Source organism: Roseovarius sp. BRH_c41 (genome assembly GCF_000961715.1).
Taxonomy (GTDB): domain Bacteria; phylum Pseudomonadota; class Alphaproteobacteria; order Rhodobacterales; family Rhodobacteraceae; genus Roseovarius.
On the sequence record NZ_LADY01000060.1, the window covers coordinates 1 to 57,671 of the forward strand.

A 57,671-nucleotide genomic window follows, 5' to 3' on the forward strand; every position below is an offset into this window, starting at 1 on the left:
TACTAATGGCTCGATAGGCTTGATTTGATCCAGTAATAGCAAGATTGTTACGGACAAACTCAAAAGCATACACAAAACACAATGTCTTGACTTGGAACAAGGCCCAACCGGAGAAAGACGGTTGGGCAATACCTGTCCTCATGACGCCGAGCGGCGTCAGGACAAACAAACGTCCTCAAGTCGCCGATAGGCGATAGGACACCTAATATGTCTCGAGGTTTTTTCCCGGTTTGGTGGTCATAGCACAAGCGAAACACCCGGTCCCATCCCGAACCCGGCCGTTAAGCGCTGTCGCGCCAATGGTACTGCGTCTTAAGACGTGGGAGAGTAGGTCGCTGCCAAACCTGGTAAAAACCTCAAGACATCAAACTGTATCTCTCGACCACGATAAAACGCCCCACATCAAAACAATGCTGGGGCATACTATAGGCCCAACGCGATCAATATCGCCCAAAGCCAAAACAATCGCCCAATTCCACACACGGAAAACAGGCAAAATACTGTCGCGGGATGGAGCAGCCCGGTAGCTCGTCAGGCTCATAACCTGAAGGTCGTAGGTTCAAATCCTACTCCCGCAACCACCGTTTCCGACCCAGCCCGTGCAAAAAGCGCGGGCTTTGTCGTTTCTGCATCCCCCAAAGACAAAATCCCCGCCAATTCTCCCGCAAGTTCAATGCGATGCCCGTTCAGCGCGTCAGAGGCAGGCACCATCCGGATCTCGGAAATCAACCCGCGCAGAGCTTCCGTCGCCTCCATCTTGAGACCGGGGTCTTGCAATGCCGATGACAGGTTGCGAATCTTGCTCCGGTAGAGGTCCGACAAGCTCGGATGCAGTCGCAGGGCAGGGGGCTCGGGGCTTTGCTCCAGAGAGCGTTGCAACGTGGCTTTCTCCGCCTCCAGCTCGGCCATCCGGTCCTTCATGCGCGGCTGATACATCCCGTCCTCGATGGCTGCCAGAATGCCCCTGATCTTCTTGTCGATCTGGCCGAGGTCGCGGCGGGCCTTTTCCCTGGCGGCATCCGCGCCGGCGGCTTCCGCATTGAAGGCGCGCCGGTAGTCCTCGACGAAGGTTGCAATCAACTCAGGGTGCAACAGGCTGTCGCGCAGGCCTGTCAAAACGCGGTCCTCGACCACTTCGCGCTCGATCGTGGCGCGGTTGGTGCAAATCGCCTCGCCCTTGTTGCGGGCCCCGGCGCAGCCGTAGCGGGTCTTGTTGATCAAAGTATAGCTCGCCCCGCAGCAACCGCAGACCAACAGACCAGAAAACAGATAATTGGGCCGCCGCGCATTCTCGGGCCGGGTATTCCCGCCCTTGACGCCGGCCGGGTTCATATCCTCGCGGATGGCGGCCTGCCGCGCCTTGACCCGCTGCCACAGCGCATCGTCGACGATCTGCAAATGGGGGACCGCCTCATTGACCAGCCCCTCTACGTCGTTCAGCCGTGATTGCCGCCTTTGTGTCTCGGGGTTCTTAGCATAGTTGAGCCGGTCCCAGATCAGCCGCCCGATATAAAGCTCGTTGTTCAATATCCCTGTCCCGCGCTTCCAGTTCCCTGAAATCGTCGATGGTCCCCAGGTGCCAGACCCCTTATTACTTCTGGGGCTGGGAATGCCCTCTTCGTTCAGCCGGACCGCAATGGCACGGGCCGAATGCCCGGCATCATACTCGCGAAAAATCCGTGCGACGATTGCCGCCTCCTCTGGAATGATATCGCGCTCGCCGGTGACCGGCGTGCCATCGGCGTTGAACGCGCGGGTCACGCTATAGCCATAGCTGATCCCGCCCGCAGATTTGCCTTTGCGGGCGCGACCCTCCAGCCCCCGGTGGGTCTTTTGGGCGAGGTCTTTGATGAACAGCGCCGACATCGTGCCCTTCAGGCCGATATGGATCTCGCTGATCTCCCCCTCCGCGACCGTCACAACCGGAATGCCAAGATACTTCATCTGTTTGTAGAAGGCGGCGATGTGCTCCTGATCCCGGCTGATCCGGTCGAGGCCTTCGGAAACCACGACATCAACTTTGCCGTTGCGTGCATCCTCGAGCAGGCGCTGATAGCCGGGCCGCATCAGCGAGGCACCGGAAATGCCTGCATCAGAATAGGCCAGCGCCAGCATCCAACCCCGATCGGTGATCAGCCGCTGGCAAACGCGCTGCTGATCCTCGATCGAGGCATTGGACTGCAGGTCGGTGGAATACCGGGCATAGGTGGCCGCGCGGAGGGTCTTTGGGGGCATCAGTTTAGTCCTCCGCTTTGGCGCGTTGATCTGCGATATCCGCTAGTGCTGCCTGCCGTGCCAACAAGCGCACGAGCTGAACAAGGCAAGCATGCGGGGCACTTTGGGGCGTGGCAATAGGGTCGTTCGGAGGGGGCGTGGCGGACGATGATCTGGCACCCGGTGGCAATGCCATTGCTGGCAGCCCCGCCTTTTGCGCATATCTCTTCCGGTCCCGTGCCATTGGCCGAGTGCTCCTGCCCGTCCTGAATCTGGCTCAGGCGGGCTGTATTGATGTTGATCTGACCGGGTGTTGGGCCGGCGGTATGATGATCAATATAGAGCATGGCGGGCCTCAGGGATTGGCGGAAAGGGCATCAGATTGGGGTCGAATTTCCGAATAGTGTGGATAACCAATGGGTTGGAAAAACTATTGCAAATACTTCGCGATGAAAGCACAGCGATAAAATAACCAAAAAAATGAGAACATTGAAAAACTGAAAAACCAACATCTTCCTTCCGTTGAAAAAATCAAAAAAAGAATCACCTCATCTCCGTCCCTTCGAAAAAACCAAAAAACGCTGCCCTGGGAAAAACAAAAAGGCAAAAACCTCCAAGGAAACGGACCGGAACTGCGCTGAGGTGGGAACGTTTTGCGTCACAAAGACATTCGACATCATGTTCGCCCCTTTCCGCACAGCCTATTCCAAGCTGGCGAAAATCACTCTCCGAAATACCGGCCATCTTTGATTCAGGAAGTTCGTCCTCCCCTCGAAAATCCATGACCGCCGCGAATTGGGTTCGACGCCCAGAACGTGGCCAAAGCTGAGGGGAGGGGATCAAGCAGCACATGGTATCATGCCCCGTCCTTCATGCGCTCCAGATCGAGAATTCCACGCCGCAGCTGTTCCGCCTCATCGCCCGGGTCCACTTGCCCTGGATAGCCAAGCGAGACATTGCGGATCCGGGTTCGCCCTTGGGTTAATCCGGCGGCATGGTGCGTATGTCCGAAGAGCCAGGCATCGGGCTGGTATCGTTTAATCAGGCCGCGCAGGTCCGAGCCGTAGACCCCATCGAGATCACCGTGCGTCTCACCGATCAGATCGGGGTGGGGGCAATGATGGGTCACAACGACCGTCTGCCCCTCGAAAGGAGTGGACAGCTGGGTCTCGATCCAGGCCCGATGATCGGCGTGCAGGAACGCCGTATCGCTCGGGCGAATACGCCCATGTCCGGTCGCCGCCATGCGGATGTAGCGATAGTCGTTCATCGCGTCCCGCGCGCGGATCATCGCGAGGTCCGGATCACCCGCCACCGCGAAATCCGTCCAGAGCGTGCAGCATAGAAAGCGGGTGCGTCCGATCACCACCGCGCATTTTTGCACGAAGCGCGCCCCGGCCTCAGTGCAGATGCGGCTCAGCCGGTCGTCACCGTCGAGCACGTGATCATAATAATCGTGGTTGCCGGGAAAGACATGGATGCGGTCTGGCGCGATGTAGCGCCCGATATGTGCCAGAAGCTTGGGCCAGCGCACTTTTGGTTTGTTCGACAAATCGCCCGCGATGATCAAGGCCTCCAGACCGGCCCAAACCTCGGGGTCCAGCGCGGCTAGAGGATCACGTCCAGTTGCCAGCCACATATCGAGATGCAGATCCGCGATGATGAGGATTTTGGTCATGGCCGACCTCCTTGATCGGTGTCGCTGTGGATGGTGTCGGGGCTGGCATCATCGCGTGCCGCATATCTAGCGATGGCAGCCTTGAGCTTGTCGCCCTCCTTAATCAGCTCCTGTTGGGCCGCGTTGCAGGCTCTGGCAATCTGCGCAAGCGCAGTGGGATCGCCCGTGAATTGGGTCCAGCCCAGATAGGCGGCTGAGAGCCAGCCGGTGGCTGTCACGCCGATCACCGGATAAAGCCGATCCTTTATGATGACCTCTGGGAATGCACCGGGCGGGCGGATGCGGATCACGCTGACCGTGAGGCCGGGGCAGGTGATCGGTGGCGGATCATAAGCCAGGCGCGTTAGCGCGTCGAAATAGCTATCGTCATATTTGGCGGTCATTACGAGCATCCTCATTAGTTGGAAAGAAGATCAAGGTGGGCGGAGGTGATCAGACTCTGTATCTTGGTATTCCTTTGGGTGATGGGCGGGGATCTATTGGAGGAATGGGATCAACGGGACTCTGAGTGCATTATGTCAGCCTGCTCCGGGTCTTGACGGTTGCCCTCGGGCATTGCCGAGGCTGTCACTTCGCAGATATCACGCAGATGTGCCGCGATCTGGTCGCTGTTCAGGCTGCGCTCCTGCCACAAGGCGCGCGCCAAGCCCTCCAGCGTGGCGCGGTGCTGCGCCAGGATCACGCCCGCGCGCTTCTCGGCGCGCTCGATGCGTTGGCGCACCCGGCCGCGCAGATGCGCGTTTTGCAGCATCAATGCCTCTGGCGCGTCATGCCAGATCGGGCCTTCGGAGCCGAGGCCGTAAACCGTCTCGATCCCCAGAGCGCACTCGGTGGCCTTGGCCAGATCAGAGGTTGCGGGACCGCCCGCGCCCGCCGAAACCGATCCCAAAACGAGACGCTCGGCTGCGCGCCCGGCGAGGCTATAGGCAATCTCGGCCTCGAGATCCGTGAGCAAGCTTTCCGACCGGACGGGGCTGCGCAGGATCTCGCCGCCCGTTGGCGTGATCTTCAGGCTGGTGATCCGACCGAGGCCAAGGGCGGCACCCACAATGGCGTGACCCGCCTCATGCACGGCGACGCGCCAGATCCGGGCGGGGGTGTCGTTGGCCATGTCGATGTCGAGCTGCGCGTAGAGCATCGCAACGCTCAGTCCCGTTCCCGCATGTCGCGCATCCGAGCGTGCGCCGCGGATGGCCGCGTCGATCTCCGCCGGGCTGCAGCCGACGGATGCACGGGCGAGAGCGGTGAGATCCTCATCGGCGATCTCGTCACGCAGATGGCGGCGCAGAAGGGCGAGCAGGCCCGCAGCATCCGGAAGCGGCACCTTGATCTTGAGATCGAAACGACCGGCGCGCAGGACCGCCGGATCGATGCGGTCGATAAAATTGCATGCGCCCACCACGATCACGCCCTCGTGAAGCGCTATGGCGTTCATCTCACCCAAGAACGCATTGATCACTTGGGTGCGATAGTTGGAATTGTGGGGGTCGCGGCTGGCTCTTGATCCGACGGCATCGATCTCGTCGATGAAGAGAATGCAGGGCGCGCGGCTCCGCGCCTCGGCAAAGGTCTTGCGCATCTCGCGCAGCATATCGCCCAAGTGGCCCGCCGCCTGCCATTCCGCGAAGCTGCCGGTGACGCAAGCAAGGCCCGCGCCGGCGCTCATTGCGCGCGCCAGCCACGTCTTGCCGGTTCCGGGTGGGCCGTAAAACAGGATCGACCGAGAGAGCTCCGACCATGCGACCTGACCGGCTTTCCAAAGCAGAAGATCGGCAACCAGACGCCGCGCCGTCAAAAGGGCAGGGCTGTCGCCGGTCATCTCTTCGAGACGGGGCACATCCTTCTTGTCGGTCTGCGTCATCGCGGCCAGCCGTGCGCTCACGTCTGGCAAGGTGGGGCCGCGCAGGGCGGTGCAGATATGGGCGGTGCTGAGTTTGGCCAGCCGCGCGTCATCCGGCAGGGCCTGCCTGAAGGCCGCTTCATCCGTCAGCGCGACGCCAAGATCGCCCGCCCGCAGCTGTGCCATCAGTATCTCGCGCGACACGGGCGGCAGTCGCAAGAGCGGCAGACCGGCTTGCCGGATATGCTCGGGCAGCGGCGCGCCCAGTGGGCAGAGGATCAGGACCGGCGAAATGAGATCCATCGCCTCCTCTATAAGAACCGCAAATCGTTGGCCCTGCGACGCGCTGACCGCGCCCTCTGAGACGGGCGGTGCAACCACCGTCCACGCCGGATTGGGCACGCAGAATTTGAGCACATCTGTGACAAGTTCCAGATCGCCGATGGCGAAATCCGTGAGGATGGTTACCGCGCGCGCATCCTGCGCGGCTCGCAGAGCGTCCTCAGACCCGAACGCCACCGCCAGCCGCAAGGCGGTCAGCACCTGCCGCGCCGGGACCGGAGCCCAAGGCGCATTGATCGGCTGCTCCAGCTCAGGTTGGCCGTCATTGAAGCGCTGGAAGATCTCACCGAGCGCATCATCCGTGTCACCTTCCTGGTTGTCCGATTGGGCATCGGAGACAAGGTGGCCCCGGCCTGCGTGATGCAGCCGTAGGCGGTCGATCAGGACATGTGCGAACGGCAGCCAGAGGGGCTCTTTGGATGAAGTGATCATATTTGGCTGGGTCATGGCGCAGCTCCCTATTTTATATGCGGCGGCAAAGCCCTTCTGTCTCCGGGCGCGTAACCCGGAGCCAGATGGCTTGTTGGAAAGAGAGGCCCGCTTCAGGCGGCGGTTGCGCTGGCCTCAAGCACGTCGAGCAGGCCGAGGATCACGGGCGTCAGAGACCCGTCATAGATCTCGGTCTTGACCCGGATCTGCCCCCGCCACGCTGCAGGATCGAGGGCTGCAGCGGGATGTGCCTGTTTCAATTCCTTGTGCATGGCCTTCTCGGCGCAAAGCGCGGCATGGCCGGTGGCCATCGGCACGACCCGCAGGATCTGGCAGGGCATCTCGTTGTCGCGCCGCAGCTGATAGGTCAGGCGGCTATCGGGGTCGCGCGAGAAACCGAGCTTCACGACCTCACGGCCAGACGCGAGCGTGAAAGCCATGGCGTAGACATAGCTGGCCGCACCGGGCCAGTCCTTGCCGCAACCGCCGCAGGAAAACCGCCCGCTTTGCATGTTCGCGCGCGCGATCCGCTGGTCGTGGCCACAGGCTGTGTGCGTGTAAATCCGGTAGTTCGGATTGCCCGAAGGATCCGCCGAGGTCAGGTGCCAGCCACGCAGCTCGGCTTCCTTTTGTTCTATCGTCGCGTGACATGTCTCGCACCGAAATCCGGTCACACCTGCGCCGATTCGCCTGACCAGTTCGAATTGGCGGCGCACCTCATGGCCACAGGGCGACAGATAAAACGCATAGTGGCGATGCGAAGGGTCACGCCGCAAAAATGTGAGGCCAGAGGCGACCGCGTTCTTGCGCCAGTCTGCCAGAAGGCACGACTGGCAGAGCGGCTGCGCCGACATCAACGTGAAGAGCCGCACCTTCTGTGTAGCCCCGCAAAGGCGGCAGCGGAGTGCCAGATGCAGGCGGTCGATGATGCGCCCGACGATGTCGAAGCCTTTGGCCTCTGCTGCTGCCACCCATTTGGGCAGAATGGCACCGGGGAAAACGGGATGCGGGATAGCGTCGATGATCAGCGTGGTTGGAGAAATGATTTGCGTGTTCATGAGAACGTCCTTCATTGGGGAAGACACGCGCCGACACATCCCGATCCAGAGGCCGGGTGCGTCTTTGCTGATGGATGCGGTGGGGCTGCCTAGAAAAAGGCGGGCGACAGATCGTCGGCGGGCGCCGATGCGTCGGGCGCGATGGCGCAGTCTGGGCTGTAATCGAAGAGCGGCAAGCGCATCATGGCGTCGATCAGATGCCGTGCCTGAATCAACATCGCGTTGCGGGAATGTGCCGTGGGGCCGAAGCCCGGCACTTGGAACTGCCGGAAAAACACCAGCTTCATCTGCCGATGCAAATACTGCGGGCGTTCCGGGGCACCGTCCTTCAGCATGGCGTCCGCAAGCAATGCCATCCGGCGCAACGGCTGATCCTCGGGACGCTCGACGCGCAACCCGTGGACGTGCCGAAGCAGCTTGTCCAGCCGCGCCCGCGCGACCTGCGCATCACGGTGCCAGGCCACATAGGCCGGGTCGTAGCTGTGACAGATGTCATCAAGATCCCGCTCCGCCTCGATGAAATCCGCGAGGGTCGGCAAAAGCGCTGCGAAGGCGATGGAATACGCTGTGTCATGCGACGGCTCCAAGAAGTCTGCGTTTGTCGCGGCGGTCAAAGGAGTGAGAATGGTCATGCCAGGCCTCCTTCGCTCAGACGGGTGGCATGAGCCCGTGTTGCGATCCGCCCGAAAGTCGACAGGAAACCGACTTCGATGCCTGACCGATGGCGGCGCATCGTCATCATGTCGAAGACGGCCCATTGCAGCACCTGCGGAGTGTTTGCGGCGACCATGTAATCCAATGCGGCCGCCGCATAGCGGGCACCGGTGGCACAATCAGCGCCGTAGTCGCCGGTCGGGGCAACCTGCCAGAAACAGCGCGGCGCAGCCCCTGACGCGCGTTCCACTGTCGTCACGTCACGCACGAAGGGGAGGGAAAGGATCGGGTGAGCGAGATGTTTGGCACCCGGCATGACAGGGGTGTCATCGGCCAAGGCTGCCGCGAACGCCGGCATCGGGCCGGTGACCGCAGCGGTGGAAAAGCCAAGTCCCGCGAGCATTGTGCGGCGTGTCAGGTCTTTCTGCCTGTTGGGCAGCGTGATAGGAACGGCATTAGCCATGTGCGATCTCCTCAATAGATCGGGCTTCGGTTAGGGCGGGTTGGGTGCGTCAACACCTTGCTCGCCCGACCTATTTATGGCACACATAAAGAATGACGTCAATAAGTGTCCCACAAAAAAAGGTTGGCCGCCCAGCGACTGGAAAAACGCCGCGTATTGGGGTCCGTGTTCCTGATGATATACGCGATGCATTAGAGGCGTATGCGATCGACAATTCATCTGGTGAGCCCAATATCTCTGAAGCAATCAGAGATCTGTTGGCAGATGCGCTTCGCGAAAAGGGTTATCTGTCGAAGTGAGCGTGGACACACCAGACGCGGAATGAATATTCCGGTTTGCAAGAGCGATGTTGCGTCAGAGGCTGAACAGCCCACGGTTCATGAAAATCGCCACCGTATTCACTTTGGTGTGCAGGTTCCGCCTTTTGCATGCGCTGGCTAGGAGCTTTTACGGTATCTTCAGTGAGGCACATTATGCACGGACTCGACACAAGCGGCCTAACCGGCTAGTGCCCAATAAGGATTACCAGGTCAAATTTCGCCTCTCGAGGTGTTTGATGCTTTCAGGGCCCTTTGCTTCTGCGGAACACGAACTCCGGTAGAATGGTCTCCCACTCACTGCGCTTTATGTAGGTCTGAAAAGCTTCCTCGTTATCCGACTTGCGCCAGCGGACGACGGCCCCGACCTTGCCAGAGAAGAGGTGTGTGCCGTTAGGCGGTGCCCAGTTTGCCGCCATGCGGCCGAGGACGCGACAATTCGTGTCGAGGAACATCCATTTGCCCTCGCGCCGCTCTAGGGTCACGACATCATCGATCGTGGCCTCGGAAATGGCGGCAAGCGTTTGGCTCGTCTCGGCGAGGCGTCCCGCATAAGAGAGATCGACTGAACTCATGTCTGGCAATTGATATTGGTCGGGCTCGGGCAGGTCGGAAGGGCGAGGCATCTCGACTTTGCGTAAAAGCTCGCTGTTGCTGTCAGCAAGGACGAACGCATGCGCCCCACGTGTCACCACAGCAAGGCTCCGGCGAGCGCGCGTCATTGCGACGTAGAAAAGGCGTCGGGGTGCCTCGCCGTCCTCGCCTTGCGAGATCGCTTGCCAGCCACCGTTGAGGATCACCACATGATCGAATTCCAGGCCCTTGGAGCGGTGAGCCGTGAGCAGCAGAAGCCCGCGCTGCGTTCCTCTGACATCCTGCGCCCATTCGGCAAGCCATTCCAGCGCGTCGGGAACCGGGATCGTCTTGGTGCCAAGTTCGCGGGCCAGGTCCGCGATGCCTTCGGCAATCAGATCAACCCAGCGCGTTTGCTGCTGCTGATTCAGGATGTCGAGGATGTCCTGAATAGTAAGCATCGCCGCGGGCCGACGCCGCAGGCCAGCCACCAAGCTTTGCATCTCGCGGAGGCGCCAGACACTTGGTAGTTTCTCATTGGCCATCTCCACCGGAAGACCTAGTTTTTCGGCGTAAGCCCGCACTGGCCCAAGCCGTCGCCAGTCACGCGAAATGATGGCCGTGCGCGACCAAGAAAAATCCGGGTCCAAACGGGAGAGGCGGACGAGTTCGTCCACAGCTGCTACCCCTTGAGCAACATCATCTCCCGGCACATCAAGGAATTGCGCACGTCCTCGTCCCACCGGGTCGTAGGTCGCCATCACTCCACCACCCGGATGGAGACTGCGCAGTTTGTCAACTGTGATCGGGTGGCCGGCCTTCATGCGCCCCTCAGCAGGCTCAATTACCTGATTTGCGGCATCGATGATAAAGCGGGTCGAGCGGTAATTCTCGGTGAGGAACTTCGGCTTGGCGCGGTAATCCTCTTCGAAGCGACGAATGAACGAGACTGACGCTCCAGTGAAGGCATAAATATTCTGATCGTCGTCCCCAACGGCAAAGAGGCTGAGACGTTGGTCAGGATCATCGAGCGAGCGCCCGGCCACTGCGGCAATCAGAGCATATTCTTCAGGACCGATGTCCTGATATTCGTCGACGAGAATCCACCTGTAGCCTTCGATCAGAGCTTCGCGCTGCGCCTCGGCCTCGGCGCGGCTTAGCCCTTCACCTGTGATCATACGCACGGCTTCACGCAGAATGCCGTCAAAGTCGCGGGTCTCGCTGGACCCGCCGGCAAAGCTTGCCCCTACCAGTCGCATGGCGAGCGCGTGACAAGTTGAAATGGTGACCCGAGCGGCATCCTCGCCTACAAGATGGCGCAGGCGCGCACGGACCTCGGCCGCGGCATGGCGGTTGTATGTTAGAACGAGGATACGCTTCGGGTCCTCGCGCCGGACACGCAGAAGATACGCGATCCGGTGGACCAGCACTCTTGTTTTACCTGATCCGGGACCAGCCAGCACAAGGACGTTGGTTTCCTCTCGATCATCGGCCACGATGTCTTGCTGAGCGGGGTTCCCGAGGTCTTCGACGATCTGCTTCCAGGCACGCCCCGTGGTTTGACGGCGTATCTCGACACTGCGGCCCGGCATCCAGCGGCGCAGGAAGCGATCCTGGTCCAGCGTAAAATAGTCCTTTGTGAGACTTTGTGCCTGATCGATCCGCTCCAGCCCCTTTTCGGCGTAGGCGGCCATGACATGGGTTTGCAGCGTCTGTTCGCGGTAGTGCTCTTGCAGCGGCAGGAAATCCTTGGCTGAGAAAGACGCTCGATCAGGATTCAGATGAATTGTCATTGCCGAGCGGAAGACGGTCAGCCCCTTGCCGAGCGTCAGCACCTGCTGTTCATGAAGCCAAAGGAGTGTGCGCTCCATCAGCTTGGTCATGTCTTTTACGCCCGAAGTCTTGATGATCGCATCACCGTTCAGCTGGGCCAGAAGGTCCCCAAGTGTCGTCTCGACTTGGATATCCTTGCCCTTGGTCCCTGTTGGCACCTTGGCAATAAAAAATTCGAGAAGTTTCTCGGCGGCTGTCCAGCGCAAGGACGCTGTCTGGTCCAGTGTCCGCCACGAGCGCTGCAGGACGATCTCGAGAGTTTTGGAAGAGAGCTTTCTCAGTCGAATGTTGCCTTGTCTGCCATCCTCGTCGCGCCCGTCCCTCTCGATACTGCGCAAAAGGCGTTCGAGAATATGAGGGCCTGCACCGGAATGGCCCATCTCTCTCATTCTCTGGCTGGCAACTGTGAGATCAAGCTGGCCACCGCCACCCGTGTCGGATTCGGGGGCCATCTCTCGCATAGTGCCAATGAGCGCGCCCTCCAGAGACCGCGCCCCCGCGAACCGTTGGCGGGAACCGTTCTCAATCGCGACATGTATTTGGACTGTGATGGCAATATCATTCTTGGCGAGGCCCAGAGTCTCAAGATCTGCCATAGCCTTTGCAAGCTCGCGATGAGTGAGGCCTGCGAGCCCAGTCAATTCGTCGGTCGAGATTCCTTGATCGGCGGGCGTGTTCATCATGTAGCGCACGATGTCCAGAAGCTGCTTGCGCCGTGCGTTGGTGATCTGCGTCTGTTCGAGCCGCGCAGCGGCCTCTTCCAGCGTGCGCACCATCAGCGAAGAAGGAAAAACCTGCACGCGGTTCTCTTCGCGCGAGACGAGGGTCGCCTCTTCCAGCCAAGAAACTGCCGTCTTGACCCGCGTGTCATCTGTGGCGCTGTCGCGGAGAAATTCGCGGTCTTTCTCTTCGCGCACAATTTCTCCGGTGGTCGCGACCACCCTGCCACCATTCCTGCCCTGCTCGTCGATCCGACGCAGCGCCTTGAGGATCGCCCCAATCTCGTGACGCTCGAGGCGTGAACGGGCGGTGAGGGTGAACTGCCGCTCGACGTCATCAGTGTGATACAATAGCACGCAATCGGCAGGCATCCTGTCGCGTCCTGCCCGGCCCGCCTCTTGCAGGTAATTCTCCAGCGACCCCGGTATATCGGCATGGACAACCACTCGGATATCGGGCTTGTCTATCCCCATACCAAAAGCATTTGTGGCCGCAATCACCCGCAAGTCGCCCACGCGGAAGGCTTCCTGCACAAACCGTTTATCATCGACCGTCAGCCCTGCGTGAAAATGGGCTGCGGCCAAGCCCTGGCCCTTTAGGAACGCCGCAACCCGTTCGGTCTCTTTCCGTGTGGCGCAATAGACGACTGCGCCGGAGCGGCCCTCTGGAAGGTGATCCTGTATAGCCGTAAGGATATCTCCGAGTTTACTCTCTTTTCGCGTCGCCAGCACCGAAAACGACAAGTTTGTCCGCGACGAGCCACCGTTGAAGAGGCCCAGTTCGATTCCGAGTTTCTGTTGAAAATGGTCGATTATGTCGCGCACAACCTCGGGCTTGGCCGTGGCTGTCAGGCAGAGGACCGGGGCCGACGGCGCGTCCCCCGAGAACTCGCGGATAAATCGGCTGATGTAGCGATAATCGGGCCGGAAATCGTGCCCCCACTTCGAGACGCAATGCGCCTCGTCCAGCACCCAGAGCCCCACCTCACGCTGCTGCAGGACCGAACGCACCGAGACCGAGCGCAATTGCTCGGGCGATATCAACAGGATTGCCGCCTGACCAAGTCTGACGCGGTCCAGCGCGTCTTGCCGCTCGGGCATCGATAGCATGCCGTTGATTGTCACCGCCGAGGAAATTCCTGTGCGCTCCATGCCTTGGACCTGATCGGCCATCAGGGCAACAAGAGGCGAGATAACCACCGTGAGCGCGCCAGTCTTATCGTAAAGGCTTAATGCGGGGACTTGGTAGCAGACAGATTTTCCTGTGCCAGTGGGCAAGATGCCAAGGACATGGGAATGTGCCATCGACTTTGCAACAATGACTTCTTGCAGTGGGCGTCCTGCGGCATCGGTGGGTTTAGGACGGTAAGCGGGGAACCCGAACCACTTCCGCAACGCTCCTTTGGGGTCGTTCATCGTGGCGCACCAGGTGCAAGAGGGCTTGCCACAGTTCGTGTCACGCAACTGTCGAACGATCAGCGCTGCCTGCGGAAACGAGGCCCTGACCCAAGGAGGCATGACTGATTCCCCGCCTGAGACAGAGATCCATGCCAAAGCATATGCCATCGGCCAAGCCATCCGGGGATCCTTGAGCGCATCCAGCGCAGCACCAACCTGTGCGCCGCAAGCCCGAGCCTCCAATAGCTTACGGATCGCGTCAAAAGCTGTGTCCGGGTCCGGCGCGTTCGCATTGCGGATGTATTGAAAGACCGCATCGAAGCCATCAGAGCGATCTGTTCGCGTGACAAGGTGGTGCCACGCGAGCAGTAGATCGGGCGATTGCCCTTTTAAAGCCTCGATCTGGTTACTCAAAACCTCGAATACCAGACGGGCATCAAGCTCGGGGTCGTTTACATGTCCCGTATGCAAGCGCCCGTCTTTGTAATGCTTGACCAAGTGATGGTAGGGGTTGCGCGGAAACGCCAAGGGGTTCAGCCAAAGCGTGTCTATGGGCGCCATCATTTTGTCGCGAAGCCTGGGTCGCGACGCCACTAAGTGCTCAATGTCATGACGCAGAATGTTGTGGCCGATGATGTAGCTGGTCGTCTTCAGGGCCGCTTCCAGCCCGTCGAGCGATTGCTGGAGCCTGCCTGCACCTGCCACGATCGCGGGGCCTGAGCCGTGGCGAACAGCGGCCAATTCGAAGATCTCTGCTTTCTTGGGATCAACCTCCAGATCAACTGACAGGCACCGCTCCAGAAAGGGCGGCTGCTCGACGGCCTTTAGACCCAAGAAGCTACGAAAAGGCATATAATCCAGTCACATAATCCGCAGATTGTTCCAGTGTTAAGGCACCTCTTAACGCCCGGCAATACAATTGCCTCCTCCGGAGCTTGCGATGCAACAGCCACCGGACCTTTGAACAGTGTCTGCGTCGTCGATGACGCGCGTAGAATAACAACTGCTCCGGCCAAAGGCGCAGATGAGCTCCGCCGCGGACCTCGCTACATTATTGCTGAAAGCACTCAGCGATCGTGACCAGATGCCCCAATGCGATTAGTTTATTTGCCGAGGATAAACTCAGCCTCCCGCCTTTTAATCCGGATTCTGCGCCCTGCGACTTTCTCAAAAACTATCCGCCAGAGAGCATCACCCTGTGCTGATGGCCCTTCAGCCTAGCACCCAACCCGCTCGTCTGGTTTGCAGTTCTTCTGCAGCAACCCTACGTCACCTTAGCCGATGTCATACCTATAGCCTTCGCCTGATCTACTTCTGGTCCTCACCCGTCGTTCTTTGAAGAAGTGTCGCAGGCTCGACGTCCAGTGCGTCTGCAAGCCGCGCCACAACATCTATTGTGGGGTTATAAACGTTCCGCTCCAGAGCGCTGATGTAGGTTCGGTCGAGCTCGGCGCGATGCGCAAGCTCTTCCTGTGACAGCCCCTTGTCACGGCGGACTGCCCGCAGGTTTCGCGCGAATATCTCTCGAATGTTCATCCGACAGAACTTTGCGGGTTGTAGAGTATACAGCCACGGAGTATACTCTACAAAATGGTAAGTTGCCTTAGGGGTGTTGCCGGGGCCGTAGCCCTATGCGCAGCCTGTCATGAGGATGACGTGCTGAGTGAGGGTCGTGGTGAAATGGTAAAAATCGTTAATCTTGTGCTGATCGTTGCTGGTTTGGCCGTCCCCTTGGGGGCGGCCGCCCATGCGCGCCCGGTGAAATGCCTGCTTGAGGTGAATGGGACGAGTTATATCGACGGAGCCTGTGATTTTCGCCCGCTGAGCGATGGAACCGGCAGTTTTCAGATTACCGGCCCGAAGGGCACCTACTTCGCATATCTTCTTGTGGACGGTGTAGATCGCGCCACAGCGCATTGGAACGAGGAGCCCGGCGCGTCGCATGCGCATACACCGCTTGGCGCCCTGACCCGGGATGGGCCCTGCTGGATCAATGAGACGACAAAGCTGTGCGCCATGTCGGAGCCGTAGCCTCAATATCCGCACCGATCCGCAGATCGCAACCCTAACCACCACCTGAGACCAACCGGCCGATGGCCCTGAATTCCGCGCCTTCGCGCGCACGAACCTGTTTTTCTACGAGGTATTGCATGAACACCAAAGCGCGTTTCGATCAAGGATATGATGTGCAGCATGACGGTGACCGGCAGATTGTCACCTGGCAGGGCGATGGCCTGTCTTGGGTGGCCTATGTGATCCTGCCCCTAGGCCTGCTTGGCCTGTTGCCGCTGTCCTTGACGGCGTTCTGGTTCGTCCCTGTTATCTTGATCGGCGGGCTGTCTTTCCTTGTCTATCTGTCGTTTCAGTCGCAGAGCCTCACTTTGACACCGACCGTCATCATCAAGGGCGGTCAGGAATATGACTTGGCGAAAATCTCCGAGTTTCTGATCGACAATCCGATGGACAAGGAGGTCTCGGTTGTCGCCCCGCCGGGGATGATTATCGGCGGAACCGGTATTGCTGGTGCGTCACTGGCCGCGACCGGTCTGATGGCGAATGCTGCCAGTTCCGCCGTTCTTGCCGGGAGTATGGCGATCTCGCGCGCAGCCGCGAAACGTCGGTTCCGGGTTCGGATGCGCTATGGCGCACGGGTGGTTACGCTGGCGCGCAACCTCAAACAGGACCGCGCCATTGCGTTGTTCGATCTGCTGACACGCACGTAGCCATCAGCGCGGTTGTGGCAAGGATGCTGCCTTCCAAGTCCTTGTCGCCACCCCGCCCGATTACTCGATTGAATTCCCCCTATTGAAAGGACCACGCCCATGACCGCAGTAATTTCCCCATCCAAGATGGGATGCAAATCGCGTCTCTTTCCGCTGGCCCTCCTGTCGGCAATGGTTGCGACGCCAGCATTGGCGTTTGACCTCACGCCCACCATTGATCCGCAAGAGGTGAGCGTCGACCACCCGTATCAGATCATCGGTCTTGCACCCGGAGCCAGCTATGCCGAGATCGCCGCGGCAGCCAGTGAGCGGGGCATTCCGCTCTATGAACAGCGTGGCGTCATGACCATCAACCATCCGGATGCCAAGATTGGTCTGGATGTGGCCTATGGCTTTCAGACGACCGGTTATGACAACCCCTATGTTTACCAGAACGAGACCGAATACGAATTCATGCAGGGCTTCTTGTCTACGGATGCCACGGGCAATGTTGCCGTGTCTGTGTCGCGCAGTCTGGGGATCCCCTTGCCGAAGGCGCCCAGTCTGGAAGCGGTGCGCAAGCAGGTGATCGACCAGTTTGGGGAGCCAACGCTGGTTGACAAGGATTTGGGCTTTAATCGGGCCATCTGGATTCACGATGTCGACGGGGCGAAAATCGCGCCGGGCACTATAGATGCAATGCCCGAGAATTGTGGCGGGCATGCACAATTTACACTCGTGGACCCCGCGACTGTCGAAACTGGATGCTCGGTCACTTATGAAGTCGCGTTCAAGCAAATGCAGTCCCATACCCTGATCCGGTTCACCATTGTCGACTACCTCCTGCGCGACACCGACCGTGTCGAGGCCGCGCGGCAGATCAATGCGGAGATCGCGGGGATTGGCGATGATGAGGCGTCGGATCTCGACCTCTGATGGGGGTGGCTGGAGCGACGACCGCGACAGATCTCTGATGGTGTGACATCTGTCTGCCGGAGGGCGTCCAAATCGGGCTGAACACCGATCGGATACGGCGAGGTTTTCCATCGCGTTTGGCTCGCTTGCCTAGCATTCCCTAGCTGCACTATGCGTTGGAAATATGTGGGGGCGCGGCATTCATTGTCCGCGCCCCAAATATTTCAGTAGTATGAAGGCCCCAGCTGCCATTGATTAACTTTCGCCCGGCTCTGTCGTCGGCGTTTCGTCACCCATCCGGCGCAACAAGGCCGTGTTATCCTCGAATTCATCATCGTCGGTGATATCGCGAAACACGAGCGTCGTTTTCGGCGTCTCGACGGCATCCACTTTTTGTTCGGTCGGTGCGATGTCCATCACGGGTGCCGGACTGGCCGCAATGACTTCGGGAACCGGTTTGATCGGTTTCGGTTTCGCGGCCTCGATGTCTGCCATCGCCTGACGCCAGTATGTGCCGATAGTTGCCGCACTGATGAGGATACTGCGTGCTTTAAATGCGGCTTCAATTCCTTTGAAGCTCACCTTTCTCGCCCGTGCATCCGTGATTTCGGGCAGCAGGAGAATGACCGCCTGCCGTTTCGTAATGGCTTCTGTCGACTCCGTGCCGATCTTTGCGATGTCCTTTCTCAGCTGTGCAATCAGGTTGGGGGTGATGATGATTTCTGCGGTCGCGGACTTAGTTGCTTTGATGGATGCAGGGTTGGAGACGTTGGTATCTTGGGAGGAGGTGTTGATGTTCATGGCGTTTCCTTTTGATGCGCCACCTCCAAATACGAATGTCTGATTGAAAAGCGATAGCCTGGTTCTGACTGTCCACAGGATTCGACAACCGAAGCCGCCGGAGTGATAGATCGACGGCAGGAACGAGATCAAAAGTCATCTGAGCCGATCGTCTTTGTTCAAACCAAATCCGAAATGCACGATCGAATGTGTCGCGGAAATTTGTGGCTTCAGTCGTTGGAGTATCTTTTGCGGCCTTAGTCTAATTTGCCGCCTCCCTGTTCCGGCAAGAGCGGATGCGTTGAAATCCCTCTGAAACCCTCATTTTCGGATGCTTAACCCTATATTGTCGGAGGCCAAAACGGTGCCACTATGTTTTACGGATCATTCTGGATGCCTGCTAAACGGATTTTTTCCGATATAGGTGGCGGCACATTTCAGATACGTTTCGCATATTGAAAGGTGAGCGATCTATGAGGAAGCGTCTGGCCGATTTCGGAGGACGCCGTATCGCCGCATGGCTGCCTGAAGCGGATACCGCACAGGGACCGAACGCCATACAGGTCATGGACTTGCGCGGGCCGCGACCGCCATCAACTTCGAAACGGGATAACGTTATCGCCAGACGAAATCGGATCAAGAACGAGTGCTGCATCCCAAAGTGGCGTCTTGTGATAGACACGCTCGTCCAACCCGAAACCACCTTCGTATCGCAAAAGGCCTACCCAACAAAGCGGACGCAAGACAGCGAGCGACAGTCCACTTGCCGGGCCGCCCCAACCGGGGGCGACTTCGCCGTAAAGGATCCTCGCATAATTGGGGGCCGTAATGCCGTCGCCGATCTCGTGGTTGAGGATGTTCAGGAAGAGATCCCAACTGCCCATGGGCGCTTCGGATCGCATGCCGTCAGCATGATCAAACCGGAACAGAAAGGCAGGAACAACTTCCATGAATGCCTTGTCTGCAGACATGGCCAGCGATTTCCCAGTTTTGCTAAGCCGGTAGGTCGCTTTGTGTTTCCGGCCCCATTTCAGACCATCCATCAGCGCATGCAGATATTCAAGCGGGGCCACGTCGTATTCGTTCAGCACCTTGTTGACGGAATACAGCTTCTCTTCTGTCCAGCCAGGAAACGCGATCTGTGCAACCGCCCACTCGATGAACCGACGGTTCCATGCGCCCGATTTGGTAAGGCCAATCTCGCTACGCTCAGCCATATAGTCCGCCGCAGCCATGAAGGCCCGCGTCATGGGCGAATGCGGCAGGATCAGATCATTGGGCGGAGTCTGGAAGGTGATCATGAGAGGGCCACCTCGATGACACGTGAGTGGTAGTGGCGCGCAGTTTAGCATTGCTGTCAGGGCGTCTGACAAGCCCTGCTTGGACGCCGTCTTGTGCCTTGGACGTCATTGGGATGCTCTTCGTGCGTGCCGATCTTGCATGTCGCTCTCCCTTTCATAATTCAGATGAACCCGGGGCAGAGCCCGTTTCTTACGGGGGTGATATACAGCAATGTTGTCCGCAAAGATCACCGATCACAGCATGCTGATCAACGTATCCACAGTGACCGCCGTCCCAACCCCGATACACGCCAGTTCCAGATGTGACCGCATCTGCGCGGGGGACATGGCCTCGCCTTGTTGAACTGCAGATGTAGCTCAGCCTCACACAGCAGATACGGCCGGTATCAATCCCATGCCGTTGATCTCGACGACACTCTTGCCGCCACCTTGTTTGCGCACGGCAATGCGGGTCGGGATACGGTCTTTCATCGCATCGACATGGCTGATCACGCCGACCTGCCGTCCTTGAGATTGCAAGCTCTCCAACGCGTCGATCGCCAGATCTAGGCTGCTTGCATCAAGCGAGCCAAAGCCTTCATCAATGAACAGCGTTGCAACCAGTCCACCTTTGCCGCCCATGCGTGACAGTGCCAACGCGAGGGCGAGCGACACGAGGAACCTTTCACCACCTGAAAGGCTACGCGTGGCGCGAGATTCCCCACCCATGTCCCGGTCCTCGACCTGAAGCGCCAAATCGGTGGCGCGGCGCAACCGGTAGCGTGGGTTCAGATCAATCAGGTGCTGGTTGGCATGATCGACCAAGACGTCCAAGGTGATGGACTGGGCGATCCTCGCGAAACGATCGCCGTTGCGTGACCCTATTGCGTGGTTCACGGCCTGCCAGACATCAAGCTCGGCGCGGGCTGTGGCGATTTCTGCTTCCAGCCCGGCAAGACTTGCACGGGTTGCCGTATCGCGGCGGAACTCTTCATTGATCGCGCCCACCCGTTGTTCGCGGGTGGCAGAAGCAGCTTCCAGCACATTCTGGGTTTCTGTCAGCGCGTCGACCGGCTCCTCTGGAAGTCCTTCTGCCTGTGCTGACGCATGGTCGACTTTGCGCGACGCCAATGTTGCACGTGCTGCGGTGACGTCATCGTCCAACGCGCGGAGCTTTTGACGGGTGGCCGCGACCTCGGCGACCGAGTGCGCGAACAGGGCGTCAAGATCGGTCAGTTCGAGTTCAGAGTCGGCGAGTGCCGCAGTGAGGATCGTTCTGGCAGTCTCGAGTGCCTTTTCCGCGTCGGCCTTCTCTGTTGCGGCCGCTTCGGCTCGGGCTTGGGCGGCAGCGGCAATGCTGGCGGATTCTGCCTGCGCCTTGCGGGCAGTGTCTTGAGTGGCAAGTGCAACCTTGCGCGCCTCGTTGTGCCGGGTGCGGTGAATGGCTGTGGCTTCTCCATCAAGCAACGGTGCGCGTTCTCTCTGTATACTTTCCAGCGCGTCTTGTCGGGTTGCCACGTCGGCCTGTGCCTGACGGACTTGCGCCTCTGCGCTTTCAACCCGGCTTTCCGCTGTGGCGATCTGCGGCGCGAGCGCCACAAGATTGTTCGAAGCTGCCTCGCGCGTGCGCCGCAAGCCAACGACATTGAATACCCGCTCGGAAAGTCGTTCTGTCAGTTCGGTGTCATTGAGAGCCTCAGCCGTCTCATTCAGTTTTTCCAACGTGGGAGCAAGCGCAGCGGCGTGGCGCGAAGCACGGCCTTGTGCAGACTCGGCCTCACGCAACGCCAGCGCTAGTTGGCTGCGGGCAGTAGAACTCTCCGTATTCAAGGTGTCTCGCGCCTCAGCATGACTGGATATCACGGACTGGATCACTTCGCGGCGCGCGCCAAGATCTCCAAATTCTTTGCGTAGCCTGGTCAGTTCCGCCTGAGCGGTAATTTCGCCCTGCTGCGCGCTGGCAATGTCTGTCGCAATCGTGGCAAGACGCGTTGGATCTTCGCCAGGATGGGTGGGGAGGTCGGGGCAATGGCGACTGGCCTGCGCCTTTTCAAGCGCGCTTTTCCACTCGGCTAGCGTCGTTGCGATTTGGGCTTCGGCCTTTGATAGATTGAGTGCCGCCTGATCGGCTTGCCCTTGCGCCCGGTCCTGAGTGCGATGCGCCGCGGCTTGACGGGTGCGGGCCGTCTCCGACGCTTGCCGTGCCGCGCCCAGATCGGCACGCAATCTTGCGGCAAGATCTGCGATTGCTGCATCGGCATGGGTTGGGTGGTCGCATGATCCGCAAACCGGACAAGGCACGCCCGGTTCCAACCTCAGGCGCATATCGCGTGCGGCTTCGGAGGCGGCCAGATCGGCTTGTTCTGTGGGGGCAGTCAGAGCGTTCACTTGTGCCTCTGCAAGAGTAAGCGCCGCGGCTGCCGCCACGCCTTCCGCCGCGGCGTCAATGACAGATTGCGCCGCCACCTGTTCGGCCGTTTTGGCTTCAGATCGGTCGGCCTTGGCGGTCGTATGATCCCTTTCAGCCCGCATCATGTCCGTAAGGCTCGAGGCGAGTGCAGCCAGCTCGCCACTGCGTCCCGTCGGATGGGCCAACTCTAGTTCATCGATCTGGACCGTTAGCGCTTTGCCGAGTCGGGTCAGTTCGGCCTCGGCCTCGCGATCAGTCGCGGCGCGCGCACTCAACTCGGCAATGGCTTGTTCCAGCCGTGCAACATCGGCACTATGTTTATTGGCGGCGGCTTGGGCCTGAGCAAGGGCTTGCCGTGCGTCGGCATGGTCTGCGATCCGCTGCGTGACCTGCGGCCAGTCGTCGGCGAGCGCGGTGTCCGCGTTCAGACTGGCGAGCTTTTCTTCGGCCACGTTCATGGCTTTACGATTGGTGACCTCGTCTTTTTGCAAGGACGCCAACGAAGTTCGCGCAGCAGCCTCGTCCTTTTCGAGTTTTTGGACCTGAGCGCGTGCGTTTTCCAGCTCGACCGTTGCAGAAGTGATTTGACTATCGAGAGTGGCAGCCCGATCCCAAATCGGGCCAAAAGCTTTGAACTCAGTCTCTTTTGTCGAAAGGTCGGCTTCGGCCTGTGCGGCGAGCTGGTGGTTCTCTGTTGCTTTTTCTGAAGCGTCAGCTGCTGCCGTGCTCGTTGTGTCAACGGCCTTCAGTGCGGAATTCAAACGTTCAGCGGCTCCTTGCACCGATTGCCAGGGCCCGCGTAAGGGGCCAGCCCTGTCGATACGAGAGAGCCACTCCCGTTTGTCTGCCGCTTTCGCCTGTTCAGCTAACGCTTGCCTCTCCAGCGCTTCGGCCAGAACCAGCTGGCGCGTCGCTTCGGCATGGCGTGCATGGCGCTCAAGGGCAGCTTTCACGGCCTTTGCACGTATGCCATCTTCGCGGTTGGCCTCGTTCAACGCCAACAATTCGGTTTCCATCGCGCTGCGATCTTCGACCGACAAGAGCTGATATCCGGCCCGGCGCTGCGTCAGCACCTCATGCGCATGCCGCGTCGCCTCGGTTCTCTCAAAGACCTGGGCGGAGACGGCACGGTATAAACCAGTGCCCGTGACTTTCTCGAGAAGTCCGGCGCGATCATTGGTATCGGCGCGCAGGAATGCGTCAAAGTCACCCTGCGCCAACAGAACGGTGCGGCGAAATTCCTCATAGGAAAAGCCGGTCAGGGCCTCAATCTGCTCGGTCACAGCGGTGGTCTGGTTCGCCAGAATTTGCGCGTCAGATGCCCGTGCAAGCGAACGCGATACATTCTGGAGCCGTCCGTTAGCCTTGTCCCGGGCACGACGAGCTTGCCATCGGGCGATATAGTCCTGCCCGTCGCGTGCGGTGAACCGCACCTCGGCCCAGCCCTGTGTTGCCCCCCGTCGCAGGATAGCGCGGGAATCCTTGGCCTTGATCGACTCGCCCGACGGGTCTGGCACTTCATCCGCCGCGGCCCCGCCAGCCAATCGTGGGGCATCACCGTATAGGGCAAGGCACATCGCATCGAGGATCGAGGATTTACCAGCCCCGGTTTCACCCGTGATCGCGAATAGGCCTGCACCCGCCAAGGGTGGGGCGGTGAAGTCAATTGTGAAAGGTTGGGCAAGGCTGGCGATATTCTGGCCCGAGATGGATAGGATGCGCATGGATCAGGTCTCCGACAGGGCGTCGCGGAATGCGGCGAGATGGGCGATGTCCGGTTCAAGGCCATGAGCTTGCCGGAAGGCGGTCGTGAACAGATCCTCTGGCAGGGTTTCGGCAAGGCTTGGGGGCGCTCCTGCGGGTTGACCCGCAATCTCGGGTCGGGTGATTGCAAGACCCGCAAGCCTGACTGGCAGGGTTTCAATCAGCGCTTCCACCTCTGCGGCGAGTTGTGGTGCAGGGCGATCGGCCAGCAGCGAGAGATAGAGAAAGGGCTGCATATCGCGCTCTGTCTCTGGCGAAAGTTCCAAGGTAGCGAGTTCAGCGACCACTTCAGCCAGCGGTGCCATGCCGCGTTTGGGCAGGCGATACATTGGAACGGGGCGGGGGATTTTGATATGGCGTGGCGCGACCCCATCGTTCAGATCCAGTAGCGTGACCCCATGGTCATAGGCGATCTCGGCCGCAGACAGTGGGAAGGGCGACCCTGAATAACGCACCCGCCCACCATCAAGCGATTGCGGCCGATGCAGGTGTCCGAGGGCAACATAGCATAAAGCGGGCGGGAAGATGTCGGGCGGAACCGCGTGTTCGCCGCCAATCAGGATGCGCCGCTCTGCCCCTTCGGATTCCAGCCCGCCTGCGCAGGTCAGATGCCCCATGGCGAGAATGGGCAGGCCTCCCGCTCGAGCCTCAGCTGCTTCTGTCATCGACAGATGCAAGGCGCGGGCCGCTGCGGTAACGGCGGGTTCAATCCCGCCCTCAGCACCAAGTTGGAGCCCCGGAAGATCAGCTTGCCGTAGAAACGGAACCGCCAATACAAAGGCGCGAAGTTCACCCGATTTGTCGTGGAGTGGGATCAGGTGACGATCCATATCCACGCCTGCTTCGTTGCGCCGGAGGGTGCCCAGAACATGCACTCCCAACGCATTCAGAACCGCCTCAGGGGCTTCCAAACGCTGCGCCGGATCATGGTTGCCCGCGGTCATGATGATCTGTAACCGTGGATTGGCACGTAAGAACTCTGCGATGGCACCGTAAAGCAGCTTCTGCGCCTCACCCGACGGGTTTATGCCATCAAACACATCGCCTGCGACCAGCAGCACATCCACTTCCTCGGTTATGATCAAGTCGCACAGGCTATCCAAAAAGCGGCGATGCTCATGGTCGCGCGACCAGCCATTGAGGGTCTGGCCGATATGCCAGTCTGCGGTATGAAGGATTCGCATGAGGACTCCGTCGCTGATTTCTGCTGATGCTTGACATATAGTCGCCATTGAGAATAGAAAATATACGGGATGCGTAACTGTGTCCATATATTTATTATCCCTATGTGGTGGGTGGACGATGCTGAAATGGGGTGTGGAACGCAGGCTGGAGTTCATCGAATTTCGCCTGTTCTGGGAGGGCGGTGTCAACCGTGCCGATCTGATCGAGATGTTTGGCGTCTCGGTTCCACAAGCCTCTAAGGATCTGACGCTTTATCAGGAACAGGCGCCTCAGAACGCGGTCTATGACAAGAGCGCCAAGCGCTATGTCGCTGGACCTGCATTCAGCCCCGTGTTCCTCGATCCAGATCCAGATGCCTATCTGCTACGGTTACGGTCTTTTGCGGAAGGTTTTACTGAGGCTGGGGCGAATTGGCTCGGCTTGGCGCCTGCTGCCGATGTCGCCATGACGCCGCGCCGCAAGGTCGATGTCGCGGTTTTACGCACCGTGCTGGCTGCCGTTCGGGACGGCACGTCGCTGAACATCCATTATCAATCAATGAGCCGGGATCGCCCGGATCCGGCTTGGCGGTGCATTACCCCGCACGCCTTTGGCTTTGACGGGTTTCGCTGGCATGTCCGTGCCTGGTGTCACGAGATGAAGGGTTTCAAGGATTTTCTGCTTCCACGCATCCTTGGTCTCGGGCCGTCGGGTGATGCTGGCGTCAAAGGGGCTGAGGATGTTCTCTGGCATGAGACATTTGATATCGTCATCATGCCACATCCCGACCTCTCGGAGGGGCAGCAGGCGGTGGTTGCCAAGGATTACGGAATGGCTGATGGCAGGGCCGTGCTGTCCGTGCGCTATGCGATGCTGTTTTATGTGCTCAAGCGGCTCGGCTTGCTGGAAAATGCGCGAGGTCGTGACCCGCGAACTCAGCATATCGTCGCTGCGAACGCTCTCGAGCTTACCAAGGCGTTGAAGCGGGCAAAATTTGAATTCGACGACGCAGATCCTACCGACGAGGGGCGGCAATGATGGCGACGCCTCAAGAATACCGCATGTCCTTCAGTGTCGGTGGGCTCTTGGTCAAGGAAAGTATTGCCCTGGTGCAGGCATCCCGACCTGGTGAGACTTGGCCGGAGGCGCGCGAACGCCTGGTGGCCGAAGGCATCTCCTCTTTTCCAAAACTGGCCTCCCAGACGAGGGTGTTGCGGGAGGTATTCGACCGGATCGGACACCTGACCGATGCCGAGCGCACCTATCTCCTGGAAGACGCCGATCGCTTGGAGCAACAGGCTCTGATTTGGCTGGCGGTTTGCAGGACATACCGTTTCGTCCGTGAATTCGCTGTCGAGGTGGTTGCCGAGCGATACAACTCGTGGCGGTTTGATCTCGGCCTTGAGGTCTTTGATCGTTTCCTCGCCGAGAAAGCTGAAAGTGATCAAGGTCTTGCCAAACTCTCGCCGTCAACCTGCGCGAAAGTCAGGCAAGTCTTATTTCGCATTATGCGCGAATCTGGATTGCTGAGCGATGACGGTAAGATCCAACCAATATGGTTGTCAGTGCGCATGAAGGTGCTGATCGAAGAGACAAATCCGGAGGATCTGTTGATTTTTCCCGGAAATAGGGGGCAGCTTTGAGCACGACGATGGATCGACGCAAACGCGCCGAGCACCTCTTACGGGTGGTCGCAAGCCCACGATTTCTCGACAAGCAAGGTCTTGGCAATGAAGTTCCGTTCTTCATCTGTGCTTATGGCGCGGAGGAGGGGCTGAGCATGGGTGAGGATCGCAAGGATCTGATCGCCCGCCTTGGCCATGCCGGTGTTCAGGTGCTCGACATCGACCTCTATGACCTGTCTCTAGAGGTTCTCAAAGATCGCGAAATTCTAGATCAGGTTCTGGAGATCGAGGCGGAAACGGAAAAGGCAGAACTGAAAGAGCTTTTGCAGGGCGTTCTGGACCCACAGGAGCATCTTATTCCTGCAATTGCCCGCCGCATCGAGGCAGAGCCCCACGATGTGATTTTTCTGTCTGGCGTGGGCGAGGTTTATCCATTTCTGAGATCGCACAACGTGCTGAACAATTTGCAGAGCACCGCAAAAGATCGGCCTACGGTTATGTTCTTCCCGGGAAAGTATACCCATGCGCTGGCGACCGGTGCTTCTCTGGAACTGTTCGGCCAACTGCATGACGATAAATATTACCGCGCCTTCAATATCATGAATTACGAGGTCTGACCCATGGCTACCCTTCTGTCTGACATTTTTGCCAAGCCGGTCGACCGTTCGATTGACGGTGTAATTAAGGCTGATGATAAAACCAGCCTGCTCATAGAGCTGGATGAATATGTAATCACCAACGAGATCGGCGCACGTCTCGAGCAGTTTCTCGATGCTTACAACAATTATGAAGCTGCGAACGGTGTTTGGATCTCTGGGTTCTTCGGGTCCGGCAAATCGCACCTGTTGAAGATGCTTGCCCTGCTATTGGAGAATGACACGGTCGAGGGTGAGCCTGCTTTTTCTGTCTTCGAGCGTAAACTGGCAGGAAATCCGATGCTGGCCGGAGCGTTGCGCAAGGCCGTTGCGATCCCGTCGAAGTCCGTCCTGTTCAACATCGACCAAAAGGCGGATGTCATCTCGAAAACAGATGTTGATGCCCTTTTAGCGGTTTTTCAAAAAGTCTTTGACGAGCTGTGCGGATATTACGGCAAGCTGCCACATATCGCTCAGTTTGAGCGCGATCTGGACAGCCGAGGCAAGCTTGACGACTTCAAGAAGGCCTTTGAGCGCTCTGCGGGTAAGTCCTGGGAGCGTGGCCGTGAGCAAGCGCTCATGGAAGGCGCACATGTAGCAGCTGCCTTTGCCGAGGTCACTGGCGATGAGGTGAAGGATATACTTGGTCAATATCGCAAGGACACCCGTATTTCGATCGAGGATTTTGCCAATATGGTGAAGGCTTGGATCGACGCGCAGGGACCCAAATTCCGGCTGAACTTTTTCGTTGATGAGGTTGGTCAATATATCGCCGATAACGTCAAGCTGATGACAAACCTGCAGACCATCGCAGAAAGCCTGAATACCAAGTGCAAGGGGCAGGCATGGATCATTGTGACGGCCCAACAGGATATGGGCTCTGTCATCGGCGATCTGACTGCACAACAGGAGAACGACTTTTCCAAGATCCAGGCCCGCTTTGCCAATCGCATGCCGCTGAACTCTCAGGATGTGGCCGAGGTGATCCAGAAGCGCCTGCTTGCGAAGACCGAGGCCGGTCAGATCACCCTGGGCAACCTCTATGATGCCGAGGAAAATAATCTACGAACTTTGTTTGACTTTGGGGACAGCTCATTCAAATTCAAGAATTTCTCTGGAAAAGATCAGTTTATCTCGAGTTATCCATTTCCGAACTACCAGTATGATTTGTTTCAGCGTGCCATCATGGGACTGTCGCAACATAACGCCTTTGAGGGCAAGCACAGCTCTGTCGGCGAACGTTCGATGCTGGGCGTGTTCCAAGAGGTCGCCAAGCGGCTGGCCGACACACCAGTGGGTGGTCTTGCCACCTTTGATTTGATGTTCGAAGGGATCCGCACCGCGTTGAAATCTTCGGTCCAGCAGTCGATCCAGTTGGCAGAGCGGAATCTTGGTGATGAGTTCGCGGTGCGGGTTTTGAAATCGCTTTTCCTTGTGAAATACGTCAAGGAGTTCAAGCCAACGGCGCGAAACATTTCGATCCTTTTGTTATCACGGTTCGATGTTGATCAGACCAATCAACGTCGTCGCATCGAAGAAGCGCTATCGCTTCTGGAACGTCAGACGCTGATCCAGCGCAATGGCGAAGCCTACGAGTTCTTGACCAATGAAGAGAAAGACGTCGAGGCCGAGATCAAGGCGATCGCGGTGGATCCAGCCGAAATTGAACGACATCTGGATGAACTCGCCTTTGGCTCCGTTCTGCGTCACACCAAGATCCGTCATGGCAGCACAAGCAGTGACTATCCTTTCACGCGCAAACTGGATGGCCACGCGCTGAACAAAGAATATGAGCTGTCGATCAACATTATCTCCCCGTTCAGTGATGATGCGGATGCACCGGAAGTTGTCCGATCTAACAGCATGGTTCGTGATGAACTTGCTGTCGTTTTGAACCGCGATATCCGTTTCACCCGCGATCTGATCCTGTGGATCCAGACAAGCAAGTTCGGCCGCCAAGCCTCTGCGGGGCAGGAACAGCCCGGACGAGACCGCATCATTGCCGAAAAGCGCGATCAAAATTCGCGGCGAGAGAAAGACCTGCTGACACGCCTGCGCAGCCTGATGTCAGAGGCCCGCATGTTCGTGCGCGGAACCGAGTTAGAAGTCGGGGGAGAGGATCCGCAAGACCGATTGGTGAAAGGGTTCCAGACGCTGATCGACAAGGTCTATACGAACCTGCCCATGCTGCGAAATGCGATTTTTACCGAAGCAGATCTTGGCAAAGCGGGTCGCATCGACGGCGGGTTGTTTGGCAATGAGGGCAGCGGCCTGACCGAAGCCGAACAGGAATTGCTGAACCACGCACAAAGCCAAATGAAGCTGGGCGTAAAGGTGTCCGCAAAGACGCTGGTCGAGAAGTTTGGCGGCAAACCCTACGGATGGCCTGCGGTGGCCGTTCTGTGCCTGATCGCAAGCCTCGTGGCGCGCGGCAAGCTCGAGGCGCGCGTTGATAGTGCGCTGCTAGAGGGCGATGCACTGGTGCAGGGGCTGCGCAACAGCCATGCGCTTGGCAACATCCTTCTGTCGCCGCAGATCGAATTCACAGCCGCGCAGATCCGCAAATCCCGTGAGGTGTTCCAGGCTCTGTTTGACCTTCCGGCATCCGGCACGGACGCCCGCGCCCTTGGCGCTGAATGGCAAGCACAGGCGCGGAAACTCTCGACAGAACTCGACGCGCTTGGGCGTCAGGCAACCAGCTATCCGTTCGTCGTGGCGCTGGATCCGTTGCGCAAGCAGATCGATGCGATGCGCGATCAGGCTGCAAGCTGGTTCATCACAGGCCCGGTGGAGCAAGAGGATGCGCTTCTCGACGCCAAGGAAGAAAACCTCGACAAGATCCGCAGCTTCATGACGGGCCCGCAAAAGGCCATCTATGACGATGTGCGCAGCTTTCTGGCGTCGCAGGAACCCAATGTCGCCTATGTCGATACAGCAGCGGGGGACATGCTGCGCAAAACCCTTGCTGATCCGCAATGTTTCAAAGGGACTGTTATTCAGGAACTTAAAGTGGAGTTCTATGCCCTGAAAGAGCGGATCGAACAGACCGTTCTGACCGAGCGCAACAACGTCATCGCTGCGATTGACGAGGTGGTGGAGAAAGTCGTTCAGACCTCGGAATTCCGCGCGCTTGATCCGGATCAGCAGGTCCGCATTCGCGATGGGCTGGCCGCGCATAAGGACCGGCTTGGCACGCAGACCCATATCGCGGTGCTGCGCGATCGGGCGACCGGGGTGCGCAATGATCTTCTGGCCGATACGCTGAACCGGATCACAGCACTTGCGACGCCGCCTGAGCCATATTCGACTCCCGAACCCAACGGTGGCCAGATGGATGAGGCGGCGGCAAAAACGCCGATCAAACCGGCCCCCGTCAAACCCGCTTTCATCAAGGCGCAGTCGATCCCGGTTGCGTTCCCGAAATCCTACCTTGAGGATGAGGCTGACGTGATCCGCTATCTCGATGAAATGAAAAAGACCCTGCTGGCGGAAATCAGTGCGGGCAAGAAGGTGCTCGTCTGATGGATACCAATGCGCTCAAGAAATTTGCTCAATCCGCTCGCAACCTGCTGATGGATCAGGTCAGCGCGCGGCTGGATCTGGCCTTGGCCGAAGGGGGCGCCGCGCGGCGTGAACACCCCAAGGCCGTCAAGATGCTGGAGGCGGCCAGCAACGCCAATCGCAGCCAAGTCATCGAACAGGCCGCCTATGCCTGGTTCAACCGCTTTACCGCCCTGCGGTTTATGGATGCCACGGGCCTGACCAACCCGCGCGTGGTGTCGCCCGCCGATGGGGCCACGCGGCCCGAGATCTTGGCCGAGGCGCTGGCGGGCAACCTGCCGGATGGCGCGCGGCCCGAGATTGCCGAATACCTCAACGGCACCCGCCCCGCCCATGATGCGCAGGCCGAGGCGTATCGCCTGCTGCTGATCCATGCCTGCAACCACTGGCACGGCCCCATGCCCTTCATGTTCGAGCGGGCCGAGGATTACTCCGAACTCCTGATGCCCGATGACCTCTTGTCGCCCGACAGCATTCTGGCCCGCCTGCGCGACTTGATGACCGAGGACGCCTGTCAGGATGTCGAGATTATCGGCTGGCTCTACCAGTTCTACATCTCCGAGAAGAAGGATCAGGTCTTCGCGGGCCTCAAGAAGAACCAGAAGATCACCGCCGAGAACATCCCCGCCGCGACGCAGCTCTTCACGCCGCACTGGATCGTCCGCTATCTGGTGGAAAACTCGCTGGGGCGGCTCTGGCTGCTGAACCGGCCCCAAAGCCGTCTGGCCGAGCGGATGGACTACTACATCGCGCCGGAAGAGCCCGAGACTGACTTTCTCCGCATCACCCGCCCCGAAGACATCCGCATCTGCGATCCTGCCGCCGGCTCTGGGCACATGCTGACCTATGCCTTCGACCTGCTCTACGCCATCTACGAGGAAGAGGGCTATGACGCGACCGAGATCCCGGCGCTGATCCTGACGCACAACCTGACCGGGGTCGAGATTGACGACCGCGCGGGGGCGCTGGCCGCCTTTGCGCTGGCGATGAAGGCGGCGGCCAAGCTGGGGCGGCGGCGGTTTTTGCGGATGGAGGCGAAACCCAACATCTGCGTGTTGCAGAACGTGGCCTTTACGGACGCCGAGATGCAGGACGTGGCCGCCGTGGTGGGGCGCGACCTGTTCACCGATGAGCTGCGCGAGACGTGTGCGCAGTTCGAGCAGGCCAAGAACTTCGGCTCGCTGATCGTGCCGAAGCTGCGCGACCCGGCAGAGGCGCTGCGGGTGGTCGAGGCGCGGGATTTTGCCAGCGACCTGCTGTTGAAGGACGTGCAGGCGCGCGTCGTGGCCGTGCTGCGTATGGCCGAGGCGCTGTCGCCGAAGTATCATGTGGTGGTGGCCAACCCGCCTTACGCGGGAGCGAAGGGGCTGAATTCAGACCTACAGAACTTTTCCAAGGATGCTTTCCCAGAAAGTAAATTCGACCTTTTCGCCATGTTCATGCAGCGATCACTGGACGCATGCCTTCCCAAGGGAATGGTCTCGATGGTTAACATGCAGTCATGGATGTTTCTTTCGACATATGAGAAATTTCGAAGCACCCTTGCGAACCTTTCTACCATTCTGTCCATGGCGCATCTTGGAACTCGGGCGTTTGATACAATCGGTGGAGAGATAGTCTCCACGACAGCGTTTGTGTTGCAGAAGCTCTGCAATCGAAGCTATGTCGGCGACTTCCTACGACTCACGGACGGTAGATCGGAAGAGGAGAAGCGAATTGTTATTCGCAAGCACTCAAATCGCTCCGCACCCGATGGGCATTACCGAGCATCATGGGCAGACTTTGAAAAAATCCCGGGCAATCCAATTGCGTATTGGGCCGGATCAGGAATCTTGGAAGCGTTCAATAGCAGTAGTTTGCTATCCGAACTGTGCAAGCCCATGATCGGCATGCGAACAGGTGACAATGAGAAGTTTCTGCGGCAATGGTCAGAGGTTAGTTTTGGACTCGCAAAACTAAATGCGACTGACCGAATTTCAGCAAAAGTGAGTGAAGCAAAGTGGTTCCCCTATAATAAGGGGGGCGAGTTCCGGAAATGGTTTGGAAATTGTGATCTTTTTGTAAACTGGGAGAACGACGGTCAAAGAATTAAGACAGAAACTTTAGAAAAGTATCCGCAGCTTAGCTGGGATAATTTGGGCTGGAAGATTTCTAACGAGAAATACTTCTTCAAGACTGGCGTTACATGGACAGCGACCAGCACGGGCGGCTTTGGAGTTAGGAAAACTGAAGGCGGTTTCCTATTTGACGTCAAAGGATCGAGCGCTTTCCCAAAAGAAGCCGACATTGGAGTCATATTGGGATTGTTGGCGAGCAAACCTGCTGATGTTGTTCTGAAGATGTTAAATCCAACAATTGAAACCCAACCGCGCGATGTCGGTAATATTCCCTGCCCCTTGACGCCCACTTCAGTGACGGGAAAATTGCTTGCGGAACGTATTATTCCTGAGCTGATCCGAATTTCCAAATCCGACTGGGACGCCTACGAAACCTCATGGGATTTCACCACGCTCCCGCTGCTCCAAACCGACCACCGCGCCGAGACGCTGGAGGACACCTACACCACCCTGCGCACCCACTGGCAGGGCATGACGGACGAGATGCAGCGGCTGGAGGAAGAGAACAACCGCATCTTCATCGACGCCTATGGTTTGCAAGACGAGTTGACCCCCGAGGTGCCGCTGAACGAGATCACCCTCACCTGCAACCCCGCCTATCGCTATGGCATCAAGAACGACACGGCGGCCAACGAGACCCGCCTGCGCGCCGACACCATGGCCGAGTTCCTCTCCTACGCCGTGGGCTGCATGTTCGGCCGCTACAGCCTCGACGCGCTGGGCCTGATCCTCGCCAATCAGGGCGAGACGCTGGCCGACTACCTCGCCCGCATCCCTGAGCCGCGCTTCATGCCGGACGAAGACAACGTCATCCCCGTGCTCGACGCCGACTGGTTCCCCGACGACATCGTGGCCCGCGCCCGCGACTTTATCCGCATCACCTTTGGCGAGGCAAAGTTCCGCGAAAACCTCGCCTTTGTCGAAGCGGCCCTTGGCAAGGATCTGCGCAAATACTTCACCCGCGATTTCTATGCCGACCACGTGCAGCGTTATAAAAAGCGCCCGATCTACTGGATGTTCTCCAGCCCCAAGGGCAGTTTCAGCGCGCTGATCTACATGCACCGCTATCGCCCCGACACCGTGTCGGTCGTGCTCAACCAATATCTGCGCGACTATATCGGCAAGCTGGAGGTTGAGCGCGCCACGCTGGACAAACGCGCCGATGACCCCACCGCCACCCCCGGCCAACGCACCAAGGCGCAAAAGGACGTGGGCGCGGTGATCAAGCAGATTGAAGAGCTGACCGCGTGGGAGCGGGACGTGGTCTATCCCATGGCGCAGGCGAAGATAGCGATTGATCTGGATGACGGGGTGAAGCGGAACTATCCGCTGTTCACCGGCGCGCTGAAACCGATCAAGGGGCTGGAGGCGGCGGATGACTGACCGCATCACCGCCGGTCTGCTGCGCCTCTATGAGGATCAGGGCCATCGCATCGTGTTCTGGTATGACGCCGCCCGCGATTTGCGGGACGCGTTCGACGCGGTGGATCTGGCGGGTGTGACCAAGGTCGAGATCGCGAACAACGAGTTCGGGTTGAAATACCGGATGCTGCGGCAGGAGCCGAAGACACGGTTTCTGGTCTACAAGGAGGCCCCCGAGCCGCCGATGGTGGAAAACTGGCTGCTGGATGTGCAACTGGCCAGCGCCGTGTTCCGCGCCGATCAGGTGGCGATCTGGGTGGCGGAACTGGGCATCCCCGTGAAATTCGAGGCCGCCGTGCGCGACCACGTGGACTTCTACCGCTCCGCCAAGCGGCTGGCGCGGGTGGCCGAGATGGAGCGCGAACGCCCCTCGCAAACCGAGCAGGACGTCCGCCGCAAGATGTTGGCCGTCTGCGCCGAGGCGGAAGGCGATCTGGACACGGTGATCGAGTGTCTGCTGGGCGAATTGGCCGAGGACCGCGACGATGCCCTGCGCCTGATCGAGCGGGTGGGCTTGACCGGGTTCCTGTGGAAAGAAGTCGGCGCGCGCTATGGTTATACCGCGACCGAGCCGGATTTTCAGGATTTCGCCATCACTCTGTTTGCCAGCGCATGGGGCCGGGCCATGGGCGAGGCTGCCGCCTTGAACGCCGAGGCTGCGATCATGTTCCGCCGCTGGAGTGCGTCTCGCCGTTGGGGTGAGGCATTCGAGAAGCTGTCTGGCGCCTATCAGGACCTGCTGAAGATCCGCGACGACCTGCAAGCGCGCGATTTCCGCAGCCTGATGCCGCATGACCATTTCGAGGAGGTCGACCGGCGCATCATCATCTCCATCGTGGAGGGTCTGGCGAAGCAGAGCCTTTCGGCTGGCGACGTGCTGAAATGGGTGCGCGAACGACGGCAGAGCCATTGGTATCAAACCTACAAGGATGTCTATCAGGCCATCGGCTACGCCACCGAGTTCCAGCAGGCGCTGGCCGAGGCCGATCTGACGATGACGAGCGTGTCGGATGGCGTGAAGCGCTATGCCGCAAGTTGGTTCCGTCTGGATCAGCTGTATCGTAAGTTCATCTACCATATGCAGAAGAGCGGTCAGGCCGGGTTGCTTTCGGCGCTCTATGAGGCGGTGGAGAACCGCTACACTACGAATTTCGTGCTGAAGCTAAACGATGCCTGGCAGGATCACGTCACCAAGCTGACAGACTGGACGGTGCCGGGGTATCCGCGCCAGATGGATTTCTATCAGGACCAGGCGGCTGAGTTCCGACGGAAAGACCAGAAGGTTGTCGTCATCATCTCGGACGCCTTGCGCTATGAGGTGGCTGAAGAGGCTCTACGCGAAATCCGTAAACTAAACCGTTTTGATGCGGACCTGAAGCCGATGATCTCATCCTTGCCCAGTTATACCCAACTTGGCATGGCCGCGCTGCTCCCGCATCGACAGGCGGCCTTTCGCGACGACAGCGATCAGGTTCTGCTCGACGGTGAGAGCACGGTTGGGGCCGCCGCACGGGAAAAGGTGCTGAGCGCAGGACGTGCGGGTGACCGTGCAAAGGTTGTGTCAGCCAAGGATTTCATGAACCTCGGCACTGCCGAAGGGAAAGAACTCTTTCGCGACAACGACATTCTTTATCTTTACCACAACCAGATCGACGCAACAGGCGACAAGCTTGTGTCCGAAGAGTTTGTCCCGGCTGCCGCTGAAACCGCCATTGAGGATCTGGTCAAGCTGGTGCGCAAACTGACCTCGGCCAATTTCTCGAACATCCTGATCACAGCCGATCATGGGTTCCTCTGGCAACGCCGTGCGCTAGACGAGAGCAGCTTTGCCTTGGCCGAACCGGATGGAGACATCACCTGCCGTAATCGCCGGTTTGTCATTGGGCGCGGGCTTGGCACGAACGGCGGGATGAAGAAATTCACCGCCGCTCAGCTTGGTCTGACGGGGGAGCAAGACGTTCTGATCCCAAATTCGATCAACCGACTTCGTGTTAAGGGTTCGGGCAGCCGTTTCGTCCATGGCGGAGCCAGCTTGCAGGAGATTGTCCTGCCGATTTTGAGGGTCGGGAAGCAGCGCAAAGAGGATGTCGGGCAGGTGTCGGTGCAAATTGTGCCGCCCGGGCGGGCGCAGATCACGACAGGCCAAATACAGGTCACGCTCTATCAGATGGAACCGGTCACTGAGAAACAGCAACCGCGACAGGTTTCAGCGGCGATCTTTGCAGGTGACGGAAGTGTCATTTCGGACGAGGTAGAGCTTGTCTTCGACTTCACCTCGGACAATCCTCGAGAACGTGAAATGCCGAGAAGCTTTCTGCTGACGCGCGCGGCAGACGCCAACAATAATCAGACGGTCTTTCTCAAGCTGCGCTCGCGCATCGGCAAGACCAGCCATTTTGAGGACCATGCTGTTCAGCCCTTGCTGATGAAGCGCGGGATCAACACCGACTTTGACTTCTGAGGTATCAATGACAGCCCTTGACGACAAAATTAATGAACACTTCGCTGGCTTCGTGGTCCGCAAGGATCTCGTGAAGGCGGTGAAAGGCAATGCCATCGTCCCAACCTACGTGCTGGAATATCTACTTGGCCAGTATTGTGCGACGGACGACGAGGCCTCGATCGCGACAGGCATTGAGACGGTCAAGGACATCCTGCGCAAACACTATGTTCACCGTTCCGAGGCAGGATTGGTTCAGTCAACGATCAAGGAAAAGGGGCGCTACAAGGTTATCGATCAGGTCAGCGTCGCCTTGAATGAAAAGACCGACGCATATGAAGCGGTATTTGAAAGCCTCGGGATCAAGCGTGTCGCGATTGATGCCGCCACAGTCAAGGCGCACCCCAAGCTGCTGGTAACCGGCGTCTGGTGCATTGCCGACGTGCAATACGAGTTTTCCGATGACAACCGGATCTCGCCTTGGATCATTGATACGTTGAAGCCCATCCAGATCGCCCGCGTCGATTATGAGGGATACCGCCAAACCCGCGATCACTTTACCACCGAGGAATGGATCGACCTTCTGATGCAGAGCATCGGGTTCGACCCGGATGCTTTTGGCCGCCGTTCCAAGCTGTTGCAGCTGATGCGCCTGATCCCCTTCGTCGAACGCAACTACAACATCATTGAGCTTGGCCCCAAGGGGACGGGCAAGTCGCACATCTATTCGGAATTCTCCCCCCATGGTCAGCTCATCTCGGGCGGGGAAATCACGGTGCCGAAGTTGTTCGTCAACAATTCAAATGGCCGGATCGGTCTCGTCGGCTTTTGGGATGTCGTAGCCTTTGACGAGTTCGCCGGGCGGGAAAAGACCGCCAACAAGGCGCTCGTCGACATCATGAAGAATTACATGGCGAACAAGCAGTTCTCACGCGGGGTCAACCCGATGGGGGCTGAGGCCAGCTTTGCTTTTGTCGGTAATACCGATCACAACGTGCCGTGGATGCTGAAGAACAGCGACCTGTTCGAGGCCTTGCCGCCCCAGTTCCACGACAGCGCTTTCATCGACCGTCTGCATGCCTATCTGCCGGGCTGGGAGGTCGACATCATCCGTGGGCAAATGTTCACCTCGGGTTACGGCTTTATTGTCGATTACCTCGCCGAAATCCTGCGGCATTTGCGGGCTGAGGATTTCTCAAACAGGCCCAATCGGTATTTCACCGTCCCCGTTCAGACCCACATCCGGGACCGTGCCGCGATCGACAAGACCATGTCCGGCCTGTTGAAACTGATCTTCCCGAACGGTGGAGAAACTGAGGCCGAAGTCGAGGAGCTTCTCCGCCTGGCCATCGAAAGCCGCAAGCGGGTGAAAGACCAACTGCTGCGGATCGACAGCACGTTTGAGAAGGCAGATTTTCACTATGTCGGAACAGATGGCGCCAAGCGAAAAGTCACCACTCTTGAGGAAGAAGAGTTCCCTCAATTCTATCATCGCAGGCCGACTGGCGACGAGGACGATGTCATCGTGCTCGATGGGCCTGAGATGCCCCAAAATCCGGCAGCGGACGTGGCAGAAGGTGACATGGGCACAGTGCCAAGTGCATCCGGCGTAGCGCCCAAAGCCTTTTCCCCAAAGGCTGGACACATTGTCTTTACTGAAAACCGCAAGGGGATCAGCTTTGACAAGATCTTCGGTCCATGGACGGATGGTGCTAGTCGGATCACTATAACCGATCCTTATATCCGTCGATTCCACCAAGCCCGGAACGTAATGGAATTCATAGAAATGCTGATCCGCCGTAAGGCCCCAGAAGATCAATTAGCCGTGCATCTCATCACAGCACCGGACGATGGAAATATCCAGGAACAGCGGGAATGTCTGGATGGGATTACGGAGGCCTGCACCGATACAGGGATCGATTTTTCGTGGACGTTCGACGAAACAGGAACCATGCATGCACGCGACATAAGCACTGATACCGGCTGGAAGATGGTGCTGGATCGTGGACTGGATATCTTTCAGCCGACCCCGCGAAAGACGAATGGGTTCTCCCTAGGCGAGCGGATGCAAGAGCACAGGATGATCCGGAGCTTTTACGTGACTTACGTCAAAGTTTCCTGATCAAAGGAAACACTATTTTTTAGAGGCGATGTGATCGTTGAGGCCCTGCCAATGAAGATTGTTCAGTTAATTCTTGAGCGTAACGGGCTAAAACGACCTGATGGGCGCCCGCTTTACTCGTATGGTGTCACAGATTCCGAGCGAGAGGATCTGGGATCTTTCCTGCGCATGCGGATTGGCGTGGGTGGGCTTACGCCATCGACTGCGCAGGGCTTTGTGATTTGGGCGGCAGAGCATATCAGGACAGGCTTTAGCGGTGGACAGCTGACTTGGGATTTTGTTTTCGATGGGATCGCTCTCGACTATGATCGCCCAGCCGCTATTGACCTGACAAGTCGTGGTCTGGATGCGTGGGGACGCAAGTTGCGGCGCAGTGATCAAGGGCACAGGGAGTTTCTTTATTCTCTGCTTGCTGAAGGGGGGTTGCCGGATCTCGCACTCGCTAACGCCCCGCGATATCGCGGGGCGCTGCTCGGGCTTGTGTCAGCAATAGAGGGCGAAGGTGTGCTTGGGGCGTCGATCGCTCACGCTGCGGCTCTGAGGTTGGTCGAGGATTTGCCCCAGGTATTGCGCTCTGGAGAACAGGCCCGTCTTATGGCCGAATTAGCGCAGGCGATCATTGCCGCAAGAAGTCTTTTGCCAGGAGATCTGGCCGTTGAAGCCGCTGAGAACTGGCTTGACACTCATAACCCTGACTGGCGTCAGGAACTGCCGCTACGGCTTTCCCATGCTGCCTTCGAGGCATTGGTGCTTCCCGTGCTGCTCAGCGAGCGAAGGCGTGCAACGCCGGTGTCTGTTTTGGCACGGCGGCAGTTACGTAAGCATGTAAGTGGTTCATGGATCGGTGTTGCCGAAATCTCTGAGGGGGCATTATTGCCGCATGCGAATCTTGCGGGTGTTGATCGCAGTCTTCGATTGCGACTAACGACCGACGCAGGTGCGGGGTTCCTCGGTGTTCCGGTTGAAGATGGCTGGGAACTAACTCGTAGTGCGGGACGTGGTGCCTTGATGATGCCTGTCGCACCTAGTGAGCCGGTTTTCCTGAATGCCCACGCTGATGGGCGGTTTCTGACGCAGGTTTTGGTTGATGCTGGGCAGGTATCGCCGGATGATGCGCCATCTCTCTGGCGTGCGCTTGATCCCGATGTCGCCATGCCAGAGGTATTGGTGCCACTTTCAGGCCGAGGACAGACAAAAGCAGATCGAGTTTTTGTGCTAGCACCTGACAGGGCCATCCCTGAAAGCGCCCATGATATGCGCTTTAGTAAAGACGCGATTGGGCCGGGTGGCGCTGTCTGGTCGGTGTCTGGTTGTGGAGTCGCCCGTTTTGGGGCGCATGAACTGGTCATCGCGACTGGAGCAAATGAAGATGCGCCCGCAACGAGGCTTGCGGTTCTGGGGCGCCCGATCCAGGGATTTATGATTGACGGGGGGATCGCAGCCTTTCTTGGCGCGCCGATATTACTAGGCTTTGAAGGCGACGCACCGATGCGGCCGATCGGGAAAGATGTGCGCACAAGGTCTGTGCCCGGTCTACTGGGAGGGCATGTCGCGGAATGGTGCGATGGAGGGGTGGTTCTTGCGCGCTGCCGCTATGTTGTTTTGTCCGAAACAATGAAGATGGACTTGCGCGAGATCGTCGATGGCCAAGCTATGCTTAAGGCTTCGGGACTGCCTCAGGGTATTCATTTGCATCTTGGAGTCGGAAAGGAACGGCACGCGACTGTGATTAGTGATGAAGGGTGCGCCACATTGGTATTCCAAGTTGCAGGACAGCCCGCGACGTTTGATATTCGGCTGTCAAGTCCGGCCAACGGGGAAAGTCTCTCGATGACAGGGGTTTGGCCCTCTCGCGTGGCACGTGTTCTCGATGGGCGGGGTGCGCTGGTGTCCAGTAATCGACCGCTTTCTCGGCAGGGACTGGTCGGATGGCGGGGTGTATTACCCGAGGCTGGTGGGGCTGTGCAGTTGCGCATGGCGCGCGGAGGAGCGCCGGTTGCCTTTGCCGCCGCAGGAGTGGTGCCGCTTGTTCAGTTTGGCAATGTGATCGATCTGGCCCTTTCCCTTCAGGGTGCTGATGGCAGAGTGAATTTGCGTCTCGTCGGAGGCGGGCAAGAGACACCCCGATTGGAAATCGGTCGATATGACTGGAATGCCGAACCTAAAGGCCCCTTCTGGCATCTTGACCCAGGGGTCACACATCTAACGGCGGTCAGTCTTGATGATCCTGCGCGGACAGTATCCGTAGACGTTGAAAGCTGCACGGATCCGGTGGTTTGGCTGGGTGAAGAAGAAGGGCTTTGGTTTGTCCAAGGCTGGTCAGAAACCCAGGGCGTCATGCGGCCCGTTGTCTGGTCCGCGCGTCCTATGGGGTGGTCTTCGCGGGACCAGCGACTGCAATCCTATACCGTTGAGTGGCAGCGACTGCTCTCTGACCGCGATGATCTGGCTTGGGATCGGATCTGGAGCCTTATCCTCGCGGTCAGAGAAGCCGGAGATGCTTCGGCGCTGGATCAGGTGCAGGCCTTGGCTCGCGTTCCTGGCGCGGCTGTAGCTTTGTTGTTGCGCGTCGGTCGTGTGGACCGCGCCGCCGCCTTAGCGATCGAGACCGAAAGCCCATTATGGTGGCCACTTGTGCCTTGCTCAGCCTGGACAGAGGGCCTTGTTGCGGTGCGGGACGGGTTACGCGGGCGGTTGCGGTCTGCGAGCATAGATGAGGCCGAGATTGGCAAACTGGTTGAGGAGCGCCTTGCGCGGGCTGCAGGAGAGATTATCGCTTTGCGACCTGAATTGGCGGTCCATATCGGTCAGGCCTTCGCTAGAGCAGGTGAAACGCCGCTGGCGCTAACGTCTGGAGGAATCCCCTTTCCGCTGGCCCTGCCGAACGCTAGGGCTAAGTTTGTCGCTGCTGCCCAAGAGGCGCTGCGCCGTTTCTCCAAATTGCCCGATGGTGTGTCCGGCCTCTTGGCTGAAAAGTTGCAGGATCCCCTACCTGTCAGCGATGATTTCCGCCCTCTTCTGCACGCTCCCTTTGTTGCTGCGGAAGTCGCAAGTGGTTTGCGGCCTGCTCTCTCCGCCCAAGAACATCTGCAACTGATTGCCCTTCGCGCCGCTGACCCTGTCTGGTTCGATACCGCACTGCCCGCCGCTCTAACACTTGCATTGGACCTTTCCAGATGACCGATTCTCATTCAAATCTTCTGCCTGCAATTGACCATCTGGCGCAGCGTTCAGCACGTGGCATAGTTGCGCGTTCGCGTCTTGCTTCGACGGGGCTCAACTCACTGCTTTTGCGGGTGCTTTCTGCGCCTTCCGGCTTTCCCGCTGCGCTGGTCGCCGATCCGGTGATCGAGGCAGCGAAGTCTTGGCTGCTTGCGCGCGAGACCATGGGCGATCTGTCTGGAAGGCTTCTCTCGGAGGATTTGATTACCGCACTCGATCAGGCCGAAGGCAAGGCGATGGCAAGGGAAAGCCATCCTCGCCAGCATCAGCTGGAGGCTTGGCGTGCCAGTCTAGAAGGCAACAACTCGGTTCTGGTGACGGCAGGCACTGGGGCGGGCAAGACCGAGTGCTTCCTGATTCCAATCCTACAGGACATTCTGGCAAACCCGAGGTCAGGTGGCGGTGTGCGGGCAATTCTGCTCTATCCGTTGAATGCGCTAATCGAAAGCCAGCGCGAACGTCTCGCCGCTTGGGCGGCGGGTTTGGGCGGCAAGGTCCGCTTCGCGCTTCTGAATGGCGACACTCCCGAGACGGAGCGGGATGCGGTGATCAAATCGGACAAGGTCGAGCTGCGGTCGCGCGCGAAGATCCGAGAATGCCCGCCAGAAATCCTAGTGACCAACATCACGATGCTCGAATATCTGCTCCTGCGGACAAAGGACAAACCGCTCATTGAGATGAGTCAAGGCGCCCTTCGTTGGATCGTCTTGGATGAAGCGCATAGTTATATCGGTAGTCAGGCTGCCGAAATGGCGCTTTTGCTGCGTCGGGTGAGGGCTGGATTTGGTGTTTTGTCCGATGACGTCCGGCTGATGGCAACCTCGGCTACGATTGGCGGAGATAAAGATGCTCCAAACAAGCTCCGCGCCTTCGCTGCAGCGCTTGCCGGACAAGACGGGGGGCGAGTTGTGGTCGTAGAGGGCAAAGAGGATGCGCCTGTTCTACCTGCACCGGGGCCAGACGTAGCACTGGATGCCGTGGCCCTTGCTGACATGACGTCCGAAGAGGCCGGCGCCGTTCTGGCACCTCATCCCAGAATTCAGCTGCTCTGGAATGAGATGTCGCAACAGGGCCTGACACTTTCGCGGGTGGCGGAGGTCCTCGCGGACGATCCGACTCAACGAGCTGAGGCTGCTCGCCTGCTGGACTTGCTAGGCAGATCGACCCGCCAAGGGCGACCGTTGTTACCTTGGCGAGGCCATCTTTTCCATCGTTCTCAAGGGGGAATCTGGGCGTGTCCCGACGCCAATTGCATGTGCCGCCAGCCTGACTTGATCTCCGATGAGGCTAACTGGCCTTTCGGAGCGGTATGGTTTTCAGCGCGGGCACGATGTGAATGTGGTGCTCCCGTTTATGAGGTTGTTTCATGTTCAGATTGTGGACAGGTATTTTTGCAAGGTCTGTTCCATGGCGGCGCAGAGCCTCGACTGGAACCTCCCGAGTCGGGTGAGGCTGATGATTACGCTCTGGATGCCGAACCCGATGAGGGTGAGGGAGGAGAGGCTGATCGCGGATTTGCTTGGCTGCTTTGCGGCGAGGGGATCTGGCTCGCAGATGATACGCGCATCTATGACAATACCGTGCCCGAAGGCGTGCGTGCCCGCAGGATGCAACTGCTCCACGTTCCAGCAGATCGAACCTGTTGTGACAGTGCTGGCTCAGCCCGGCTGATGGGGCTGCATTTTGGCCCCGCTTTCCTGATGGGAAATGCGCTTGGCGGCCTGATGGAAGATATCGTGCCGCCTGATGAGACGCCTGGTTTGCCAGCAGGTGGGCGGCGCGCGCTGACCTTTACCGATAGCCGTCAAGGCGTTGCCCGCCTCGCGGCAAAGATGCAACAGGATGCCGAACGCAGTCTGACCCGCGCCTTCCTTTGGCATAGCGTGCAGGAGGGGGGGGCTGCAGACCCCGTCTGTGTAGCAAAGCTGCAGAGCGATGCAGCAAAGCTTCGAGCGGTTGGATTAGACGAAATGGCCGCAGACAAAGAGCGGGAACTGGCAAAAGTGACGGGAGCGTCAGCGGAGCCGGTCAAATGGCCCGACTTGGTCCGACGTTTCGGGGGACATGTCGATCTAGCGGAATTTGCGGGTGATATCTGGCGCAACCGTCGGATTGGTAGGGAAATGGCCGATGACCCGTTGAAGCTTGCCGAGGCATTCCTGTTCAGGGAACTGTTCCGGCGTCCTCGCGTTCAGAACAATCCCGAGACGATGGGCTTGGTTCGTCTGGTCTTTCCTGCTTTGGCTGAAAGGGCACGCCTTTCCGGGCCGCCAGCGCCTTTGGCAGAGACTGGGATAGACGCCGAAGGTTGGGTGTCACTTGCGCATCTGGCGGTGGATATGGTGTTCCGGCAGGCTCTGGCCGTTGAGATCCCGCTGGATATGGTGCCGCTGGTTGCGCCTCGTTTCGGGCGGCTGAATACGATACATGCGGCTGACACGCCCCCTGATCGAATGGCAGAGCGTTCTCGCCGCTGGCCTGGATCAAGAGCCGAGCGTCACAAACTTGTTCAACTTGTTTATGCGCTGACGGGCGGTAACCCGGACTCCGCAATCGATCAGGAGCGGGCGGATGAGGTTCTAACCGCGCTATGGTCCATAATCTGTAGCACGGCGGCGCGGGACATGGGGCAAGGTGCATGGCGTTTGAATTTCTCTCGCGCCGGCGTTGAGCGACTGGAGCGCGCTTGGTTATGCCCGATTACGCGCCGTCCTTATGGTTGGTCGGCTGGCGGTCGGAGCCCGAATGATCCGAGTCAATTCATGGCTGAGATCACCATGCCTCGCCTGCCTGCCGCCAATGCTGGCGGGTTGACAACCGAGCAGCGTCGCGAGGTGGCGCACTGGACCGAGAAGGACACGACGGTAGCCTTTTTGCGCGGGCGCGGCCTTTGGACCGATTTGCACGACCGGCTTGCGGCTTTCCCACCCTACATCAGGGCGCAGGAACACTCCGCTCAGATCCCGAGGGCCACACTCCAGCGCTATGAGGAAAAATTCCGTGACGGACGGATCAATCTTCTGAACTGTTCAACCACGATGGAGATGGGCGTTGATATTGCCGATGTGCGCCTTGTTGTGAACTCCAATGTGCCGCCCGCGCTATCCAACTATCGGCAGCGCGCAGGACGGGCGGGGCGACGTGGGGAACCATGGGCCTTCACAATGACCTTCTGCCGTGACCTGCCGCTCGACCGTAGGGTCTTTGACAGCCCTACCGATTTCCTGTGCCGTCCCATCGTCGCACCCAAAGTGTGGTTTGATAGCCCGTCGCTGGTTCAACGCCATGTCAATGCAGCTCTGCTGGCTGCATGGCTTTCGGAGAACGGCGGGCAGGATGTAAGGGGAAGTATCGGTGCCTTTCTCGGTGCCGGTCAACGCGTTGACGAGGCCGTGCTTCCAGGTGCTATGGCCGATGCCTTCCTGATCGCGCTGGACAGTGAATGGGGGGCATCGCAGGTGAAACGGATCGCTCCTCTTGTCGCAGGCACATGTCTGGAGGTGCGGGCGCTGCATGCGCTTGTCTTACATTGCCATGAGGCGTTCGAACGTCTGGTTTTGCGGTGGCGCACCGAGCATCGCATCCTGCTGGAAGGCGCAGAGACGATGCCTGACAAGGATGCTGGCAAAGCGCTCGAACTGCGGGCGCGGCGTCTGGCAGGCGAATTTCTGTTGGGAGAGCTGGCGCGGCGGGGTTTTACGCCAGCTTACGGTTTCCCCACGGATGTGGTGACCTTCGCGAACCTGTCCCAGAGTCCGGCCGATGCTGACGGAGGGACTAGCCACCTTCGTCGCGGCACGGCATCGCGCCCGCTTGACCAAGCGATCAGGGAATATGCGCCGGGCGCTGAATTGGTGATCGACGGGCTTGTTCACCAGTCGGAGGGGATCCTACCGGCTTGGGAGGCGGGCACGGATGCTTCTGGGCTTGAAGATCTCCGCACACTCTGGACCTGCGATGCCTGCCACTCGTTTGCGCTCGAAGCGGGTGAGCCCATCGCCTGTCCGCAATGTGGCCATACTGGTCTGAGCTATCGTAAGGTGCTGCGGCCTGCCGGGTTTCTTGGGGCCAAGCCCGCCCATGTCGGCTACGAGAACCTTGCGCATGTCGAAACCGATCCGTTGCGTCTTTCGGCTCATGGCGGCGATTGGATCGCGCTTGGCGAAGGAGTTGGACGGATGCGCGCCGACCCGGCAGGGCTAGTCGCTCCCTCGGTGGCAGGGCCATTGGGGGGCGGTTTTGCAATCTGCCTTGACTGTGGGCGTGCAGAGGCTGAGCCTAGAACTCAGCCGGGCATCCCCACCGTTACGTCTAAGACCATGCGCCATCACCGACCTCTAATGTTGGGACGCCGTCTGAAGCTGACCCATGACGGTTATTGTCCATCGGCCAATGCGCCCGGACGCATTCAGCACAACGTTCATCTTGCCCAGGTCGCGAGAACCGATGTCTGGGAATGGCAGTTACCCGTCGGCGTCGCTGCCGGAACGGCCTTGACCCTCGCAGCAGCTTTGCGTGAAGCCTTGGCCGAAGGGTTGGGCGTCGAACCTGACGAAATCGGCCCGGCAACGGACCGATCGACCGGGCCGGCGCAAGATGCGTGCCAGTCGCTGTTTCTCCATGATCGTGCCGCAGGCGGGGCCGGTCTTGTTGCGCGCATGGCGGAGCCCGCAATGCTTGAAACCTGCCTCGACCGTGCTTTGGTTCTGCTGGATTGCGCGGATGGCTGCAGAAAGGGATGCCCTTCGTGCATCCTGCGCCCCGATCTTAATCGACGTGATATAAATCTTGACCGGCCAGGTGCGCGCGATCTGGCCCAGGCGCTGCGCATGAGGCTGGCTCTGGACCCGGGCGAGCAAGTATTCGGCCCCCAGACTAGGTTGGCGGGCCGGAACGCGACAGATTTCGTTGCCGAGAGGTTGCAATCAGGTCGGTTGCGTTCTCTCGACGTCTGGCTTCATGGCGATCCGGCAGTGTGGGATTTCGGCGAATGGCGCATGCGCCGGTTGTTAGAGAGGGTTTCGCAAGCCGGTGTTCGTCCCCGCATTCACCTGCCGACTGCAGCTTTGACCGCAGCTGGCTTCGATCTTTCATGCAAGCTGGCGATCTTTGCTTTCTCGTCGGTAGCCGACCTCCATCGCATAGACCAGCCACCAATGGCTGGCGCAGCCCCAATCATTCTTCGTTTCGACTGTGGCGCCGGGGTTGATGCGCTTGCAGTTTTGGACCCGATGGAGGCCAGACCTGGTGCCGAATGGGGGGCAGGGGCCATGGCGCTCGTGGTGGCTGGACCTGCGCCTGAGGTTGACATTGGGGCGAAGCTTTCGGCCCAAAGGCTCATAGAACTTGGCTTGGGCAATGCTCATCTTTTGAATGTTGGAACTGAAATGGATGGACCGGCCTCCGGCTTCGGTCGCCGATTCTGGTCCTGGCTGTCAGGAAAGGCACCTTTGGACATCGCTGCGATGCAGTCAGTCGGGGTGAGTAGTCTTGCCTATAGTGACCGCTATCTGCTGTCTCCCTATACGCTCCGGCTTTTGGCCGAGGTGATAAAATCCGCTCCAGGTGCGAAAGACGCCCACAAGGTGATCAACATGGCGTTCTCCGACAGGTCGCGGGACGCGACCCGTTATCTCCATGACACATTCCCTTCCGATACAACACGGCGTGAGGTGATCCGCCAAATGGTGCCTGGGGTGGAGGTCACCTTGCTTGCTAAATCGCACATGGCGCATGGCAGAAGCTTGGCGATCACATTGAAAGATGGACGCCAACTGACGATTCACCTTGACCAGGGATTTGGGGGTTGGAGGGTCGATGGAATGCATCGGCATGACTTCGCGGTCCCGGACGCGGCGCAGGCCAAAGGAATCGCCGCTGCGGTCTTTTCAATCATCGGGGATGGCATGGTCGGGGCACCGCTTGCTATAAGCAGGATGTAATCTGTTTGGATTGGACGGATGGACTGGAACACGCACGGTTCAGCAGAGTTTGGAAGGAGATTTCATTGGACGCGTTAATTGATGAGAGCGCTGCGCTGACACCTGAGCTACTCAGGGAGATACTTCCGATTGTTGTCAGTGACCGACGCAACTTTTCGGATTTCTTCGATTTTGTTGATAAGGCTGAAAGAGGAAATGATGAAGTTTTCTATCCGGCGTTACTCAACCGCATAGAGACCGATGGGAACTGGTGCCACTCTCTGGAAATGGCATTTCTGAGGTCCAGTCGAGAAAAGGAGCGGCAGCGGGCACCTTCAGTGAAAATCTGGAAATGGTTGAGGTGCTCTGTCCCTGATCTCCCTGACCTGTCTCCTAGTCCTATCAGTTTTGAGGATGATTTAGTCGGGGTCGTAACGGCAATGACGCCGATTCAGCTCTTAGTGGTCAATATTATGGGGCGATTTGTCCACGGAGATGCTGGTGCGGGGAAAGAAGTCGAGACATTGGATTTTGGAGAGACGGATCGATCAGATTGGATGACGCTGCGTGATCAGCTCCGCCATGCGCTGGATCTTATGGCTGAAGCTGACGTCGAAAAGGTATCAGATATCATCAGGTTGGCCAAAAAGCTTCAAGCCGCCTGTGCTGATCATGTGCGAAATGCCGATGCACAGAGGATGGCTTTGCTTCAAGCTAAGCGAGACAGTCTTCTGATATCTTTAGCCAAAATTGCCGAATTTACAGGAGGAGCGGACTTGCTGGAGAAGATCCGGTCCGAAGATGCACTCGATGGTTTTGAACCGGTTATTGAGCCATTAAATGCTGCAATATCCGATTGGCAAGTTGCAATCGTTGAGCGAGACAAAGCTGCGAGCCTTGAGGACGAGATCAGGGCTGATCGTAATCGTAGCCGCGCGGATCTAAGAGCCGCGGGAAAAGTCGCGGAAGGTGCGGAAGAGAAAGAACAGATAACCCGCCAAAAGGTAGAGGCAACTTTGCAAGAGGCACTGCTGGTGCTTAACAGCGAGCTTTCAGCGCCGGTCGCAGAGACATTGTCGCCTCACAAGGTTGAGGAGCCAAATTCTGTCGATGAGGCGCTGTATGATGTGATCAACGACTTGTCTGATGGGGTAACAGATCAGACCTTGGTTAAATTTCAGCCGGAACAAGTCACTGAACATGATGCACCGATTGAGCTTGCACAACCTGTGTCGGACGCACCGCTAGCTGACAAAATAGAGATTGCTAACCTTGTCGCCATTCTCGAAGATCCGGCTGAAACCGCGATTGAACCTGTCGCAGCGGCTAATGAAATGGATCAGGAGTATGAGCCGTCTGCGGTATGGACCTGCCCCAGGGAGCTGGACGATCTGTTAGCGGACTATCTTGGCAAGGAGGAAACTGCGCTCGCTTGGCACCTTGCTGATCTGGCGGAGGAGGCAGGGCACGTAGTGCCGATCCCACCGCCTCTGCTCCGGGCGCTTGCCGCAGTTCCGGCTATTACTGGCCCCTATGATTACTCCACCCAAGCTGTGGGCGAGATGCTGGCGGCAGCCATGTCAGCGCTTGATCGTGCTGTGGAGTCAGGCCCTGCTGCGGGACAGCGCTCCCGTGGGATTGCCTTGGCGGCGCTCATGCGTCCGGCGTTGATGGCACGAGACACGAATGCGCGTAATCTTCTGGCGAATCTTTCGCTCTCGGCCCCGTGGTCAGGTTACGGTGGTGTTGTGAGCAGCCTTACGGGGTTGCGGCACGATCTTCAGCCCAGCGTTGCAGAATTGACGGCATTGGCTGGCGTCGATAGCAAGCGACGCTTGCCGCAAGTGATAGCGGACATGAAACAATGGTTGCCGGGCGCGCGTGCGGCGCAAAGCATGCACGCCCCCTCCAATACGGTGCTGCATGGTCTCCTTTCAGAACATCGGGAACTTGGGGGGCTTTTTGAGGCTGCCCTGTGCGATGATCTTCCTGCTGTGGAAGTGGGCGTCGAATTTCTGATGGAGTTGGCCGGAAGCAAGAACGTGGCGGAAGCTCTGGTTGCTGCGACCGAAAAGGAACTCAACCGACCGCGGCGCGATGCGATCCGAGGGATGGCCCTAGACTGGATTTGTCGTAAGCTGCGAGAAGGGGCAGAGCTTCTCCTTCGCTGGCGAACCGCCAAGCATGAAGACGGTCTCGTTGATGACCGTCGCAAAGAGGATTTACGGCGTTATGTCGGTAATTTGCGCAAGGAACTAGAGCATGTCAGAGGTGACGAGGCTTCGGGTAACAGTCTGGATGCAGCTGTGCAGCTCTGCGTGGATCGGGCTATCGAAGATCTGATCGTAGTTATTGATGGACAGGCCGAGGGTGTGGCGCCGGTTCGCGTATCGGATGTCTTGGATCTGCCGCTTCTGCGCTTGCCTGGTGTTTGCCAGCCATTTGCCCCTGATGATGCCGCCTATGCTGAGGAGCGATCCGCGCAGCGTTCTAGGCTTCTGATTGCTCTCTCTTCACCTCAGGACATTGCGTACGATGATCTGGCGGCCTGGACACATCACATCGCCGATCGCGCCTTACTTCCCGCTCGCCAGATTTTTAACCGGCTTCAACGTTGCGGAGCGGTGTCTGATGTGGATCTCGCCGTATTGCAGCAAGAACTGGAGGAAGTACGTTACGCTGCTGTTGCCGATGCGCAAGGCAGGATCAAGTCATTGCGGCACGATTTGGAGCCGCTTCAAAGCATTGATCTCAGCACATCGCAGGAAATTCAGCGATGGCTCGAACGTTTGGCTACGATCGAGCAGGCGATTTCTCGTAATCCCGAGAATGGCCCGGTCCTTCCAATGTGCGACGATATACGTGCTCCTGATATTCCACCTGATTTTCCACAGCTTGACGAGGTATTGGCTGCTGGCCGACAGCTTCGTGACTCAGTGCGGGGGCGGATCATGCTCGATCAGGAGAGGCGGTTGCGGAGCTTGATTGAGCGCTATCATGCTGATGATCGCCATGAGCTGGCGGAACAGGCGGAAGAGGTTGTCGCCAACTTGGCCGACAGGGATCTTCTGACCGTCGAAGATATCGTGATACGCCTGCAAAATGGGCAAAATCTCGCGCTGAATGATGATGCGAGAGAAGACTATTTCTCAAAATTCTATCCTGATTTCGTTCTGGCGCTTGGGGCGGCGGATATTGGCGGGGGAAAAGTTTCGCCGGCAATTGAGAAGGGGGGGCAAGTTGGCCCGCTTGATTTTTCGGCCCTCGATGATGGTGAACGAAAACGCTCTGGCCAGTTGTTCGAGAACTGGCGCGCACTGAAAAATGCCATGAGCCCCAATCGTGGTGATCTCGGGCAGTCGCTACGGCAATTCATGGAGCGTCTCGGGTTCACCTCGGTTGCGATAGAAAGGGAAACCATTCTGTCGTCACAGTTGCGCACAATGCGGATGCGCTGTGATGAGTTGACGGCGCAGCACTGGTTTTTGCCGCCTGCATTCGGCAGCGAAGCCCGGGGCAGCTACCCGGTATTCTTGGCCAGTGGTAACATCGATGATGAGCAAGTGACGCGAGAGCTGGCGAAGGTGGGGCGCGATGCTCCCTGCATTCTGCTGGTATTCGGAACTTTGACCAAGGCTCGACGAGAGAATTTCGCTTTGGCCATGCGGCGCGCAAAGCAAACCGTCTTGTTGGTCGATGAAGCGCAGATGCTTTATCTGGCGATGGGCAGTTCGTGGATGGAACGGCTTTTCACCTGCGCAGCCCCCTTCGGTTACCTCCAACCGTATACGACCAGCGCAGGAAAAATTCCGACGGAGATGTTTTTTGGGCGTGAAGACGAGATCGCCAAGATCGAGTCGACCACCGCCGATGGCTGTCTCGTATATGGTGGCAGGCAGCTCGGAAAGTCCGCGCTGTTGCATCATGTTCGTAAGCGTTTCCACCAGCCAGACATCGGGCGCCATGCCTATTATCTGAAAATAGACGAGTTCGGGGGCCAAGTGCAGTCAGCTGATCAGATATGGTCACTGATCAGACGTGAGCTTGCTTCCGATCAAATTATATCCAAAGCTGCGGAAAACGCAGACGACATCGGCGATGGAATCCGCGATTGGCTGCATCGGGGCGGGGAGCGCAGGATCCTTATTCTAATCGACGAGGCCGATATGTTTCTGGCGTCTGAAGTGCGTCATGGGTTTCCGAACCTCAATCGTCTCAAAGACATGATGGAAACCTCGGCTCGGCGCTTCAAAGTCGTCTTTGCTGGTTTGCATAATGTTCGCCGGATGGCCAAGGCACCGAACTCGCCGCTTGTCCATCTGGGAGAGCCAATCTGCGTCGGACCGATGAATACATCCAGTGAGAGCAGTCTTCAGGCTCGTCGTCTGGTGACCGAGCCAATGGGCGCGGCTGGCTTTCACTATGTCTCGCCCGACCTAGTTCAGGCCGTGCTGACCCGGGTCAATTACTATCCTTCTCTTGTTCAGGTCTTTTGCAAGGCTTTGCTTGAAGGTATTTCCAATCAAGCTCGGCCCCGTGGTCCGGGACCCCGTTGGCTTCTTGAGAATGATAACCTGTTCGAGAACAACGAAGACATCAACTCACAGATCCGTGAACGATTTCAGTGGACGCTGAACCTCGACCCGCGTTACGAATTGATTGCCAAAGTTCTCGCGCTATACCGGCTCGATAGTGCGGAGAGTGACGGCGGTGCGATGAGGCCAGAGAACATTATTCGCGAGGTAGAAGATTTCTGGCCGCGAGGATTCGAGAAACTGCCACCTGAAGACTTTAGCGCATTTTTGGATGAGATGGTTGATCTTGGCGTGCTGATTCGCCTCGGTAAGGGTAGGGGCAGCTATGGGTTGCGGGGCGCTCAGGTCGCTCAGATGCTGGGGCAACGCGAGCAACTGGAGCATGAAATTCTGCAGATCGCCGAAAAGGAGCCGAGGGTCGACTATGATCCGAGCTTCTATCATCGTCGCTCGCGACCTGATCAGTCGGAGCGTCGCTCGCCCCTATCCGACAACGCCTTGCAGAACCTCTTTGATACGGAATCCCCGGGAATACGCTTTCTCGTGGCACCTCCGGGGATATGGGGTAGTGATGCTGCTAAGGCTGTAGCTGAGCTGGCAGATGGCTGGCAGGACAAGAAGGGGCTCCTTGGGGGCGTCCTTTTCTCTGGTGGTGACGATGAACTTCGTCGATTGGTTGAGCGCGGCCACGGACGGCGGGTGCTGGTGCTTCCCGCGGCCAGCAAAACGGCGCGAAAGTGGGTGACTTGGCTTGCCGAGCGCGATCAGGTTTCACGACAGGGCGCAATCCTACCCGTATTTGTCGGGTCCCATGAACAGATTGCTAAGGCATGCCCTCCAGCTGATGCTGGTATTCCGGTTCAGATGTTCCGGGCACGGCCTTGGGAACGCAATATGGTGCGGGCGTGGTTGGCTGAAGGTGGGCTCCAGGCGCTTGATACCCCCGAGTGTCGTGCTGCTTTACTGGACGTATCGGGAGGCTCGCCCCAGCTTTTGAGCGGCCTGCGTTCCAAGTTGGAGGCTTTGGTGTCAGAGCGACGTGGGGAAGCCGCTGTGGAATCCATTCGCGCTATGGGATGCGACTTTGAGCTCCAACCTGGAGAGATAGGCCTACCCGAAAGCCTCGTGCCGATGTTCTGCACAGCGGTAGAGTTATTGGAAAATGGGGAGGAGCGGAGCACGCTTGTCGAGTTGCTGGCGGAGGGAGGGAATGCACAGGCGGATCAGGAGTTTAAATTGATGGAGCGATTGGGACTGTTCCGAGCTGATCCACGTCAACCTGGTTGGATCGTGTGTTCGGCCCTAGGTGCCCTTGTGTTCAGAACCTGTGAACGACCTGTTAGCAGCAGTGGTCGCTGATGTCCTTGCGGATGCCTGAGGTCTGGAGCCTGCCCTCGCCGGGGCAGTTTCTCGCGGAAGCGGAATTATCGGTGGTTCGGGGTGGCGCTGTCCTTTCTCTGGATGCGTCCACTCCGCCCGGTCTTCCCACAGAGTTGTCGCGCCGTTTTCAAAACACTCATAGCATCTATAGGCTTCAGCCTCCTTCGGGGGCCGCCCCGCTTCCGATACTCGCGGACCTTTTCTCTTGTGGAGGTGCGCTCGGAGACCTTGTGGCGAATCTCGATTGTTTGCTGATAATTGATGCCTGTGACCTGTGTGCTGCCGACCTTGAGGCGTGGAATGTGTTCCTAGGTCGCTTCCGGCGAGAGTGGGAACTGGCGGGGGATGGTTTGGCGATCCTGTTCCTCGGGCCAACCGGGTTTGCAGTCAAAGGCTTCACGCAGATCGATTGGGCTGGTCGAACGAAACGGATCGACGTGATGATCTGGGCGGAGTTCCATGTGCCCTCTGGGCGCTCGGTTTTGTTCCAAGATCTGGCGGTGAATCTCGCAGTCGAGTTATGTGGATGGCGGTTGGACCTCGTCGCCGATCTCGTTACTCAACGTGAGGAGGACATTCTTGCCCCTCAGGGCTGGTTGCGCAGGAATGCCGATCTTGGTATCAACTTCGAAGGAAACTATGGCACTCGTGTTTTCCATTGCCCGGTGCATCTCCATTCGTTAGGGGAAACAAAAGAGATCGCACTGCGCACCTGGCGAGCGCAGTTGTCCACTCTGTTCCCTTGGATAGAAGAGCATCGTTTGCGAATCATTGACCGCTACCGAAAGCTCCTGCGCATAGACGACCATCTGCGCAAGCTACAGGTGAATGAGGTCGAGAATATCGAATTGGGGGCTCTAAGGCATCAGTTGCGATCTCATCTGCCTCGAAGTGAGCTCGAACACATTGAGGTGCTGGCAATGATGCGTAACGATCTAGCGCATCGTAAGCCAATCGAACCACAGCACTTCAGGCGTGCTCTGGATATTTCCAATACGCTACGTTAAGCCATGGGGATAATTAGGTGAGTTTTCTGGTTTATATATTCTTCTTTTAAATTACTGAAATTGCGTCCTATCTGGATACTTTGTTTTCATGGCGGCACGTCAAACTGCACATTGAAGCTCTGGTAGGTTACGGCGGCTGCACCCTCCCGCAACCATAAATACACAATATATCAAACGCATAGCCTGAGGTATATCTATACCGCAGGCACTTTTGCGTTTCACATCAACGCCACATCAACGTTCGACGAGTCCCCCTGAAAACTCAGAGGGCTTTTTTGTGTTTCAGACTTTCAACAGATCAAGCAGGGGATCAAAGGCGTACATCGCTGCGCGGCGGCCGGAGGCTCCTTCGATGGTGCGCAGCAGGCCAGCCTCCACCAAACGTCGCGACAGGGCGCGAGCAGAAGATGGCGGAATGCCTGACCTGTCGACGAAGCGGTCGTTGCGAAACACCGGGCTGGCAAAGACAAAGTCCAACGCCTGATCATTGAACTGCGAGTTCAGAACCTCGCGGAACCGTTCCCGCATTTCTCCGTGGAGGCGGAAGATCGAATCTGCAGTCTGGATGTTGACCGTCGCTTGTTCGTGCATGGCCTGTAGGAAGAATACCACCCAGCCTGTCCAATCTCCGGTGGCGGAGACGGCACGCATCCGCTCGATGTATTCGTCTTTGTGAGTCTCGAAGTAGCCTGAGACGAAGAAGTTCGGCTGATGCAGGATTCCAAGCTTCCACAGCATCAGGGTGATCAGCATTCGGCCGATCCTGCCGTTGCCGTCCTCGAACGGGTGTAAGGCTTCGAATTCGACATGCGCGACGGCCGTGCGGATAAGCGGCCGCATCTTGCTTTCGTTCATGAAGTGGACCAGTTCAGTCATCGCCGGTGCAAGCTGCTCCGGGGCGATTGGGACGTAGTAGATCTTTCCCCTCCGTTCGTCCCCGATGTAATTCTGCTCGACCTTGTAGCTGCCGGGACGCTTGCGGGCACCGCGGCCAAAAGAAAGCAACTGCTGGTGTGCGGTCCGGATCAGGTGTTCGCCAAGTGGCGCGCCCTCGGCAAGGGCTTGCTGAGCATTCCGCAGCGCGCGAGAATAAAGGTAGGTCTCGACGTCGTCGTTGCGGGCCTCACGATAGGGGTTGGCACTGCCCGCGTCTTCCTCGGCCTCTAGCCGATACAACTCCTCGATGGTCGAAATTGTCCCCTCCATGCGGGAGGAGGTAACGGCGTCTTGGCGGCGCAATGGCGCGAGAAAAAGCTCGCTGTTCACCATGCCCGACATCTTTGTATCGTACCGCGCAAGGGAGGCTGCAGCCTCCTCGAGCGGTCCGAGCAACACTTCGTAGTCGAGGGTAGATGGGGGAAAGGTGCCGATGTGATAGGTGACGGCATCTGTCAGATCGTAAGGTTTGGTTGTCATATGCGTGCCGATTCTGTCATCAACGGTATTTGACGTCAACCTAGTCCCGCCAAGATGGCTTGGCAACAGAATGCGTGCCAATTCTGCCGCCAAGTGGCGTTGTCGTCAGCGGCCTGTCATCAAACTGGGTTGGCGACGAAACTCACCAGTGAACTACCGTGAAGCCACGATTCCTTACAGTACATCAGCAGCGCGCTGTGGCGGAGTTTCAACTCGTCGGGGGACATCGATCATTCCATGTATCCGGGCGTGCTGACGCGCCAGCCGCGCCGCCGCTGCATGCCCACCTGTCCGGCCTGCGAATGGGGCGGCGTCTCAGGCTGGGTATGCGTCACCGCGACGGCGGCGGTCTCCACCCCGGCCTGTTTCTCGAGGCTCTGCCACATCTGCTCGTCGAACCGGTCTGCTCCGAGGATCCAGGCGGCAGCCCGGGCATAGACGCGGGTGTCGAGCGCCTCGTTGCGTTCGCGCATCTTCTGCCATTCTTGGCGCGCGTAGCCGCGCTTGTTGCGCAGGGTGACCAACTGTTCGGCCACCAGCTGCCTGAGCCATTCGGTGTCGATCCAGTCGGGCAGATGCACCGTGCCGGGCGCATCGAGCACGCCGAGGCTCCGATCTTCGTCACTGGGCCGTTCCAGCCGCAGGAAACGATAGGTTTCGATCTTGAACGTGGCAGTTGCGATCGACCACAGCCGGGCCCCGCACCGCAGGCGTTTGCCACCGATGGTGGCATCGACAAAAGTCGGACCCGACACCGGTGTGGCCCGGTTGAAGCCCTCCAGACCCTTGACCGGCGCAACCTGTGCAATTCCCTGCTGGCGGGCCCAGCCATAGACGGCGGCGGATTCATAACCGGTATCGATCGCGAGTTTCGCCAGCGTCATGACCGCGCCGTGTTCATGCACCCAGGTCTGCCCCAGAAGGGCCGTCAGTTTCTGCCAGCATGCCTGATCGTCTGGTCCGCCCGGAATGACGATGTGATCAACGAGCCAGCTCTCGAGCCCGCGCCCCCAGGCGCAGACATCGATCTCGATACGGTCCTTCTGCACATCGGCGCCCGCGGTCAGGAAGAGACCCCCGGCCGGGATCTGCGCGGGATAGGCTTCGCGGCGGTCCGCCAGCCGCTGCCAGTCCGGCGCATCATCCGACTCGACCCATGTCTCGCCCAAGAGCGTGTTGCGCGCCGCGCGCAGCATCTCCTCGGAGCCCTGCGCCGCCAGCCAGTCGCGCGCGATCTGCGCCCAGCTTGTCCAGCCCAGCGGCGAATAGAGCGCGGAGAGGTGAAAGCCAATCGACTGCGGGTCCGCCGACACGGCCGTCGCCCGCCACTCGCCCCGTTCCAGCATCCGCATCTTGTGATGCTCCGCAATGACGGCCTCGCCGCTCTCGCAATGATAGGCGGCGGTGTCAGGCTTTCCCTTGTCCCAGCGCAGGCGTTCGAACTGCAGCCATTGCATGTGGCCGCAATGCGGGCAGGGCACGAAATAGCGCCGCTGGTCGCTGGCCTCGTATTCCCGCTCGATCCGGCTCAGCCCCCGGATCGTGGGCGTCGAGACCATGAACACCTTGCGCCGGTGCGAGAAGGTGGTGGTGCGCGCCTCCGCCAGGGTGACCGGATCACCTTCCTCGTCGGCCGAGGCCGGATAGGCGTCGATCTCATCGAGAAAGATATAGCGCGCCGGCATCGAGCGCAGGCCGGTGGCGCTGTTGGCACCCGTCAGTACCAGAATGCCGC

Annotated in this window: 29 protein-coding genes, 1 tRNA gene and 1 rRNA gene (1 of these 31 running past the window's edge); 16 read left to right on the plus strand and 15 right to left on the minus strand. The window is 58.5% G+C overall.

The annotated features are described in order from the left end of the window. Positions 1-229: 229 nt before the first annotated feature. Positions 230-344 (plus strand): 5S ribosomal RNA (gene rrf / locus VR71_RS18565). Positions 345-504: 160 nt separating this feature from the next. Continuing rightward, positions 505-581 (plus strand) — tRNA-Met (locus VR71_RS18570). Here VR71_RS18570 and VR71_RS25220 read toward each other — a convergent pair. From VR71_RS25220 to VR71_RS18630, 9 genes are all read right to left on the minus strand, one after another. After that, entirely contained in the window at positions 538-2,235 is a 1,698-nt protein-coding gene (locus VR71_RS25220; protein WP_296430628.1) for a recombinase family protein, read from the minus strand. The genes VR71_RS18570 and VR71_RS25220 overlap by 44 nt on opposite strands. Positions 2,236-3,070: 835 nt before the next feature. Then, a complete protein-coding gene (locus tag VR71_RS18595; protein ID WP_045686115.1) occupies positions 3,071-3,892 on the minus strand; it encodes a metallophosphoesterase in 822 nt (273 codons plus the stop codon). Next, positions 3,889-4,275, minus strand: a complete 387-nt coding sequence (locus VR71_RS18600) for a hypothetical protein (protein WP_045686116.1) — start codon at positions 4,273-4,275, stop codon at positions 3,889-3,891. Before VR71_RS18600 ends, VR71_RS18595 begins: the two co-directional genes overlap by 4 nt. A gap of 110 nt (positions 4,276-4,385) precedes the next feature. Next, positions 4,386-6,521, minus strand: coding sequence for an AAA family ATPase (locus VR71_RS18605; protein ID WP_296430577.1), 2,136 nt, complete (start codon positions 6,519-6,521; stop codon positions 4,386-4,388). Positions 6,522-6,616: 95 nt separating this feature from the next. Then, entirely contained in the window at positions 6,617-7,561 is a 945-nt protein-coding gene (locus tag VR71_RS18610) for a hypothetical protein (protein WP_045686117.1), read from the minus strand. A gap of 89 nt (positions 7,562-7,650) precedes the next feature. Beyond that, positions 7,651-8,193, minus strand: a complete 543-nt coding sequence (locus tag VR71_RS25225; RefSeq protein WP_296430579.1) for a hypothetical protein — start codon at positions 8,191-8,193, stop codon at positions 7,651-7,653. Further along, positions 8,190-8,678: a hypothetical protein gene (locus tag VR71_RS18620; RefSeq protein ID WP_045686118.1), complete on the minus strand. Its 489-nt coding sequence runs from the start codon at positions 8,676-8,678 to the stop codon at positions 8,190-8,192. Before VR71_RS18620 ends, VR71_RS25225 begins: the two co-directional genes overlap by 4 nt. A 562-nt stretch (positions 8,679-9,240) precedes the next feature. Further along, positions 9,241-14,259, minus strand: coding sequence for a RecQ family ATP-dependent DNA helicase (locus tag VR71_RS18625; RefSeq protein ID WP_045686195.1), 5,019 nt, complete (start codon positions 14,257-14,259; stop codon positions 9,241-9,243). 567 nt (positions 14,260-14,826) lie between these two features. Further along, a complete protein-coding gene (locus tag VR71_RS18630; RefSeq protein ID WP_045686119.1) occupies positions 14,827-15,054 on the minus strand; it encodes a helix-turn-helix transcriptional regulator in 228 nt (75 codons plus the stop codon). Between the two features lie 144 nt (positions 15,055-15,198). Between VR71_RS18630 and VR71_RS18635 the strand changes: the two genes are divergently transcribed. The 3 genes from VR71_RS18635 to VR71_RS18645 all read left to right on the plus strand — a co-directional run bounded on the left by VR71_RS18635 (position 15,199) and on the right by VR71_RS18645 (position 17,156). After that, positions 15,199-15,549, plus strand: coding sequence for a hypothetical protein (locus VR71_RS18635; protein WP_296430581.1), 351 nt, complete (start codon positions 15,199-15,201; stop codon positions 15,547-15,549). A gap of 119 nt (positions 15,550-15,668) precedes the next feature. Beyond that, positions 15,669-16,241 (plus strand): hypothetical protein, encoded by a 573-nt coding sequence (locus VR71_RS18640; RefSeq protein ID WP_045686120.1) that lies wholly within the window; start codon positions 15,669-15,671, stop codon positions 16,239-16,241. Positions 16,242-16,340: 99 nt separating this feature from the next. Further along, positions 16,341-17,156 (plus strand): hypothetical protein, encoded by an 816-nt coding sequence (locus tag VR71_RS18645; RefSeq protein ID WP_045686121.1) that lies wholly within the window; start codon positions 16,341-16,343, stop codon positions 17,154-17,156. Between the two features lie 234 nt (positions 17,157-17,390). Here the strand turns inward: VR71_RS18645 and VR71_RS18650 are convergent, their stop codons facing one another. The 4 genes from VR71_RS18650 to VR71_RS18665 form a co-directional block, all read right to left on the minus strand. Next, positions 17,391-17,936, minus strand: coding sequence for a hypothetical protein (locus tag VR71_RS18650; protein WP_045686122.1), 546 nt, complete (start codon positions 17,934-17,936; stop codon positions 17,391-17,393). A 572-nt stretch (positions 17,937-18,508) separates the two neighbouring features. Further along, positions 18,509-19,165, minus strand: a complete 657-nt coding sequence (locus VR71_RS18655) for a hypothetical protein (RefSeq protein ID WP_296430583.1) — start codon at positions 19,163-19,165, stop codon at positions 18,509-18,511. A gap of 414 nt (positions 19,166-19,579) precedes the next feature. Continuing rightward, the gene (locus tag VR71_RS18660; protein ID WP_045686124.1) at positions 19,580-23,329 is read right to left on the minus strand and encodes an AAA family ATPase; all 3,750 of its coding nucleotides are present in this window, start codon (positions 23,327-23,329) and stop codon (positions 19,580-19,582) included. Positions 23,330-23,332: 3 nt separating this feature from the next. Beyond that, positions 23,333-24,553: an exonuclease SbcCD subunit D gene (locus VR71_RS18665; protein WP_296430585.1), complete on the minus strand. Its 1,221-nt coding sequence runs from the start codon at positions 24,551-24,553 to the stop codon at positions 23,333-23,335. A 118-nt stretch (positions 24,554-24,671) separates the two neighbouring features. On the opposite strand from VR71_RS18665, the gene VR71_RS18670 reads away from it, so the two are divergent. The 11 genes from VR71_RS18670 (at position 24,672) to VR71_RS18720 (ending at position 54,520) form a co-directional block, all read left to right on the plus strand. After that, positions 24,672-25,571, plus strand: coding sequence for a WYL domain-containing protein (locus tag VR71_RS18670; RefSeq protein WP_045686126.1), 900 nt, complete (start codon positions 24,672-24,674; stop codon positions 25,569-25,571). Continuing rightward, a complete protein-coding gene (locus VR71_RS18675; protein WP_045686127.1) occupies positions 25,568-26,176 on the plus strand; it encodes a DUF1819 family protein in 609 nt (202 codons plus the stop codon). Before VR71_RS18670 ends, VR71_RS18675 begins: the two co-directional genes overlap by 4 nt. An 8-nt stretch (positions 26,177-26,184) precedes the next feature. Further along, on the plus strand, positions 26,185-26,775 hold the full coding sequence (locus VR71_RS18680; RefSeq protein ID WP_045686128.1) for a DUF1788 domain-containing protein: 591 nt from the start codon (positions 26,185-26,187) through the stop codon (positions 26,773-26,775). Positions 26,776-26,778: 3 nt separating this feature from the next. Further along, complete coding sequence (gene brxC, locus VR71_RS18685; RefSeq protein WP_045686129.1) at positions 26,779-30,315, plus strand: BREX system P-loop protein BrxC; 3,537 nt, start codon at positions 26,779-26,781, stop codon at positions 30,313-30,315. After that, positions 30,315-33,854 (plus strand): BREX-1 system adenine-specific DNA-methyltransferase PglX, encoded by a 3,540-nt coding sequence (gene pglX, locus VR71_RS18690; RefSeq protein WP_045686130.1) that lies wholly within the window; start codon positions 30,315-30,317, stop codon positions 33,852-33,854. Before brxC ends, pglX begins: the two co-directional genes overlap by 1 nt. Continuing rightward, positions 33,847-36,354, plus strand: coding sequence for a BREX-1 system phosphatase PglZ type A (gene pglZ, locus VR71_RS18695; protein ID WP_045686131.1), 2,508 nt, complete (start codon positions 33,847-33,849; stop codon positions 36,352-36,354). The genes pglX and pglZ overlap by 8 nt, the downstream gene beginning before the upstream one ends. Positions 36,355-36,361: 7 nt before the next feature. Then, complete coding sequence (gene brxL / locus VR71_RS18700; protein ID WP_045686132.1) at positions 36,362-38,455, plus strand: BREX system Lon protease-like protein BrxL; 2,094 nt, start codon at positions 36,362-36,364, stop codon at positions 38,453-38,455. A gap of 51 nt (positions 38,456-38,506) precedes the next feature. After that, positions 38,507-41,635, plus strand: a complete 3,129-nt coding sequence (locus VR71_RS18705) for an STY4851/ECs_5259 family protein (protein ID WP_296430589.1) — start codon at positions 38,507-38,509, stop codon at positions 41,633-41,635. Beyond that, entirely contained in the window at positions 41,632-47,619 is a 5,988-nt protein-coding gene (locus tag VR71_RS18710) for a DEAD/DEAH box helicase (RefSeq protein WP_045686134.1), read from the plus strand. Before VR71_RS18705 ends, VR71_RS18710 begins: the two co-directional genes overlap by 4 nt. A gap of 65 nt (positions 47,620-47,684) precedes the next feature. Continuing rightward, positions 47,685-53,492 carry an ATP-binding protein gene (locus VR71_RS18715; RefSeq protein WP_296430591.1) on the plus strand — a complete coding sequence of 1,936 codons (5,808 nt, stop codon included), beginning with the start codon at positions 47,685-47,687 and terminating at the stop codon, positions 53,490-53,492. A gap of 251 nt (positions 53,493-53,743) precedes the next feature. After that, a complete protein-coding gene (locus tag VR71_RS18720; protein WP_296430593.1) occupies positions 53,744-54,520 on the plus strand; it encodes a hypothetical protein in 777 nt (258 codons plus the stop codon). Positions 54,521-54,802: 282 nt separating this feature from the next. Here the strand turns inward: VR71_RS18720 and VR71_RS18725 are convergent, their stop codons facing one another. Together VR71_RS18725 and VR71_RS18730 are read right to left on the minus strand one after the other, a co-directional pair. Next, positions 54,803-55,936, minus strand: coding sequence for a Fic family protein (locus tag VR71_RS18725; protein WP_045686137.1), 1,134 nt, complete (start codon positions 55,934-55,936; stop codon positions 54,803-54,805). Between the two features lie 230 nt (positions 55,937-56,166). Further along, a protein-coding gene (locus tag VR71_RS18730; protein ID WP_045686138.1) for a phage terminase large subunit family protein crosses the window boundary here: on the minus strand, positions 56,167-57,671 show its 3' portion. 538 nt of this gene lie beyond the right edge of the window; 1,505 of the gene's 2,043 nt are visible here — the last part of the coding sequence; the start codon falls outside the window, past its right edge; it ends in the stop codon at positions 56,167-56,169.

Bases quoted from the DNA above. Each gene is read 5' to 3' on its own strand.
- pglX (WP_045686130.1), top strand. From the start codon at position 30,315: ATGGATACCAATGCGCTCAAGAAATTTGCTCAATCCGCTCGCAACCTG.
- brxC (WP_045686129.1), top strand. From the start codon at position 26,779: ATGGCTACCCTTCTGTCTGACATTTTTGCCAAGCCGGTCGACCGTTCG.
- VR71_RS25225 (WP_296430579.1), bottom strand. From the start codon at position 8,193: ATGACCATTCTCACTCCTTTGACCGCCGCGACAAACGCAGACTTCTTG.
- VR71_RS18600 (WP_045686116.1), bottom strand. From the start codon at position 4,275: ATGACCGCCAAATATGACGATAGCTATTTCGACGCGCTAACGCGCCTG.
- VR71_RS18645 (WP_045686121.1), top strand. From the start codon at position 16,341: ATGACCGCAGTAATTTCCCCATCCAAGATGGGATGCAAATCGCGTCTC.
- VR71_RS18650 (WP_045686122.1), bottom strand. From the start codon at position 17,936: ATGAACATCAACACCTCCTCCCAAGATACCAACGTCTCCAACCCTGCA.
- VR71_RS18655 (WP_296430583.1), bottom strand. From the start codon at position 19,165: ATGACGCGGGCCTTCATGGCTGCGGCGGACTATATGGCTGAGCGTAGC.
- pglZ (WP_045686131.1), top strand. From the start codon at position 33,847: ATGACTGACCGCATCACCGCCGGTCTGCTGCGCCTCTATGAGGATCAG.
- VR71_RS18705 (WP_296430589.1), top strand. From the start codon at position 38,507: ATGAAGATTGTTCAGTTAATTCTTGAGCGTAACGGGCTAAAACGACCT.
- VR71_RS18675 (WP_045686127.1), top strand. From the start codon at position 25,568: ATGATGGCGACGCCTCAAGAATACCGCATGTCCTTCAGTGTCGGTGGG.
- VR71_RS18605 (WP_296430577.1), bottom strand. From the start codon at position 6,521: ATGACCCAGCCAAATATGATCACTTCATCCAAAGAGCCCCTCTGGCTG.
- VR71_RS18620 (WP_045686118.1), bottom strand. From the start codon at position 8,678: ATGGCTAATGCCGTTCCTATCACGCTGCCCAACAGGCAGAAAGACCTG.
- VR71_RS18610 (WP_045686117.1), bottom strand. From the start codon at position 7,561: ATGAACACGCAAATCATTTCTCCAACCACGCTGATCATCGACGCTATC.
- VR71_RS18595 (WP_045686115.1), bottom strand. From the start codon at position 3,892: ATGACCAAAATCCTCATCATCGCGGATCTGCATCTCGATATGTGGCTG.
- VR71_RS18680 (WP_045686128.1), top strand. From the start codon at position 26,185: ATGGATCGACGCAAACGCGCCGAGCACCTCTTACGGGTGGTCGCAAGC.
- VR71_RS18725 (WP_045686137.1), bottom strand. From the start codon at position 55,936: ATGACAACCAAACCTTACGATCTGACAGATGCCGTCACCTATCACATC.
- VR71_RS18635 (WP_296430581.1), top strand. From the start codon at position 15,199: ATGGTAAAAATCGTTAATCTTGTGCTGATCGTTGCTGGTTTGGCCGTC.
- brxL (WP_045686132.1), top strand. From the start codon at position 36,362: ATGACAGCCCTTGACGACAAAATTAATGAACACTTCGCTGGCTTCGTG.
- VR71_RS18660 (WP_045686124.1), bottom strand. From the start codon at position 23,329: ATGCGCATCCTATCCATCTCGGGCCAGAATATCGCCAGCCTTGCCCAA.
- VR71_RS25220 (WP_296430628.1), bottom strand. From the start codon at position 2,235: ATGCCCCCAAAGACCCTCCGCGCGGCCACCTATGCCCGGTATTCCACC.
- VR71_RS18710 (WP_045686134.1), top strand. From the start codon at position 41,632: ATGACCGATTCTCATTCAAATCTTCTGCCTGCAATTGACCATCTGGCG.
- VR71_RS18630 (WP_045686119.1), bottom strand. From the start codon at position 15,054: ATGAACATTCGAGAGATATTCGCGCGAAACCTGCGGGCAGTCCGCCGT.
- VR71_RS18640 (WP_045686120.1), top strand. From the start codon at position 15,669: ATGAACACCAAAGCGCGTTTCGATCAAGGATATGATGTGCAGCATGAC.
- VR71_RS18670 (WP_045686126.1), top strand. From the start codon at position 24,672: ATGCTGAAATGGGGTGTGGAACGCAGGCTGGAGTTCATCGAATTTCGC.
- VR71_RS18665 (WP_296430585.1), bottom strand. From the start codon at position 24,553: ATGCGAATCCTTCATACCGCAGACTGGCATATCGGCCAGACCCTCAAT.